The organism is Blautia sp. An249 (genome assembly GCF_002159835.1).
Taxonomy (GTDB): Bacteria; Bacillota; Clostridia; order Lachnospirales; family Lachnospiraceae; genus Blautia_A; species Blautia_A avistercoris.
Genome location: NZ_NFJL01000002.1, coordinates 230,687 through 288,357, shown reverse-complemented (window position 1 = coordinate 288,357; position 57,671 = coordinate 230,687). Strand labels below are relative to the sequence as shown.

The following is a 57,671-nucleotide window of genomic DNA, read 5'->3' as shown; positions in this document are numbered from 1 at the left end:
TATCTTCTGTGTAAATGGCAGGAAGGCCCTGAAGTTCAGGTTTTCCGTCATAAATGGTATGAGATTTATATACAAAATCGGAAATGCGGCTGCCGTTTTCCTGCAGAATCTCAAAGGCAGGTTCCCGGTAATCCGTGGTTCCGTAAGAAGGATATTCCTGTTTCAAATGTTCCAGAGAATATGTGGAATCTCCCTCAAATAAACAGGGAGACATGGGACGGTGGACAGTTTCCACAAAGTAACCGAAATCTTCTTTGTCCGGTATTCTGCTTCCGAAATAAAGCTGTCCCATCTGTCCGTTTTTCAGCACCTTTATAATATAACTGACAGAATCGTTGCAAAGATGAAATTCCTTTGTCTTTTGATGATAATAGATACCCATTACAGTCTCCTCTCTTTCTCTTGCTTTCTATGGTTATCAGTATACCATCGAAACCTTTTCCCTGTTAGGAAAGGATGATTTTTGTTCTTGTCAAAATGTTGAATCTTTTTTTGTTTTATTTTATACTGAAAGAAAAAAGGAGGTTCTAAATGGAACAGGCTCAGGTTCTTACCTTTAAAGATACAAAGGCCGCAGGTCTGACTCTGAAATCCTGCGGCTGTTCAGCAACTTCCCCTTTCCACTGTTTTGGCCCGGCAGTCCGGCCCTATTATCTGATTCATTTTATCCGAAACGGAAAGGGAATTTTCCAGATTGACGGAAAAAACTATTACCTGCAGAAGGGACAGGGGTTTTTCATTCCTCCTGACGTTCTCACCTTCTATCAGGCAGATGAAAAAGATCCCTGGGAGTACTTATGGGTGGGCTTCGACGGTTCTGAGGTGCCGGATATTTTAAAGCAAGTCGGCCTCTCCAGTGAACAGCCTGTTTTTTCCTGCAGTCATTTTGAGGAATTGTACGGGCTTGTCAGTGAAATGCTTGCCGCTTCCCAGTCCGGTTATTCTTCTGATCTGAAACGCACCGGTCTGCTCTATCAGTTTCTGGCGGCATTGGCCCGGGATCCCATGGACACCATGGCCAAAAAAGAGGGGGAATACAGTTATATTAAAAAGGCCACGGAATATATTCAGAATAATTACTGGAATGACCTTCGTATTTACGATATTGCCGCATATGTAAACATTGACCGCAGTTACCTGTATCTTCTGTTTCGCCGGTACTTAAACTGCAGTCCTTCCGAATACTTGACCAGATTCCGGCTGACCAGAGCTTCTGAGCTGCTTCTAACCACCACTCTCTCTGTGGAAAGCATCGCTCTCTCCTGCGGCTATTCCGATCCGGCTACTTTTTCCAAGGCTTTTAAACGGCTGATGGGGATGTCTCCCAGCGCCCGCCGAAAAAAGAATCAGCAAACCTGATTCTTATGTGTCTTCTTTTATATTCGTGGTTATTCGGATTTCGCCGCCCACTTTCTCTGCCTCAAAGAGAAAAGGCGTATCTTCCGGCAGTTTTTCCCAGCGGTAGTAGGCCTGAAGAAAACCGTCGTGTATCAGTTTTTCTGCCTCTAACCTGGCCTGAACCGCTTCCTCAAAGCCGGAAAAGATTCCGATATGAAATCTCTGTTTTTTAAATCCGATGGAGACCCGGTAACGCCCGTTTTTCAAAAGGGAAACACCCCGGAAACCGCTGGTATTATCTTTTCGGCGTTTCCGTTTCTCCAGTATTTCCACACATGTGTGATCTATCATGTGCAGCCTGTCTGAAATCTGCTTCTGCATTTCCTGTTTCAGACAGCCGCAGCTTCGATAATGGCCATGGACCAGACTTCCTTCACTTATATCCAGTTCTTTTCCACATTCACAGCGACAGTGCCAGATTACAGATCCTTTCGAATCTCTTCCTGTTGTAGGATACAAAGCTGTCAGCCGGCCGTAGGTTCTTCCTGTCAGATCTTCCCTGATGGTTCCGTTTCTGGCATCTTTTTTGGGGATACATCCGCAGTCAGTAACCGTACCCCTTTTCAGCCTTTTGCTGCTGACCAGGATCTCTCCCCCACAGTCGCAGCGGCAAAGCCACATGCAGTAGCGATCCTGTCTTTCTTCCCTTTTTTCTATTACAGTCAGCATTCCAAAGCGGCGGCCCGTTAAATCTTCTGGTCTTCTCATTTTACTTTAGCGCTTCTTTTTAGCCAGTAGCGCTGCTGACGTCAGACCAAATCCTGACAGGCAAAGCAGCGTAATCCATAAGGAAAGATTGGTTGTATCGCCGGTTTTCGGACTGCTTCCCTTTTGAGAAGAAGATTTTGCCTGTGTGCCTGTTCCGGAAGAACTGCCGGAAGAAGGCGTGTATGTCTTTCCAGGTGTTCCGGATTCATCTTCTTTTTCATTATGGAAGATTACATTTACTGTCTTTCCTTCTTCTATGCTGCCTTCGTTTTTCGCTGCCGTAACTTTATAGCCTTCATTGTCACTTTCCTTTACAGTATATTTCATACCTGGCTTCAGATTTTCTGCCTGTTTGCTCTCGCCGTGTTTTAAGGTAAAGACGGACACGCCATCCTCAAACTCCATTTCACCGTATTTGCCGTTTACTGTTTTATCATCCAGGGTTACGGTAAAGGTAAATTCCTGTTTTTCAGCTTTGGCATCTCCTGTCACCAGTTTGGAAACGATCAGATTTCCTGTTCCTTTTTCCGGCGCTTCTTCTTTCGTATTGGTAAAGATTACAGAAGCAGTTTCTTTTTCCGGTATGCTTCCCTGAGAATTTTCGGCCTCTGTTTCATAGCCGTCTGCATTCGCTTCTGCCTCCTGTACCTCGTAACCGATTCCTGCCGGCAGATTTTCTGCCGTCTTGCTTTCGCCGTGTTTTAAGGTAAAGACAGACACTCCGTTTTCAAACTCCATCTCTCCATACGTTCCATTTATGGAACTGTCTTCCAGTGTCAACGTAAAGGTAAACTCTGTTTCCATATCTCCTGCATTTCCGGCCACTATTTTGGAAACCGTCAGATTGCCGGTTACCTCTTTGGTATTGGTAAAGGTTACAGCGGCAGTCTCTTTTTCCGGTATGCTTCCCTGGGAATTTTCGGCTTCTGTTTCATAGCCGTCTGCATTCGCTTCTGCCTCCTGTACCTCGTAACCGATTCCTGCCGGCAGATTTTCTGCCGTCTTGCTTTCGCCGTGTTTTAAGGTAAAGACAGACACTCCGTTTTCAAACTCCATCTCTCCATACGTTCCATTTATGGAACTGTCTTCCAGTGTCACCGTAAAGGTAAACTCTGCTTCTATATCTCCTGCATTTCCGGCCACTACCTTAGAAACCGTCAGATTGCCTTTGGGTTCTTCATACTGGTTGGTAATCGTAACAGAAATGGTATTGTCATTCACCACTGCTTCCTGATAAACCGGCTGGAAATGATCCGGAACAGGATTTTCCACAACCGCATATTGCAGACCACCCTCCAGACTATCCGGATTTGGAAGCTGTGTAAATTCTGCCATCCAGTTATTTTCCTGATTCAATTTGACTGCATCCAGTTCATATTCACCGATTTTCAGAAAGACGGTCAGCTCTGTTTTCTGATCCTCCGGAGTATTCTCGCTCCATTCTTTCTTCACACAGAGGGTATGATCCTGGTCTTCTTCTCCCATATCAGCCGCTCCATTCGCGCCTATACCGCCGCCTCTCTGGGCATGATTTCCGGTAATCACAAGTTTGGCCTGGCTTTGTGCCAGTTTCTTTGTATTTTCTGATGCCACAGCTTTCAGGGCGAAATTTCCGCTGCCGGAAATCCCGGTCATTCTCTCCCCTGGATTATCTGCATCATAACGGGGAACATCGGGATTTACCGAACCGAGAATATTTCCGGCTCCTCCTACAACAGCTCCGTCCCGGTACCATTGCACTTCACCGCCCCCCAAGGAAACGATCGGCAATTGTTACTGTTCCTTTATCACCGCTTAAAGAAGCAAAATCATCCCCGGCTCCTTCCGCACGGTTGTCATAAAGAGCCACACCGTTTGTTACTGTAAATGTGGCGTCTCCAGTCGGACAAAACCACATGCCGCCTCCCATAACACTGGCCGTATTCTCTGTAACAACGGCGTTGTAAAGTTTAACCATCTGAGGCGGTTCACTGACATAAATACCTCCGCCATGGCTCTGTGCCGTATTGTTTTCGATTCGTCCGCCTTTTAGAATCACATCGTCTGAATTAATGTAGATTCCTCCTCCGGAATGAGAAGCAAAATTCTCGCAAATGGTTCCTCCTTCCATGGTGAACTTGCTTTCATAAGCCGGGGCTCCCTGCCCCACGCTGCCTCCGCTTCCTGCTGCACAGACGCCTCCGCCATAACCGGAAAAGGCTTCATTTCTCTCGATTTTTCCGCCTTTCATAAGGAAATTACTATTTCCGATCAGATAGACTCCACCGCCGTTTCTGGATTTGTTGCCCTGAATAAGAGCATCTCCGGACATTGTCATGACAGCATCCTTGTCGCCTTTATTCCATGTATAAAGCAATACTCCCCCGCCGGAATAATAAGAACCGTTGTTTTTATTATTCCGGATAATACCGCCTTCCATCTGGAAGTTTCCGCCTTTTTCCACGCAGACACTCCCGGTGAGCATATTCCCATTTAAAGTAAAGTTTTCAATTACTCCGCCGGACATTTCCAGGCTGCCTCCGTTTCCTACCAGAACAGCCCCGCTGTATATCTCTTCAATCACTCCGTCGCAGAGAACTGCGTCTTTCAGAATCAAATTCCCTCCTGATTCAACAGCCGCAATGTTTCCGCTGCCGGTTTTCGGTGAATTTCCTCCTTTATAGACAAGACGGCTTTCCTCGCTTGTGGAATCCATCGTCAGCTGTCCGTTCACCTGGAACATCTGACCGGCTGAACTTGTAATCACATGGGATTCTCCATCGTCAATTAAAGTAACCATTTTCCCTTCCGGTACCGTTATGGTTACTCCTGTCAGAATGTTTCCTGTTATTACAATCTCTGTTTCTGTCTCATCCGGGGCATTGTTGATCTGCGTCTGCAGCCAGTCTGCATCCAGCGCATCCGGATCATCGTAGATGATTTCCGTGTTCTTTAATCCATCTACAGATTTGAGTACTTCATCCAGACGGCCAGTTGTTCCTTTTATGATTAAACGAGTGATTTCTCCCCAGGCGTTTCCGTCAGAAAACGCATCTTTTGCAATCTCTTCTACCTGAATTCCAAGTTCGATTTCCACTTCCGAAGAACCGATCACATCGTTTATGTCGTAAAAAGCCTTAGAAGGGATACTGGTAATTCCATCTCCGATAACCACTTTTTTAAAAGAATTACTCGCAAAAGCCTTTTCTCCGACTTCAATAACCGAGTCTGGTATCACCAGCTCTTCTCCACGTACAGATACTGCATTTTCAAATGCCTGGGCTCCTATCGTAAGCAAACCTTCCGGCAATACAATACCTGTCGCGCCGGAATACTGACTGTAGGCCTTATCGGCAATCGCTGTTACCTGATAAGTTTTTTCTTCGAAAGAGATCGATGCCGGAATTTCAATTACATTTCCTTTTGAATTACCGCGTATTACCATGGCCGTATGTTCTGTCTGGTTTAGTTCGTAGTCTATCCCATCTACTGTAACTTCCTGCTGTCCGGCTTCCGCAAGTTCTGACAGTTCAGACATATTTTGCGCTGCTTCTGCTCCATCTGTAAAACCGCTTAAAGATAAGATCATGAGTCCCGCAAGCAGCAACGCAGCTATTCTTTTGAATTGACGCTTCATTTTCATATGGATCTCCTTTATGCACTTAGCAATACTAAAATACTCCCATAGAGCCCTTTAATGCCGCTCTATGTTTTCCTTTAAATTTCAAAACCTCCTTTCAACAAAAAACAACCGGCGCTCTGGCCGGATGCAAAAAACTCACACCGGCTGTCTGTGCCCGAAAAATCAGACTTTATCGTTCCGGTGTGCTATTATGTCTCTATGGATAATTTTTTGTGTTTTTTGTTGAAAAAGGGGGGTTAAAAAGGCATAAAAAAAGATCCTGAAATTATGTAAAAAAAACGACCGATATTTCCTACCTTTTCCAGTTAGGATTTCTTCTGCTCATTTTCCATGGGCCCACCGCAGGAAGGTATCCTGGGCAATCCCCAGCTGTCTTGCAGCATCCCGGGAACTGATTTTCCTTTCTGTCCATTCTTCTTTCAGCTGGTAAAACAGATCCGGAATCTCCTTTCGCGGACGTCCAAACCGTACGCCCCGCTTTCTGGCCGCTGCTATTCCCTCTGCCTGTCTCTGCCGGATATTTTCCCTTTCCGTCTGGGCTACATAAGAGAGAATCTGTAAAACCAAATCGGCCACAAAGGTACCTGTCAGATCCCTTCCTGTCTGCCTGGTGTCCAAAAGAGGCATATCCAGAACCACAATATCCGCGCGTATTTCTTTCGTGATTTTTCTCCACTGATTTAAAATTTCTTCGTAATTGCGTCCCAGCCGATCGATAGACTTAAGCACCAGAAGATCTCCCGGCTTCAGCCTTTTTAAAAGTCTCTGATAACGGGGACGGTTAAAATCTTTTCCGCTCAGCTTATCCATATAAATATTTTTTTCGGATACCGGAAATTCTCTTAAAGCAATCAACTGTCTCTCCTCACACTGCTCTTTTGTTGAAACACGGACATATCCGTAAACCTTTCCATCCATAAAATCATTCCTCCTGTAGTCTTAGTGTGTACTTACCAGACTATTTTAATCAGAAGACTTTCCTGTAAAATAAAAAAGGAACGTACCCTGTTACAGATACGTCCTTAACTGTCATTCTTATTCTTTTTTTCTGTCTGCTGCGCGAAGCGTCAGAGAATCAAATTGCTCTACTGAATCTTTTACACCATAAGCCGGTAAATATTTTCTACATCCTTCTGATTCAGTTTCACAAATCCGCCTAAACTTCCGTCATTTACATCCCCATAACATGCGGTATGGGCCAGCTTTTCAATGTCTTCCGGATTTGCGCCCAGTTCGGCAAAATTACACGGCATACCCAGAGAGGTCAGGAAACGGCGAAGCGCTTCGATTCCTTCCAGTGCCGTGCGCTCCGGATTACTGAAATCCATCTGGCATCCCCAGACTCTGGTCGCAACCTGTGCAAAACGGTTTACATCATGCTGAAGGTTATAAGTAAATACAGCCGGCATAACCACTGCCAGTCCGGCTCCGTGGGCACAGTCATACAAAGCAGACAATTCATGTTCTATGTCATGGCTGGTCCAGTCCTGTGTGCGTCCCACTCCGCAGGAGTTGTTATGGGCCATCATTCCCGCCCACATAATGTTGGCTCTTGCCTGATAATTATTGGGATCCTCGATTACCCTGGGGCCTTCATGAATCATCGTCATCATTAACGCCTCAATCATACGGTCGGTAACTTCTACCTCGCTGGTATTTGTCAGATAACGCTCATACAGATGTGCAAGGATGTCTGTAATCCCACAGGCTGTCTGATAGGCCGGAAGCGTCTGTGTAAGAGCCGGATTCATTATAGTAAATTTAGGACGCAGAGCCTCTCCGGTAGTTGCACGTTTAAACATTCCCTCTTCTTTGGTAATGACGGAGTCAGCAGAACCCTCGCTTCCTGCTGCTGAAATTGTGACAACGGTACCTATGGGAAGGGCTTTTTCTACAATGCCTCCCTCATAGTAGTCCCAGAAATCTCCGTCATACAGAACCCCTGCGGCAATGGCTTTGGAAGAATCAATGACACTGCCTCCGCCTACGGCCACAATAAAATCCACCTGTTCTTTCCGGCAGAGCTCAATTCCTTCATAGACCAGTCCGCTTCTGGGATTGGGACGGACGCCGCCTAATTCCACAAAGTCAATCCCTTCGTTTTTCAATGAATCTTTTACCCGTTCCAGAAGACCGGAGCGGACTACAGAGCCTCCGCCATAATGAATTAATACCTTACTTCCTCCGAAACGGCTTACATATTTACCGGTTTCATTTTCTGTATCCTTTCCAAACGCAAAATAGGTTGGTGCATAAAACGTAAAATTCTCCATAAAAAATCCTCCTGTCTATTCATAGACAATAGTATATCGTATTAAAAAAAATAAACAAGACGGCACTTTTTTTACCCCAGGGCACCTGTAAGTAACCTACTCGGTACACTGACTGTTTGTAAAGATATAGTTGTCTTTGGCGTTTTCGCTTCCCCAGTCACACATAGCTTCCAATATGGGAGATAAGGTCTTTCCGTGTTCTGTTATAGAATAAACCACCTGTATGGGTCTGGTGGAATAAACTTCCCGTAAAATAATTCCCGCTTCTTCCAGTTCTCTCAACTGATTTGTAAGTGTTTTTTTATTGGCTGTTTTCAAAAATCTCTGGATCTCATTATATCGCTTCGGCCCGTTTTCCATCAGATAATGGAGAATCAACAGTTTCCATTTCCCGCCCACGACACGCAGAGTAACTTCCATCTCACAGGATACCTGTATTTTTTCTTTCATAACTTCCTGCCTCTCTTTTCTTTCCGTCATCCTCTTTTGCCTTTCTTAATTCCGCTACATTCTAACACAGGTATCCTTCCATTACAATTCTTTCTGTGACAGGAAACTTTGGAACTTAACTTTTAGAATATATGTGGTTCTGGCGGATCGTTCCCGCCGCACCTATACAGACGACGGCAACATGGTCATTGCAAATCTTCTGAACGCCGCCCACGCCATAGGTGTAGACTCCTGCTACATTTACCGTGCGAGAGAAGTATTCAGTACCCCGGAAGGCAGAGAGCTTCTGGAGAAATGGGGACTCCATGGGGATTATGAAGGAATCGGAAACGTAATCCTGGGATATGGTCTGCCGGAAGGCATTAAAGAAGCCGCTCCCCGAAAGGAAGGCTATATCCTCCGTGTATAGCGTCAGTGTAAATGACAAACAGACAGTCTCCCTGATATCTGTCAGGGACTGTCTGTTTTCTACTACCCTCTCATACCATTTTTCCTGTACTGGCCGGGAGACATGCCGCAGTTTTCCCGAAAGAGCTTTCCGAAGTAACTCATACTTTTAAATCCGCAGGAAAAACAGATGTCGGAAATGGTTCTGTCCGTATAGGTAAGGAAATAGGCGGCCTGGGAAAGGCGGTACTGACAGAGATATTCTGACGGAGTTTTTCCGATTGACCGGAAACAGCGGAAGCACTCGCTTCTGCTGATATTGGCACTTTCCGTGAGAGACTGGATAGAAATCTTCTCTCCGTAATGATCATGGATATAGGAAAGCATCCGGCGGAGTCTCTGTTCCTGCTGCCGTTCTGTTTTGGATGCGGGCGGAAGCCCCTGAATCTTAGAGATACAGATTAAAAGCTGACGCCATAGCCTGCAAATCAGTTCCATACAATGAAGTTCATACCCCACGTTTTCCCGGGACAGGCTATGTATCTGCCGGATACTGTTTAAAAGAGGCCGGCTTTCCTTTTCCTCCTCTTTCAGGAATAACCCTGCCACGGCAGACTGGATGACAGGGAGTATATTCCTTTTATGAATTTCTCCCATGGGAAGAAAGGCAAAGAAATCCACCGGCAAAACAAGAGTAAACATGACTGTTCCCGGTTTTGTCTGGATCACTTTATGCAGATACTGAGAGTTTACAAATATAGCCTCCCCTTCCTTCAGAACCTCACATTCCTGTTCCGTCCCGCCATGATGGATAAAATATCTGGCCTCTCCCTGAAGAACCATGCTGAACTCCAAATCGTCATGCCAGTGATAGCCCATCTCTCCGTTTAAGTAATCGTCCAGATGATCTTCATAAAAGGAGAGAGGGAATCCTTTGTTCTGATATTCTATTTTTTCCATCAGGTTCTGATTGGTGACCAGTTCTTTATCCCCCATGTCCTTCTCTCCTTTGGCATTATTTTTATATTATCCGCCACTTTAATGTCTATATTTTCCTTTAAAATGATTTTATTATTATATAACCAGACAATCCAGAAGTCAACCCGGATGGGGAGAGAAAAACGGGAGTTTGACAGTTTCCAGATAAAAGCTGTATCCAGGGTATCGCTGCCCATGAAGGACTACGAAGACGCCATCATGGTGCAGACTGCATCGTAACCAGAAATCTAAAAAATTATAAGTTATCCTCCCTTCCTGTCTTTTCTCCAGAGCAGTTCTTATCTGAACTGGCTCAAAGAGAAAACAATGAAGAATAAATAAAGTTCCTGAATAGAACCCCCCCTGACAGTTTCACCTTTTAAGAATGAAACTGCCAGGGGTCTTTTTTCTGAAACCAGTCCCGGGCTATTCCTGTATTATCTCCAGCTCCAGTTTTTCCTTTTGTTTAAAAGTAATTTCTCTTTCATCCATTTCCAGATAGATTCTGGTGGTAAATACCAGTTCTCCCTGATTTATAAAAATCTCCACAATGGAACTGTCAAGGAGGATAAGCATTTCTTCTGTCTTTCCTTCCACCCGGCCTGCTCTTTTTCCTCTTCCGCCGCCGCATAAAGCCGGTACGCCCTCCTGATTCAGGAAAGATATTTCTGTCCGGTTCCCTTCTGTGGAAATTGTCAGGGCATTCTCTCCCTTTCCAATCCGGATCTGCCTCTTTTCTCCCTGGATTCCGGTGATTCTGGCTTTCAGACTCTTCCCGGCCCAACAGAATTTTTCCTGCTTAAGATCCACCCTTTCCCAGGGCAGCTCTTCCAGCTCTCTTACCGGCATTCGGCACAGCTTACCATTTAAGAAAAACAGCTCTCCGGGAATGGTCAGGCAGTGCTGCCAGCCGTTTCTGACAGAAAGGTTTTTATGAACCTCTGTTGTATCCGGCACTCCGGCCCAGCCTATCAGAATCCTTCTTCCTTCCTGGGTTTCAAAGGTCTGGGGAGCATAGAAATCAAAGCCCATATCCCATTCCCGGAAGGTCTGTATAAAATCCTTTTCCCGAAGGAAAGCATAGCCGGACTGATAGATATTCTGAAACTTTTCCTCCTGGGTTTCCAGTCCCTGGGGACAAAAGGACAGGATTCTCCTGCCGCCCAGACAGAAAATATCCGGACACTCCCACATATAGCCAAAGGCTTTCTTTGGCACAATTTCCCGTTCCAGTCTCCAGTTCTTCTTATCTTCTGACACATAAATAAGAATTCCGCCCTTATCTCTGCGGTTCCCCTGATTATCCCAGGCTCTTGCCCTGGCTCCCAGCACCATATAGTAATGGTCATTTTCCTTCCACACTTTGGGATCCCGGATATGCTGGGTCATATCCTCCGGATAATCCTCCATTCTCAGCAGAATGGTCTTTGCAGACATCTGCTGACCGTCTTTTGACTCTGTAAGGATCTGGGTACTGCTCCTTCCGGCGTCTATATAGTCATAGTCTCCCGGTTTTTTCACATTTCCCGTATAAAAGAGATACATCTTATCCTGCTCAATCAGCGCAGAACCGGAATACACACCGCCGGCATCTTCCGGAATATCCGTAGTCAGCACAGGATCCCGGTACTCCCAGTGGAGCATATCTTTACTTACACAGTGTCCCCAGTATCCGCCTCCTCCCTGTACATTCAGAGGGGAATACTGAAAGTAGGCATGGAACTCTCCCTGAAACTGGCACAGACCGTTGGGATCGTTGATCCAGCCTACCGGCGGCATAATATGATATTGTGTCCGGAAAGGACAGTCTGACACTGTCCTTCCCATTCTTTCTTCTGCTTCTCTTGCTTTCTGAAAACCATTTTCCATAGCTGTCCCTCTTACTCCGTGAACACTGCAATCTTATCTCCCACTGCCACGGTCCTTTCTGTTTCTCTGTCCGCATGCACGCCTTCCAAAGGTTCTGTGAAAATCAGGCAGGCTGCTGTATCATAGCCTTCCCCGGCGATTTTATCCTTATCGAAATCCAGAATGCTGTCTCCGGCCTTCAGGGTCTGTCCTTCTTTCACATGAACCTGAAAATACTTTCCGCCAAGCTGTACCGTATCAATTCCCACATGAAGCAGCAGACCGTTTCCGCCCTTTGTACGAAGACCTACCGCATGTTTGGTATCCATCACCATCTCTACTGTACAGTCTGCCGGGGCGTAAATCTTCCCTTCTGTGGGAAGGATTGCCACACCATCTCCCAGAACCTTCTGGGAAAAAGTAGGATCCTTTACCTTTTCGATTCCTACGAATTCTCCGGAAGTAAAAGCCAGAATTTCTTCCGGAAGTTCCTGCTTCGCTGCGCCGGATGTCTGAGAAACAGCCGCTGTTTCCGTAGTTTCAGAAGAAACTGCCACTGCTTTTTTGTTTCTCTTGTCAAAGACAATTCCAAGGAGGAAGGCGAAGATAAATCCTGCCGCCACTGCTGCCACATGAGCGATAATATAGCTGACATAACCGTTATTTGTGGGGTCTGCCAGGGCAATTCCGGGAACGACTGTCGTTCCGAATCCCAAAGCCGCCAAATCTGTAAAGTATACGATAGCGCCGCCGACAGCACCGCCCAGACATCCGCCGATAATGGGATAACGGTATCTTAAGTTTACACCGAAAAGGGCCGGTTCTGTAATTCCGAACAGTACGGAAATAAAACTGGGAATACAAAGTTCTTTCGCTTTGGCGTCTTTCAGATTTCTCACCAGATATCCTAATACTGCGCCGCCCTGGGCAATAATTGCCACAGACATCAGAGGATTCAGGAAGTTTCTTCCCGTATCCACCAGAAGCTGGGATTCAATGGCTCCGAATACGTGATGAAGACCTGTAATGACAATCAACTGCTGAACACCGGAAAATGCCGCATAACCAAAGACTCCCAGATGCTGGGTCATCCATACCAGAACTGCTGTAATTCCATTTGCCAGTCCTCTTCCTACCGGTCCGATAATCATAAATAACAGGAAGGAACTTACTAAAGTAGTCAGAAGAGGAGAAACTAACAGACGTATAACTTCCGGAACTTTTTTCTCAAAGAAAATATCCAGCTTTGCTGTTACAATACCTATCAGCAATGCTACAATGATGCCGCCCTGGAAGCCAATCAAATCCACCGGCAGTCCGAAAATATGCAGGGTAGTTACATCTACGGTTCCCTGAGCTGCAGCGCCGGCATCTGCCAGGCTGTTTGTCAGCATAATACAGCCGATTACGATTCCCATAATGGGCCGCCCGCCGAAACGCTTCACGGTACTGTAAGCCACACAAAGGGGCAGGAATCCGAAAATCGCTCCGGAAGATATGTTAATGAGTCTGGACAGGCCGTACAGCGTGTCATTGTTCTGTACAAATTCAATATTGCCTAAAACACTGGAAAGTCCCGTCAGCAAAGCGGCTGCCAGGATACCCGGCATAATTTCAATAAACACATCGGAAAGAGCCTTTACTGCTCTCTGGAGCGGATTCATACGTTTATTTGCCTTTGTTTTCAAATCTCCCAGGCTCATACTGTCCATATGTATGGAATCGGCCAGTACCTGGCATACATCATTTACCAGACCTGCGCCAAAGATAATCTGAAGCTGATCTCCGGCCACAAATACGCCTTTCACCAAATCCACATCTTCAATGGCCCTGGTATCTGCCTTGTCATTGTCCTCCAGCACCAGCCGGAGTCTGGTAGCACAGTGGGCCACGCCCAGAATGTTGTCTCTTCCCCCTGCAAGCCGAACCAGTTCCTCCGCTATGCGCTCATAGCGTTTTCTTTTTTCAGCATCCATTTTATAATACCTCCACTTTTCTTAAAATCCAAGACATGTCTTATCTTTTCCCGGGGCTGAACAAATGCGTTATGCTTTGTTCTTGTAATTATTATTATACTGGAATATAATGAGTATTACATAGACAAATGTTGTTTAATCATACAGTTATGTTGGAGGAATCATGCAAGACTATATTTTTTCAAATGACTTTTCCCGGAACCTGGACGCCATGATTTATACCTGCGGTTACGAAACCTGTATTCCCGGCCACAGCTATGGCCCTGTAGTCCGCAGCGGCTATCTGATTCATTATATTCTAAAGGGAAAAGGCATTTATAAAACAGACGGACATATTTATCCATTAAGGGAAGGGGATGCTTTTCTCATTCGCCCCAACACCTTAATCTATTATGAAGCTGATAAATATGACCCCTGGACCTATACGTGGATTGGGTTCCAGGGGATCAAGATGGAGTCCTATTTAAAGAGAACCTCTCTTCTGGATACTCCTTACTTTCATTATGGCAAAGACGACCGGGTACGGCTCTGTCATGAAAAAATGTTTGAAGCTTATAACCTCCCGGAAAACCGGGATTTGATGATGAACAGTATCCTTTACGAATATCTCTATCTGTTGGCCAGTAAGTTTCCGAGAAAATATATTCCTGCCAGAGAGAAAAAAATCTCCTATGTGGAAGAGGCTCTCCGGTATATTGAAAATAATTACGCGCACTCAGTAAATATTCAGGTGATCGCTAACTTTCTTAATATTGAGCGGACCTACCTTTACCGTCTGTTCAAAGACATTACGGGAACCTCTCCCCAGGAATATCTCCTGGACTACCGTATCCGCAGAGCCTGTTCTCTGCTAAAGGACACAAAACTTCCAGTCAGCGACATCGCCCGGTCTGTAGGTTACGATGACTCTCTGTACTTTTCCCGGCTCTTTAAGCAGAAAAAAGGAAGAACCCCTACCCAGTACAGGAAAGAAAAATCCCTCTGAGCTTCCTATGCACACCATGTCAGCGTGGCTTTGATATTTCCTTTTCCCAGTACGTTTTTCAGTTCGTCTTCCGACAGGTTCTCCACCTTGCCCAGCCTGGTAAAATTCCAGGTATTGGGGGCATAATAAATGACCAGTAAATTTCCCTCGGACAGGATCAGATCGCCGGGCCTCGTGGTGACCCAGCGATCATTTCTGGGGAGGTTTCTTCCGATACTGGCAAATTTCTCCATATGGGCATAATCCTTCATCTCCAGCGTCAGTGTCCCCTCTTCCAGCAGCTTCTTAAATTCCTGTGTCGAAGAGTTTTCATATAATGTGATGTGAATATTTTGCCCGTTTACTTCCATATTCAGCATTTTCTGTTCCTCCTTCTATCTGTGTATCATTCTTTTCATACTTTCGGTTCTTTCTTCCATCCATCTACAGGCTTGTTAAAATCGGATTCTCCAGATAATTATAAAGCCGGTCTATTTCACTTGGTTTTGCGCAGTCCAACATGGACGGACAGTTTTTATCCAGCCCGGAGATCCGTTCCATATCCTCTTCATCCAGTGTAAAATCCCATATTGCCAGATTTTCTTCCATCCTCTCCCGATGCACCGACTTGGGGATAATGACCACGCCCTGCTGAATATTCCACCGCAGAATGACCTGTGCCGCCGTCTTATTATGTTTTGCGGCGATTTCCCGCAGAACAGGCTCCGTAAACATTCCTTTTAATCCCTCTGCAAAAGGAGCCCACCCTTCTGGCTGTACGCCCAGTTTTCCCATCACAGCCAGGTCTTCTGCCCGCTGAAAGTGGGGGTGTCGTTCAATCTGGTTGACCATCGGCCTGACATTTACGTTGTAGCAGAGATCCATCAGCCGGGCCCCATCAAAGTTACACACCCCGACGGCGCGGATCTTTTTCTCTTCGTAAAGCTCTTCCATAGCCCTCCAGGCTCCGTAATAATCCCCCAGCGGCATATGGATAAGATATAGGTCAAGACAGTCCAGTCCCAGCTTATCCAGGGAACGGAAAAATGCCTCTTTCAGTTTTTCATATCCCATCTCCTGAATATACGCTTTCGTGGCGATAAAAAGTTCTTCTCTTCGCACAAGACCTTCCGAAACCGCCCTTTGGACAGCCCTTCCCACTGCCTCTTCATTTTTATAGGAACTTGCTGTATCAATCAGGCGGTACCCCGTCTGGATTGCCTGGTATACAACCTCTTCACACTCACTTTCCGGCACCTGAAAAACCCCGAACCCTTCCTGCGGCATCTCCACATTATTACTCAGTTTTACATATTTCACCATTTTTCTTCTCTCCTTTCTGCTTCCCTTTTGCTTTCTTTATTCCTCATAAGAAGAAACCGTAATCGTCCCGCTCAGGTTTTCGATAAATTCTTCCCCTGAAACCACTGTTCCCAGTTCATACAGACTGCTGTTGGGTGCACATGGCGCATAAAACATGACCACGTCTCCCCAGGGTTCATAGTAAGAGAGGGAACCTGGTTCCCCTCCGGAAAGGGGCGTATCTTCCGTACTCAGTTTTTCAGGGTAAAAGGTCATCTCATTATTGCTGAATGGCTCCACTTCCGTTGTCAGAGGAAGCTGGTTATACAACTCCTCTGCTGCCGGGCTGTCGTTCAATTCGTAAATAATTTCATATTCATCTGATTTTACAGAAATCTTCATGGTTCCTTCCTCCTCTTGTTCTTTCTGTCTACAGTATATATAACAAAACATTTAATTACAAACAGCTATTAAGTATATCTTATTATAGTTGACATGTATGATATAAAAATTTATAATATCCCCATTAGACACAGGCACATTTTCCCTATTTTTAACCGGGAGGGATATTATGATCGAAACAAGACTGCTGCAATATTTTCTTGCGGCTGCACGGGAATTAAATATTACAAGGGCGGCGGAATCTTTGTATATCGCCCAGCCTACGCTCTCCAGACAGTTAATGGAACTGGAACAACAGCTCGGGAAAAAGCTGTTTATCCGTGGAAAACGAAATTTAACTCTGACGGAGGAAGGCGAATTTCTCCGCGGACGCGCGCAGGAAATCCTCGAACTTATGGACAGCACGGAAGCAGCTCTTCACACAGAAGAAACCATTCTCAGCGGCCACATTACCATTGGATGCGGAGAAACCATTGCAATGGATAAGATCGCCCGTATTCTTGCCGATTTTCATCAAAAGTACCCGGATGTAAAATTCCACACCCACAGCGGCGATGCAGACGTAATTTTAGAACGCCTGGACAAAGGACTTGTGGATATGGGTCTTCTACTGGGGCCAATCCGGCAGGAAAAATATGATTACCTGAACCTTCATCAAAAAGATGTCTACGGGCTGCTGATGCCTGCCGACTGTAAACTTGCCTGTCAGGAATCTATCAATATCGACCAGTTAAAATCCCTGCCTATGATTCTGGCAGAACAGACTTTTTCAGGGCATCAGCAACTGGAATGGTTTGGACTGAACTATTCTGTCCTGAACGTGGTCGCTACCTACAGCCTGATCTATAATGCCACTTTTCTGGTAGAACACGGGATCGGATACGCTCTCTGTCTGGACCGACTTGTAAATACAATGGGACGGAACCTGACGTTCCGTCCCATTCATCCTGAACTTTCTGTGGATCTTCATATTGTAACCAAAAAATACCAGACATTTTCACCGGCAGTGAAAGTCTTCCTGCAGATGATACAGGAGAATATTTAATTCTTGTAAATTTCTCTTTGTATTTCAGCTTATACTGCTTTTAAAAATATCAATCCCGGAGAGTGTTTTTCTCAGACGAATTGCGTCCCAGGGCAAATGCTCTGTAATACTTAATCCTACAATTTCAACTGCCGCAGATACTTCTTTCAAAATCCGCCCTATGTCTTTGAGCGTCATACGACCAACTGCAGCAGGAAATAGATTTGCATCTGTATAAGGCTCTGCAGGGTAAATGGATCGAAAATCGGCAGGCGACAATACATCCAGATCCCAGTGGATAGCTACGTGCCCGAAACGGTTATTTTCAATCCATTGGAGAAGCTGTTGGCTGCTCTCCTGCAATTCGCCGGGGGATAAAATTTTTATATTTAGTTCCATGCAGGCCTTATCCATATCCCGTAAACGTTCTTCAATTAATCCTGCATAAATAACTTTATCAGGGGTAAACGGGTATTCCACTTTTGTTATTCTTGATGCAGGATTCTGTCCAAGTAAGTTTGCCAGAACCATTTCGTGAAGATGGGAAGACTGCGTTGTGTCAGAAATATCCGGATGCGCGTCAAGCCATATTATCCCCAGGCTATTGTTATAACGGCTGTTCAGGTAGTCAAAGGGAACCTGGGTTACGGAACAGTCTCCTCCGAAAACAATCACTTTATCCGGTTGTTCTGCCTCTAATACCTTACGTGTTTCTGTCATTTGCTGCAGCAGAAAATCCCCACCGTCAATACCATCTACTTGATTCAGCTTCTTTTGATAATCGGTGTTCACATCAATATGAATGGTAGTGTCGTCTGCGCTTTGGGGGGCAATCTGCGATAATAACTGAGAGCCGAACACATAATCGGGGTTAATCCCGCCATGCCACTCTGGAATTACTAACCTTAATGTTTTACTCATTCTTCATTTCTCCTATCATCAATATCCTATATTATGACAAATTCAAGTTTCTCCCTTATTCATTCTACCCCTGTGGGCAAATACGCAGATTCATGATATACTGAAAACAATTCCCAGAAAGGCAGGTAAACTTATGCTGATTCCCCGATATTTCTTTTCTGATGATTATACAGAATTTTATGACTATTTTCTTTCCCAACCACATCGACGCCGTGTCTTTGAAAAAGGGGACATGATATGGAATCTGGGAGAAACCATCCGTTATGTGTATTACATTAAATCCGGAATCGTTAAGACTTTTGTGGAACATGAGGATGGCTACCATAAAATTCTGCATTTTCACAGTAATGGAACTGTATTTCCAGGATGTCAGAACTCTGTTTTCAAGATTGAGGCTTCTATAGGAACGGAGGCTTTAACTCAGGTGGAAGCTCTGGAATTTACCAGAGAAGATTTCTACCGGATGTATCAGGAAAATATGTCCTTAAATGCCCGTGTTCTGGAGACATATTCCATGTACATCAACTTATTTATTTATGAATCCGCCCACCAGGATTACAATAATGCATTCATTAAAGTATGTAATCTTCTGTACCTGTTTTCTCTTCATTCTCCGGCCGGAACGCCCAACCGGATTGAACTGACGCAGCAGGAGATCGCTGATATTCTGACTATCAGCCTTGTGAACGTCACCAACAATCTGGCCAAACTCAGAAACAACGGGATCATTGTTTCACACCGTAAATGGATTGAAATCACAGATTATCCCCGGCTGATCGCCTGCTGTTCCAACGAAACCATCAATGCCTGATTCATTGTAAAGTAAGAATAGCAAGTTAAAATATTTCCTTCTACATAAAAATATAGATAACGGATTATTTTTGCGCACAGAACAGTTTTGGAACACTCACGTGCTGCACTCGCATAAATTTTAAGTATATACAACAAAAAAAAGGGCCTTCCGAAAATCACGAGAGTTCGGAAGGCCCTTTTCATCCTACTATTCTTTTTCTGTTTTACGGCATGGTCTCCAGCAGTCTTTTCATATAATCGGATTGAGGATTGGAGAAGATTTCCTCCCTCTCCCCTTTTTCCACGATTTCCCCGTCCTTCATCACCAACACACGGTCGCACATCTGATAAATGACGTTCAGGTCATGGGAAATAAACAGTATGGAGATTCCCGTTTCCTCCTGAAGGCTTACCATCAGTTCCATAATCTGTCTCTGAATGGTCACATCCAGAGCAGAGACTGGTTCATCCGCGATTAGAAAGCGGGAACCCTGCAAAAGCGCTGCGACAATACTTACTCGCTGTCTCTGTCCACCGCTTAATTCACCCGGACGGCGGGTAAGTATCTCCTCTCCCAGCCCTGTCTTTTTCGCCATCTCGCTTACTCGTTTCATTCGCTCATGAACGGGAATCTTCCGGATCCGCAGCGGTTCTTCCAGGATCCATCCGATCTTCTTTTTCGGATTCAGGGATGAATAAGGATCCTGAAAGATCATCTGAGGCATTTTCGTATGATGCACGATTTCCCCCTGGGAAGCCTTCACGAATCCCAGAATTACCTTGGACAAAGTGGACTTTCCGCACCCGCTCTCGCCCACCAGTCCCAGGATTTCATTTTCCCGGACTTCGAAACTGACTCCTTTTAATACTGTCTTTTCCGTTCTGCCTTCCCGATAGATGGCGCTTACATTCTTTACCTCTAATACATATTTCATCTCATCCGTGTCTCCTTCTCCTTAAGGACTCCCGGCGATTGGGGATTGCGGCCAGCAGCTTCCTTGTGTACTCCTTTTCCGGGTGTTCGAAGACCATTTCCACTTCTCCTGCTTCTTCCACCCTGCCCTCATTCATCACCAGCACACGTCTGCAGAGCCTGCGTATCACAGCAAGATCATGGGAAATAAATAGGATACCCGTGCCGTGCTTTCTGTTGATCTCTTTCAGCAGTTCCAGAATCTGAGCCTGTATGGTCACATCCAGAGCAGTAGTAGGTTCATCTGCAATGAGCAGATCCGGCTCCGTCACAAGGGCAGCCGCAATCATCACTCTCTGCCGCATCCCGCCCGAAAGCTGGTGGGGATACTTCTGATACAGTTCTTCCGCCCTCTGAAGTCCTGCTTCTTCCATGGCGAGAATTGCGCGTCTTTTTCTTTCCTCCGCCGATAACTTTGTATGCAGACTGAGGCCTTCCTCGATCTGGCTTCCCACCGTGAGAACAGGATTCAAAGACGTCATAGGTTCCTGAAAGATCATGGCGATCTCCCCGCCCCGTACCTGCTCAAGCTCCTGTTCCGAATAGAGCCCCAGATCCCGGTCTTTGAAAAGGATCTGACCGCCGGAAATCCCGGAATTACTCTTTAAAAGCCGCAGGATGGAAAGCGCAGTCTGTGTCTTTCCGGAACCAGATTCCCCCACGATACCCAGGATCTCCCCTTTTTCCATGGAAAAGGACACCCCTTTTACCACCCTCTCAGGCGGTGTGGTATCATAAAACTCAATATTTAAATCTTTCACTTCTAAAAGTTTCCTGCCATTCTGCATACTATCTGCCGCCTTTCTTTAAGATCCCGTCACTGAGCAGGGAAAATGCCAGAGCCAGCAGGATCACCGCAAGCCCAGGAAAGATTGCACACCACGGGGCGTTCAGAAGATATGTCTGAGACTCGGACAACATTCTTCCAAGAGACGCATCCGGCGGCTGCACGCCGATGCCCAGATAACTCATGCCTGCCTCCGCCAGAACCGCATTATTAAAGCCGATGGCAGCCATGGAAAGCACGGACGGCAACGCGTTTGGGAAAATGTGTATGAACATGATCCGCAGGTGGGATGCCCCCATGAGTCGGGCGCTTTTCACATAGTCCATCTCCCTCTGACTTAGGAACTCGCTCCTCGTGATCCTGGCAAAGTTGGGGATAAACACGATCGCCAGCGCAAAGATAACATTATATTTACCCGGTCCCAGAATAGCGATAAATACCAGAGCCAGCAAGATATGGGGAAAAGATGCAGCCGCATCGTTAAAGCGCATAAGCACTTCATCCACCCATCCTCCGAAATATCCGGTAAAAGCTCCAATCAGAATCCCCGCACCCCCGCCTAAGACTACGGTTGACGCTGCCACAAAAAATGTGGTTCCCATGCCTTTCATCACCCGGCTGAATACATCCCGTCCAAAGTGGTCGCACCCGAACAGATGAAAAAGGGACGGCGCCGCCATCTTCGCCCCTCCGTCCATGCCATCCGGATCATAGGGTGTAAAAAAATACCCGGCCAGCAGAAATATGAACATGAAAAAAGCAATGCCTGCTCCAATCATGAAATTGTAATTCTTCTGATGTTTTTTCATCGGTTTTGTCCTCTCACTGCTCTACCCGAATCCTCGGGTCGATCCTGCCGTATAAAATATCTACAAGGAAATTCACCGCGATCACAAAGAACGCGATCAGTACAATGATCCCCAGTGCCACCGGATAATCCCGGTTAGAAATTGATGTGATCAACAGGCTTCCCATCCCGGGGATAGTAAAGACCTGTTCAATGATAATGCTGTTCGCCACAATATCCGCTATAGTCATGCCCCAGAAAGTAAGCACCGGGAGCAGCGCGTTTTTCAGCACATGGCGGTACATGACCCGCCTGCGTCCGTTTCCTCTCGCGTAAGCGGTTCGCACATAATCTTTTTCCATCTGCGCCAGCACAGAACTTCTCAGAATTTTCACGCCCATGGCGCACCTTGGCAGGGCAATCGCCGCGCCAGGAGCGATCAGGTAAGATAAAAAACCTCCAAAGCTCTCTGTGATCGGCACATACGCCCCGGGGGTGAACCATTTCAGGATCAGCCCGAACAAAAGTGTAATGAGGATTCCCCAGAAAAATCCCGGAACTGACATGGCGATCTGATCTAACACCATAAGCGCCCTGTCCGGCCACTTTCCTTCCCTCTGCGCCGTAAAAATCCCAAGAGGAACAGACAGCAGAAGAATCAGAAAAAAGGATATTGCCGTCAACGCTGCTGTGATGGGAATCTTGTCCCGCAAAAGCTCCCACACCGGCATGGAATAGCTGAAGGACTCGCCCAGATCCCCGGTGACAAAGTCCCTAAGCCACCTTCCGTACTGCACCAGGATCGGTTCATTAAGCCCCATCTCTGTTTGCAGCGCTTCCACTTGCTCCTGGGTTGCTTCTGTCCCCAGCTTTGATCTGGCGGCGTCTCCCGGAATCACGTTAAAAGCGAGAAAGGACAAAAATGAGACAATTAGCAAGGTTATAATGAGAGTTCCTGTTTTTTTCATCATATACTTCATTTTCTTCCCTCCTCCTTACAGACCTTTTCTATTCCACTGTCTGATAAATCTTTGCCATATCAAGGACATACAAAGGATAGAATTCATATCCGCCGTAGTTCTTTCTCAGCACGACCTCAGAAGCCATGTCCTGAATATACACATTTGCCGCGTCATCAGCAAGCAGTGTCTCCATCTCTTTATAAAGACTGACCTGCTCCCCATCATTTGTGCTCTTTGTCACTTTTTCATATAATGCGTCATATTCCGGATTACTGTAGTTAATAAAGTTCTTCTCTGAATCCGAAGCGAACCGCTCCAGCAATGCTCTTGCGCTTAAGTAGGAGGCGTCAAGCCCTACTACAGTTGACTGGAACTGTCTGTCCGCATAGGTATCGCTCAGCCAACTGTCCCATTCCACAAGCTGAATTTCAACCCTGATGTCCACCTGCTTTAATTGTTCCGCCAGCACCTGTGCCGCGTCAACATGCTGCTGATAATTATTGGGCACCGTAATGGTCATCTCAAACCCGTCCGGGTAACCTGCTTCTTTCAGCAGTTCTTTTGCCTTCTCTATATCCTGGGGATATTTATCCGCCAGCTCGGGCATATAATATTTCTCAAATGCAGGGAACATACTGCTTCCGATGATCGTTCCTTTGCCGTCCGCGGTCATGTCCAAGATCTCCTGACGGTTCACCGCATAACAGAGCGCCTGCCTTACTCTCACATCATCAAAAGGCTCCTGTGCGTTATTTAAATACAACGCCTGGATCAGGTTCATCCCACCCTCGTAGATCCGCAGATCCTCATTATCCGCAATCTGCGCAGACTGGGTAGAATTGATCCTCGGATACATATCAATAGAGCCTGCCTTCAATCCTGTGACGATCGCATTACTGTCGCCTACCACCTTAAAGGTCACTTCGTCCAGATATGCCTGTCCTTCTGTATTCCAGTAGTCCTCAAATTTCCGGATTACGATATTTTCCTGAGGCGACCGGGACTCATAGCAAAACGGGCCTGTTCCCACTGGATTCTTGTCCAAATCCCTGCAGTGCTCAGGTACAACAGCAACGGTCAGATAGGCAAGAAATTCCGTGTCCGCTTCTTTTAAACTGATCTCCACTGTGGATGTATCCGGTGTTTCCACCTTTTCCACATTGGAAAACGCCGCTACTAATGGAGTACCATTCCCATTAATACCGGCGCATCGTTCAATCGAATATTTTACATCGTCTACGGTAACTTCCGTTCCATCGTGGAATTTCACATGCTCTCTGAGCTTAAATGTATAGACTTTCCCATCATCTGAAATGCTGTGGCTTTCCGCTACCGCGTCCGTATAATTTCCTTCTGAATCTGGCTTTACCAGACCTTCGTAAATATTAAATAGGACTTCTTTCGTTCCTGCCGCAACTGCTTTATGTGGGTCAAGACTATCCTCTAAATCCTGAGGAATTCCTACTATAATGGAACCTCCCATGGTTGGTTCCGCTTCTGTTTCCTGAGAACTGTCGTTTGTCTGAGATCCTTCTCCCTTTGCCTTGTCGCCCTGGCATCCGCCAAGTACAACAGTAAGGGATACTGCTAAAAGCAACATGCATAGTTTCTTTTTGATAAACATAAAACCTCTCCTTACATATCAGCTCTCTCATTATATAATTATAATTGTCAACGACATAATAACAAATGCGTAAAAAAAAAGCAAGTAAATCCCAGAAACTGCCGCACATTCCATGCGCTTAAACCGTTATACATAGTGAGAGGAGGTTTTGAGAGTGTCCATGGACTTAGAAGAACAATATGACAAAATATATCGCTACTGCTATTTCAAGGTTCATCAGCGGGAAACAGCAGAAGATCTTACTCAGGAAACCTTTCTTCGATTTCTTGATAGCAGCGATTATGTGAACACAGGGAAAGCGCTTCAATACTTATACACCATTGCCCGTAATCTCTGCGTTGACGAATACCGAAAGAATAAAACGGAGGTCTTAGACAAGGACGTCGAGGAAGTTGCTGACAATCATTCAGAAACTGACATGATAACACGAATTTCCGTTAAAATGGCTCTGGAGAAACTTGAAGAAGCAGACAGAGAGCTGTTGCTGCTCCGCTATGTGAATGAAGTCCCTGTTTCTGTTATTTGTAAGCTGTACGGTATTTCAAGATTTGCTGTCTATCGCAGACTTTCACAGGCGGCAAAAGGTCTGAAAAGTAAACTTGGAGAGGAGGATTTTACATGAACAAAGAGTTAAAAAATGCGCTGAAAGAGAGTTTCGATATCCCCTTACCGACCCGGAAGAAAGAGTTTTTCCGCAATGTTCCAAAACCGTCAATCAGCAATTTGGAATTTATAGTCACACAGGCGGCGTATATCCGCAAATGGGCCTGGGGGCTTTCTGTCCTGATTTTTACAATTGCTTTCATTGGCGCCGGATGTTTGAAACACGATATGCTCTGGTGTATTTCTGCTTTTATGCCGCTTCTGGCCTTATCTGTCATTACAGAAAGCGGACGTTCCGAGAATTATGGAATGGCTGAATTTGAATTATCCACCCGTTTCTCTCTAAAAAGTGTGGTACTTGCCAGATTGTGTATTCTTGGTGCAGCGAACTTTGCATTGTTTTGTCTGCTTATTCCTTTCGCCTGCATGAACAATAGAACTGGCATCCTGCAAACGGGTGTCTGTATGGCATGTCCATACCTGCTCACTACCTTTGGCGGATTATGGGCAATTCGCAGGTTTCATGGCAAAGAATCAGCCTGCCTTTGTACCGGAATTGCAGTAACTGTCAGTGCGGTTAATCTTTTCGTTTACCAGTCGTTCCCGGCAATTTATGCAGGACAGGGCTTTATTTGGTGGATTACAGCCGTGATACTTTTCGGAATCGGGACGACAAAACAATGCTATCAAGTGGTAAAACAAACGGAGGAATTTGCATGGAACTTATAATTGACAGATTATCAAAGCAGTATAAAAACAAAATTGCAGTTGACCGCATTTCTATAAAACTTGAAAAAGGCGTCCATGGTCTGCTCGGTGCAAATGGGGCAGGAAAAACCACCCTTATGCGAATGATTTGCGGTATTTTAAAACCCACCGGCGGTACCGTCTCTTTTGACGGCATAGATGTCAGCGAAGAAAACTATCGCTCTGTCCTCGGTTATTTGCCGCAGGATTTTGGCTACTATCCGGAATTTACGGGACAGGATTTCCTTTTGTACATGGCAGCATTAAAAGGGATTGCAAAACCGCAGGCAAGACGGCGGACAACCGAATTATTGCAGTTAGTATCCCTGCAGGACGCAGCCAAAAAGAAAATCAAGACCTATTCCGGCGGTATGAAGCAAAGATTAGGGATTGCTCAGGCCCTTCTCAACGAGCCGAAACTGCTTGTACTGGACGAACCGACAGCAGGACTTGACCCTAAAGAGCGTGTTCGTTTCCGTAATCTGATTGATGATTTTGGAAAAGACAGTATTGTGCTTCTGTCCACACATATTGTAGCTGATATTGAACATATTGCCGATGATGTTCTTATGATGAAAGACGGACAACTGATTTATCAGGGGAAATGGACAGATAAATCCGGCGACCTTGAACAATTTTATCTGGAACAGTTTCAGGAGGATAAAAATGAATAAGACCACATTATATGTTTATGAACTTAAAAAGATTGTAAACCGAAAAATTGTATGGATTACCGGGATAATCATGCTGGCGCTGTGTATCTTTTCAGGATTTAGTGCTTTAGTATCCACATCCGTTTATTATGGTGAAACTGAGGTGAGCGGATACGAGGCTTTGAAAATCATTAAACATAGTGCAAAAAGTTTTTCGGGAAGAGTCATTGACGATACTTTGCTTCAGGAAATGCAGGAAGAATATCGAACAGAAGAAACCGGAGAGGTAAGCAATTACTCATCGACAGCACCGATTCGCTTCTATGTACAGCAGATCGTAAATGACAGAGACTTGTTGTCAGACATTAATTCTGATGAATTGTATGCAATTCGGGAAAAGGAAATTTATCAAAACAACACCGACCAAATGCTGACAGAGGAAGAAAACGCCTTTTGGTCAAATAAAGATTCTCAGATTCAAAAGCCATTTGTATATGAATATACAGATGGGTGGAGCAATCTGTGGTTCTGTGCGTATACAATAAATTGCATACTGTTTCTGTTTCTTTCCATCTGTCTTTCCAGTGTTTTTTCAATTGAGCATTTAAGAAAAACGGATGCTGTTATCCTGTGCAGCCGGTACGGAAAAACACGATTATATTTGGCAAAACTTCTTGCAGGAATAACATTTGGCGTCATATCAGCAATCCTGTTTTTTGGAGCAGCGGCGATTTCCAGCATATTCGTGTACGGATCTGACGGTTTTCATGCTGCCTTACAGATTGCGTTTCCCATGTCCTCATGGACAGTGACTGTAGGAGAGTCTGTTTTCATCTTATTGCTTACTTTGACAGTAATATCCGTACTGTATTCCAGTACAATTATGATTTTATCGGAACTGCTGAAAAACAGTGTCGCTGCTATGGCTGTTCCGGTTGGAACTATGATTTTAACAATGATGATAAATATCCCCTATCAATTCCGAATTGCTTCACAAATATACGACCTATTCCCCACAAATCTGCTGGCATCATGGGAGTTATGTGATAACCGGCTCATTCATGTTTTGGGAAAATATTTTACAAACTATCAGATTGCTCCGATTGCGTACCTGATACTCATAGTTTTCTTAACTGTCGCGGGGAAATTTATTTATCAGAAATATCAGGTACATGAAAGATGAGATGTGACCTATTCTTTCCTATTTTTAATCTCATCTGTAACAATAATGAACTTCACTTCCCCGTCCATATTCTCTTCTTTTCCTGAAAATGTCTGGTAAGCATATTCTGGTGAAGTGAGTATATCCAGACGGTCCATAACATCGCCCAGTTTCTCATCTGCCATCGTGGTCAGTTCATGGATGCCCTCATCCTGGAATTTTTTCATTCCATCCCGAAGCGTAGCTGCTCCGTCATCCAACTGTGAGATTCCGGCGCAAACCTGGCTGCTCCCCTCCTGTAAGGACTGCGCTCCAGAGGAAAGAGCCTGGATCCCACTTCCAAGGTCACTGGCTCCGTTTCGCAGGGCACTGCTGTTTGCCGCAAGCTGTCCTGCGCCGGAAGAAAGCTGTCCGCTTAGTTCCTCCAGACCGCTGCTTAATTCCGCTGTGCCTCCCTGGAGTGTCGCTGCTCCCTGAACCACTCCCGGTGCATTCTGTTTTAACTGTTTAGCTCCTGCAAGAAGCTGCTGGTTATTCAGACCCAGTGTACGGAACCCGGCCAACAGATCCTCAATCCCCTGTGCTGCCTGTGGAAAAGACTCCGTCCCCTGATCCAACGCCGCAGCATTCTCTGACAGTTGTCCCACTGCTGTATTCAATCCCTGCATACCAGTATTCAGTTGTCCGATATTTTCTTTTAAGGATGCCTGCATACCTGCCAGTTGTTCCAGACTTTCCGCCTGTCCTTTCATTCCATCCATTTGCTCTTGAAGTGCCCCGGCCTTCATCTGTGCGGTCTCCATGCCGCCAAGCAGGGCCGCACAGGCACTGTCCAACTGACTAAGAGATGCCTGCAGATCTTCGATGCTGACAGATACAGAATCTACCGTCACGCCGGAAACTGAAATCTCTGAAATTCCTCCCGCGTCTGCCGGTACAACAGAGACATCCGAAAGAGAAGCAGCCGCATTCCTGAGGGCATTCGCCTCATCTGCATTCCCTTCTGCTTCCGCTGCATCCGCCTGGCTGTACAAGGAATTCCTTGCCGCATAGATCTGCTCATTTGCCTGGGACTGGGCATCCGCCGCCGCATTGGACGCCTGTTCCTGCAAAAATGCGTTTGCGGACTGTATCTGGCTGTTCACCTCTGTGGTTGCCTGTTCCAATGCGCTGTTCACGATTTCCTGCTCTTTTTCCTGAAGCGAGGTCAGTTGCTGGTTCAGCGCCTCAGCCTGCGTCTGCAGCGCTGTTCCGGCAGACGCGATTTCCTGAATCTGAGCCGCAATCTGGCTGTCTACTGTTTCTTCCAGTGAGGCAGCCCCATCTTTTAAAACCGTTCCCGACTGGGTCAGAGATTCCATATAGGTCAAAAGTTCCTGCATGTCCTCTGAGTCCATAGCCTGATTGAGCTGTTCCATTCCCTGGGACAATTCCCTTACCGCTGTAGCAATGTCTTCCTGGCTGCTTCCTTCTCCGTCCAGCACCTGATAAAGCCGGGTAACTGCCTTCTTAGTCTGATTCAGGCCATTAGACAGGGGTTTCAGGGAGGCTGCACCTTCTGCTAACTGCTGTTCTCCGGCAATATACTGCTCCATGCCCTCAGACAGAGAAACCGTTCCGTCTGCATATTCCCGGATTCCAAGAACCAGCGTATTGACCCCGTCCCTGTACTCCTTTACGCTCCCAGTCAGGACACCTTCATTTCCTAAATACTTCTGAATGCCGTCATTAAGCTGGTCAGCACCGGCGGTATAGCTCCAAATTCCTTCCGACAGAGCTCCGCTTCCGCTCTGCAGGGTTTCAACCCCGCTCTTTAAGGTTTGGATTCCTTCATCAAAGGTCTGATAATTCTCTTTTAGTTTCCCGGCTCCATCCGCTAACTGTCCGGTTCCGTCTACCAGTTCCAGGGATGCATCCTCCAGTTCGTCCAGTGCATCCTCCAGTTTGTTAATACTGTCAATGTTTTCCGTGTCCATATTCTGAAAAATATCCGCGGAAGCAAAGGTATAAGTGGCACCCATAGAGAAGTCCGTCACATCCGCCGTAACTTCCAGACTCTCCGGCAGATCAGGAACTGTTTCTTTTGTTTTATCTAGCCCCAGGCTTTCTTTCATTCCCGGTATCGCATAACCAACTACAATACTTTTATTTCCATCTGAAATCACTTTTCCATTGTCGATTACTACGTTATCAAAATTTTCGTTGGGCAAAATCATCCCTGTCATCATCAGAAACGGACTATAAATCGTTTCCTTCTTTCCATTGATTTTCACTGTCTTTTTTGAATTGTTTTGATAGTCAATCCGAATCTTTAATTTTCCGCTTTTTCCCTTTAACTGCTCCGGAGAGATTTCCTTCCCGTTTAAATAATAAGTAAAGGCTACAGAAACCGGCGCCTCTTTTTGCGACTTGCCTGTATAGTAAATATCTTCGCCGTCTGTTTTCCAGATAATCCGGGAGCCCTTCTTAGTAAAGGTTTCATCTCCTTTTACATTTTCAATATCGGACAGATCGGTTTGATCCTTCAGATTCGGTTGTGAACCTGCATTTTTCAGCCAGTTGGAGACCGTAGTTTCCTTTTTATTTCCGGAAGAATCTGCAGTAATAAAAACAGTCTCATCTTTATTTACTTCTTTTATTTCTGCTGCCTGGGCACAGATGGGGGTGGCGCTGAGCACCATTGCCATACCTGCTGCAGTACATTTAACAAATTTTCGTCTGATTTTCTTATTTCTGTTCATTGCTTAAAACCCCTTTCTTTGCAGCCTTTGATTGCTTTCCTAAAAAGTGAATGGTTGTTTTACAAATAACTTTATCAAATACCAGAAACATAGATGGCAGTACCAGAATTACAGTTACCATACTAATGATTGCGCCCCTCGCCAGAAGTGTGCAGATGGAACTGATGATGTCGATGTCCGAGTATACTGCCACACCATAAGTAGCGGCAAAGAAAGCCAGTCCGCTTGTAAGAATAGACGGCATACTGGTCCGGTGTGCAATAGACACAGCCTCTCTTTTTTCATGCCCGTTCTGCCGTTCCTTCTGATATCTGCTGGTCATAAGGATTGCATAATCCACCGTAGAGCCCAACTGGATTGTTCCAATTACAATGCTCGCCACAAAGGGGAGACTGACACCCTGATAGTATGGAATCCCCATATTTACCATAATGGCAAATTCAATCACCGCCACCAAAATCACCGGGATCGAAACAGATTTGAAAACCAGCATTATAATTACAAAAATTATCAGTACGGAAGCACTGTTTACATTCCGAATATCTGTATCTGTCACCTCCTGAAGATCATAGGTCAGGGGCGCCTCTCCAATCAGCATTGCATCGTCACTATAGCTCTTGATAATTCCATTGAGTTCATCAATCTGAGCATTCACCTCGTAAGTTGCTGATTTGTATTTGGAGCAGATAAATGTCAGGCTGTATTGATCACTTTCAAGCATTCCTTTTATGTCCTCCGGGATGACCGAATCCGGCACTGCGGGACCTATTACAGAGCTCATATTAATAGCCCATTCCACCCCCTCCACCTGTTCCAGTTCATCCAGCATAGCCTGTTTATCTTTTGGATTCATGTCTTTATCAGACATGACCATATGAATTGTGCTGACACCAAATTTATCTTCCAGTTCCCCGGAAGCCACGCTGTTGGGCAGATCATCCGGCAGGCCTTTACTTACATCGTAATAGACCTCTGTATGGTTGTTGCCGTAAATTGCCGGAACAGAAAGAACCAGGAACAGGAGCAGCCATATTTTGTAGTGGCGTATAATGAAAGAAGAAGGCTTCCTCATATCTCCCAGAATCTTCTTATGCTTCGTCTTCTGGATAGGTTTGTCGAAAATCAGAATCATGGAAGGCAAAATTGTGATACAGGAAATCACACCCAGGATCACACCTTTTGCCATAACGATCCCAAGATCCAGACCCAGGGTAAATGACATGAAACACAAAGCGATAAATCCGGCTACCGTGGTCACGGAACTTCCGGTGACAGACTGAAAGGTATTGACAATGGCATACCCCATCGCCCTGACACGGTCGTCCGGATAGTTCCGGCGTTCCTCTTCATAACTGTGGAAAAGAAAAATCGAATAATCCATCGTAACGCCCAGCTGCAAAACTGCCGCCAGCGCTTTTGTAAGATACGAAATCTCCCCTAAAAACACATTGGTCCCAAGGTTATACAGGATTGCCATACCGATACTGAGGAGGAAGAAAACAGGTACCAGAAAAGATTCTGTAGTCAGCAGAAGAATAATAAACGAGAGCAGTACGGCAATGGCAATATAAATGTTTGCCTCTTTCTCTGACATATCCTGGGTATCCTGAATCATTGCCGTCATACCACTGATAAAACACTGATGATCTGCTGCTTTTCGCATTTCTTTAATTGCATGTGTGGCGTTATCTGATGAAGAAGTGTCGTCGAGAAGTACCAGCATCATAGTAGCGTCATCTTTAAAAAACGAATCCCGAATTTCCTTCGGAAGCATTTCCACCGGTACCTGAATGTCCAAAATATCGTCGTACCACAGCACCTCTTTCACATGATCAATATCTTCAAATTTTTCCTCCAGCTTCTGGACATCTTTCATATCCATGTTTTCTATCACGACCATGGAAAACGCACCCATATCAAAATCATCCACCAAGATGTCCTGTCCTTTTACAGTATCCAGATCATCCGGGAGATAAGTAAGCAGGTCGTAATTAATTTTTGTCCTGCTCATACCAATCACAGAAGGAATCAGCAGCAAAACTGCCAGCACAAGGATCAGCACTCTGTGCTTCGCAATCCACTGTCCTGCTTTTATCAAATGAACCACTTCCCTTTTGTTTTTCCAAATCATATCCCTTATCTGTAATCTGAACAATCAATAATTTATTACAATTGTTTAATTTTTCAACATTTGTTTAAAAGTGTTTAATTTTTATATTGCAAAGCAGCATTCTATGTCGTACTATAAACAAAATAGCTCTTGTTTATGATGCAACCGGAAAGTACAAAGGAGTATGTATTTATGAACAGTCGGGAAACCCCTGCCTCCGATCGAATGAAAGAACGGATAGCTGCTTGTCTAAAGTGTTTAATGGAAACCAAACCTCTCACAAAAATCTCCATACGGGAAATTACAGATAACTGTCATATTAACCGCGGCACTTTTTATTATCATTTTCAGGACATTTATTCTGTGGTTAAATGGATTCTGGAAAAAGAAGCCTACAGTTATTTAGACGCATATACCACACTGCTTACCTATGAGGATGCGGTCCGTTTCATTTTGGACTACGCCAGGTCCAATCAATATATTGTAAAATGCGCCCTGGATACTTTTGCCATGGAAGAATTAAAACTTTTTTTCCATAAGGACATCCACCGCACAATTAAAAGCCTTATCTCAGAGATTGCCAGTGACAGACAGGTAAGCGAACATTATCTGGAATTTCTAACTAATTTTTACAGCTATGCACTGGTTAACTTATTGATTGGATGGATTAAGAATGGGATGAAAGAAGACGATGATACCATCGTCAGACAAATCAGAACTGTCGTCTCCGGAACAATAAATCAGGCACTGAAAAATGCCGAAAAAGAACACTGCTAGTAACTAAGCTATAACGCTGCGTCAGAGTCAATAGGGTTTTTGGATTTTATCCAATCCAGCAACGCATTCAGATATGTCTTATCTGTCCAATCGCAGCTTTGTCCGACTGCGCACATCAACGCTTTTTCCCACGGCTCATATGTCGCGGGGTCTTTTTTCGCAACCATTTTCTGGAGCATTTTGCACATTGTTCTGTCGGCAAATGACATCTTTTCCTCGTTCCACGCACCACGACCATAAAAACAAGGAATGTTACTTAAATTTCCACTGAAATTATGTTCATAGATTTGCTTAAAAGCCTGTTCATCAAACGGCGAAGCACCAACACAGAAAACTGCTATGCGTTTGTTTTCCAACTGTTTAATGTGCTTTTTCAAAAATGTCAGACCCGCTATCCCCGAAGCGTAAATACCGCCCGCTAAAATAACAATGTCATATTTAGCAAGGTCTTTTATGTCCGTTTTCTTGATTTCCAAACAAGAAAATTTGATGGTTTCGGTAAGCCAATCCACATATTTTTTTGTTGCGCCATATTTTGATTGATATAAAACTATGCCGTTCACTTAACTTCCTCCTTCTGCTTCTGAAACGCTTCTTCCAAATGCTTAATTCCGTTCATCATCTTAATTGACAAAGAATAATAAATGTCGATTTCATCTTCGCTGAATTCGCTGAAAACAGCTTCGTGAACAAATTTCCCCTTTGCTGTATTCTCTTTGCTGAATTGCCTGCCCTTTTCAGTATAAGAAATGCACAGACTCCTTGCGTCTTCCTTTGATTTTTCAAGTCTGATATAACCCTCCTGTTCAAGTGGGCGCGCCAACTGTTTTACATTTTGACGAGAGCAGCCCATAGCTTTCGCTACCGTTGACAAATCAGGCGGCGTATCAAATGCTTTAAGAACAGACATTAAGAGCCATTGTTTGCATGACATCTCGTTATATCGGTCAAAAACTGAATGAAGCAGATTTTCTTGAATAAACACTCCTGCAAACAGAAGATTTTTCTTCCATTGCAGATTTTTACCCATTTTTTCATATTCCATTTTGTATTCTCCTATAATGCGTAATAAGTTACTATTTCACATTATAGTAACTTATTACGCATTTGTCAAGAATTTCAGACCATTTGCGAGCCGTTCAGAGCGTTCCACTCGTTCATAGAAATGAGACGATTTCTCTGCATTATTATTTTAAGTGTGCATATACTTAAAATAGAGCTAAATTGCGGGATTGACTTTTTGCGTCAGTTTTACTATATTTAGTTCAGTGATCGTGTTACGGAAACTTGCGAAGCCCGTGACCGGGGGAGAACCTGCGGGTCTCCTTAAACTCGGCACGGTTCCTCCGGGGAAAATATATTTTTTTTATCCAGGGATCGCCGGGATGTTCTTTCAGACCGCTGATAAAGTGCAGCAAAAACAATCCGCCAGGATTAAGCACCTTCTTTACGGAGTCGATAAAGAGCTGGTAATTATTTCGCCCAACATGCTCCACCATTCCGACACTTACGACTCTGTCAAATGACTGTCCAAGTTCTGGAAGATCGCGGTAATCCATTAGTTTCACACTCACAAGCTGTTCCAAATGTTCTTCTTTGATTTTTCTCTCAAATTCTGCATATTGTTCTTTGCTAAGTGTAATTCCTACACATCGCACACCGTATTTTTTTGCCGCTTCTATCAGTAAAAATCCCCATCCGCATCCAATGTCAAGAAGGGACATGCCCTCCTGCAGATACAATTTTTTCAGGATATAATCCACTTTATTGACCTGCGCCTGGTAGAGTGTATCATCTTCATGGATAAAATACCCACAGGAGTAGCTCATGGTTTCATCCAGCCATAATTTGTAAAAATCGTTACCGATATCATAGTGACTCTGTACTTCCTTCTGCTGATTTTTCTTTGCGGTGGAAGTGTGCATAATCTTTTTGAGAGCCGATTCATCTGTCGCAAATTTCCCCATCTGCCCCAGAAAATGATCCAGTGCGAAATATAAATCGCCTTCTATTTCCAAATTACCATCCATGTATGCCTCTCCTAAAGCCAACGAGGTGCTGGTCATCAGATTTGACAAAGGAATTGATTTATGCAGGATTACCGTAAACTGCGGCTCCCCGCTGCCAATCACATATTCCTTCTGGTTAATTTTTATTTTAAATGGGTATTGGTCAAATTTTTTCAGATACGATATCAAAACATTTTCTTCTATCATAATTCACCGTGTACACTTTCTATCATTATTTCATATTCATTGATGACTATATTCAGTAACTTACTTGCCCCCTGAGCTTCTCATCTGCATTTTGTTGATATTTTCAGAAATCTTGTTCAGTGAGCGTTCCATTTCTTCCAACTCCCTCCCACCCATCCCTTCACAAAGCAAATCGCTGACACTGCAAAGATATAGTTTTACTTCTAATTCTGCCTCTTTTGCTTTTTTAGTGGGAAGAAGATTCTTTTTTCTGTTGTCCTCTCTATCTACCATCACATCCACATATCCCGCCTTCTTCAGAATCTTTAACGCAGAACAGAGGGATGCCTTTGAGAACCCGGTTTTCTTGCCAAGCACAGTAAGGGTTATCGCACCTTTTGTATTCTTCTTCAATTCAAACATTTCATTCAACAAAAATATCTGAGAATATTTCAAATCACACAGGGCCTCTCCCTGGTTATAATCATAATACGACAGGAAAACATCAATCTGACGGAAGATTCTAAGCACATTCCCTTTGTGCAATTATTTTCACCTCCTTTCTGTCACAGCCCATCATCAGGTACTGCTTTATCATTTATCTTCAAATACGCCTTTAATGGCGGCAACGCATCCGTCCAGACCCAATTTCCCACTGTCCAGAACCAGATCATAATTCTCGTTGTCCGTCCATTTTCTGGCTGTATTGGCATAATAATAATTTGAACGTTTTTTATCAAACCGCCGCATGGCCGTTTCTACCTTTTCTTCGGGAATATGATATTCCACCATAATCCTTGCCTTTTTATCCGCTGTGTTGGACTTGATAAATACATGAAGAACCTGATGTTTTTCTTTTAATGCTTCAGAAGCACAGTGTCCCACAAAAATAGCAGGTCCATATGATGCCAGTTTTGTGATCGCGGCCTGTTCCGCAACAAATATATGACCTTCTTTTGCCAGCATATCGCTTTCTCCGCTTTGTACTCTTCCCAAGACAAAGAATGTATACAAAAGGCTGTTTGTAACCGTTTCTTCATAGCGGTCGATTTCCTCGACCGCTATGTTATATTCCTTCGCAACAAACTCAAGGATTTCCTTTCCATAACAGGGAATCCCACATTCTTCTGCTACTCTTCTGGCAATTTCCGTTCCGCCGCTGCCGTATTCTCTTTCTATCGTTATATACTTGTATCGCATAGAATTCCCTCCTTAAGACGCCTGTTCAAACTGACTGTTATACAGATCTGCATAAAAGCCTTTCTTTTTCATCAACTGGTCATGGTTTCCACTTTCTATCACATCACCATCCTTTAAAACAAGGATCAGATCTGCATTTTTAATCGTGGATAACCGATGAGCAATAATGAAAGATGTACGGCCTTTCATCAATTCATCCATTGCATTCTGAATCTGCAGCTCCGTCCTGGTATCTACGGAACTTGTCGCTTCATCCAGGATCAGCATCGGTTTATCTGCAATCATGGCACGGGCAATGGTAAGCTGCTGTTTCTGCCCTTGTGAAAGATTTACCTGGTCATTCAAAACTGTGTCATAGCCTTTTGGCAAGGTTCGGATAAAATGATCCAGTCCCACGGACTTGCAGGCATTTCTCATCTTTTCCTCCGATACATCCGGGGTGCAGTAAACCAGATTTTCACGGACGGTTCCTTCAAATAGCCAGGTATCCTGCAGAACCATGCAGAACATGGAATGGACATCTTCCCGTTTCATCTTATCGGTAGGTACACCATCGATTTTAATTTTTCCACCCTGAATGTCGTAAAAACGCATCAGCAAATTCACGATTGTTGTCTTTCCTGCTCCAGTAGGACCTACGATAGCAATTTTCTGTCCCGGCTTCACTTTAGCTGAAAAATCTTTAATGATTACTTTGTCAGAATCATATCCAAATCGAACATGTTCAAAATCCACTCGTCCCTGGGCTTTCTTGATCAGCGCCGGTTTATCACTCTCATCCTCCATTTCTTCCGCATCCAGAAAATCAAAGACACGTTCACCGGCTGCTGTTGCCGACTGCAGGGACTGTGCTCCCTGGGCAATCTGTGACAAAGGTTGGGTAAACTGACGTACATACATCATAAACGCTACAATCACACCAAAGGTAATCGTTCCGTTTTTCGCAAGAACCGCACCGGCTACACAAACAGCCACATAAGCGAAGTTTCCGATAAAGGACATAATCGGCATCATCAAGCCGGAAAGACACTGAGATTTAAAACCAGATACTCTCAGATTTTCATTCATCTTATCAAATGTTCTTTTTGCCTCTGCTTCTCCGTTATAAGCCTTAACTACCGTATGTCCAGCATAAATTTCTTCTATGTGCCCATTGATCTCTCCGAGGGCTTTCTGCTGACTGGTAAAATATTTCTGGCTTCGGCTCATGATTATCATCATCAGAGCAAATCCAATCAAGGAAGAAATCACTGCAGTTACAGCCATGATCCAGTTAGTAGCAAACATCATCACCAGAGAACCCACCAACAATGCCACAGATGAAACCAGTGTACCAACGCTTTGATTTAATGACTGTCCAAGAGTATCCACATCATTTGTTACGCGAGATAAAATATCTCCTGTGGATGTCCTGCCATAGTAGGACATGGGAAGCCTGTTGATTTTTGTGGATATATCGCTGCGCAGACGTTTAGAAATTTTCTGCGAAACGGTTGCCATGATGATGCCCTGTCCGCTGGAAAGAACAGCACTAAGTACATAAAAAACAATCAGTAATATAGCAATCCCGATAACTCCATCCATATCAATCTTTGGTTCGACCATATCATAAATGGAAGCTGGCAGTTCATCCAACATATTCAGCATTGCATCCGAGTCGTCGGAGTCCATTTCAGAAAATAATTCCATCATTTCTATCTGGTCTTCTCCGGGGATCACGTTTCCATCCACTGTAATATCTGTATAAAGGGCACTCTTTACACTTTCCGGCAGGTTGTTTACTGCCTGCATAGCCGCCTCATTGTCGTTCATATCCAGTCCACTGAACAGGGATACGGTTTCCATCTGATCCTCTGCCGATATTGTCGAGCCATTTACTTCTATTTCCTCCGGCACAGCATTCGGATCTGATAAATTAGCAGATATGGCTCCCATAACCGTTTCCATATTGACCGACATATTTTCTGAAATTTCTCCTGATATTTCTTCCAGCTTTTCTGTATTAGGTGTAATGCCTTCTGTAATGATGTCAGTCATATCGGAGAGCTTATCCGGACCAATGATTGTAAATACAGTACCGGCAACGGCAAAAATCAGCGCAAGGATAACCGGAATCCAATACTTCTTGCCGTATCGCAGTAATTTTCCCCATGTACCTTTTGAGTTTTGCGCTTTTTCCGTACTGCCACTCATTCCCGGCGCAGAAGGTCCTTCCTGTTTTCCATACTGGTTTTGACCCATTTTATATTCTTCTTTTGCCATTATGCCAATTCCTCCTTTGAAAGTTGTGAATAGGCGATCTGCCTGTATACTTCGCAGTTCTTCATCAGTTCCTCGTGAGTCCCAATTCCGGCAACCCGGCCTTCATCCAAAACCACAATTCGGTCAGCATCACGGATGGTTCCAATACGTTGAGCTACAATCAACTTCGTAGCGTCCGCACAATCCTTTTTCAGTGCCTGCCGCAGTATACGGTCTGTTTTGTAATCCAGTGCGGAAAAAGAATCGTCAAAAATAAAGATTTCCGGATGGCGGCAAATAGCACGTGCAATCGAAAGCCTCTGTTTCTGTCCACCGGAAAGGTTGGAGCCTCCCTGGGCGATATATCCATCGTATCCATCCTCCATCTTTTCCACAAATTCAGCAGCCTGTGCCGTATATACGGACTCTACAACATCATCACCCGATACAGTACCTCGTCCATTGTCTCCGTATGCCACATTGGATTTTACTGTTCCAGAGAACAGGATTGCTTTCTGCGAGACGTAACCGATCTTGTTACGGAGCTCCTGTTGTGTATAATCCCTGACATCTACACCATCCACCAGGACTTCCCCTTCTGTGGCATCGTAAAATCTGGGAACAAGGTTGATTACCGTACTCTTACCACTTCCGGTTGAACCGATAAATGCCACGGTTTCCCCTTTTTTCGCTTTAAAAGAAATATTGTGCAGTACATACTCTTCTGCGTCCGGATAGCGGAAACTTACATTCTTAAATTCAATTTCGCCTTCGTGGGAAGCATCCGGCTTTTTCCCATTTCCATCCAAAATACACTGCTTTGTGTCAAGAACCTCTATAATACGCTTTGCTGATACAGATGCACGCGGCAGCATAATAAATATCATTACCAGCATCATAAAGGCCATAACCACTTGAATTGCATAATTGGAAAATACAACCATGTCCGAAAAATAAGTCATCTTTGCCGCCATTCCCGCATTGGTTATCAAAATGGCTCCAATCCAGTAAATGGCCAGAGACAGTCCATTCATTACCAACTGCATCCCCGGCATCAGGAAGGACATCACACGGTTGGCAAACAGATTTGTCCCCGTCAGTTCCTCGTTTGCATGCTCAAATTTATTCATCTGATAGTTTTCTGCATTATAAGCTCTGACAACATTTAACCCTGTCAGATTTTCACGGGTAACACGGTTTAGATTATCTGTAAGTTTCTGGATAATCTTAAATTTCGGCATCGCAAGGCTAATACAGATGCCCACGATAAACAGCATGATTACAACTGAAATTGCTGTAGCTGTCGTCCACTGCCAACTCTTTCCTGCAATTTTTACAATCGCCCAGATTGCAGTGACAGGTGCTTTAATAATAGACTGTAAGCCCATAACCACGAACATCTGAATCTGAGTCACATCATTGGTAGAACGAGTAATCAAACTGGCGGTGGAGAATCCCCCGATCTCCTGCATGGAAAATGACTGTACCTTGTCAAACAATTTTTCCCGGAGGATTGCAGCCAGATTAGCGGCAATTTTGGATGCAAAGTACGCAACTACCACCGAGGATACCAAACTTCCTAATGCACATAGGAGCATTTTGCCTCCTGCGGTGAGAATATCTCCCATTGCACTGCCATCTGTCCGTACCAGAACTGTAATTTCTGACATATAGTCTGGCATTTTCAGATCCAGCCACACCTGTATGACGATAAACACAGCACTGTACAGGACGAAGAGCCATTCTTTTTTTGTCATGTTTTTCAAAATTCGTAACATACACAGTTTCCTTTCTTAGTAGATTTTTGTTCCTGTTCAGACCAGCCTCAAACACTTGCTGTTTGAGGCGTGAGAACATGATACTAGGATTTTTTAGAGCTCTGACGAGATTATAAAAAAGAAACATTAAGTGAATCTAAACAACAAAAAAAGAATCTTCGCCTGCCTGTGACAAAGATTCCTCTTTTTCTTCTATTCTTATTTTTGCTATTACTCGCAAGGTAATTTTACTGTAAATGTCGTCTGTTCTTCTGTACTATCCACCCATACCTCCCCATCATGCAATTCCACGATACGCCTAACGATTGCAAGGCCAATTCCATTTCCCTGTGAAGTATGGGAAGTATCCCCTTGATAGAATTTCTGGAAAATGCGCTCTTTTTCTTCTTCTTTGATCGGCGCACCTCCATTGGAAACCATTACCATAATGCTGTCTGCGTTCCGGGTTACTGACACTCCTATAGCACCCCCACTGGGTGAAAACTTAATTGCATTGTCTATCAAATTAATCCAAACCTGTTTTAGCATCTCCTGGTTTCCATGAATCTGATATTCTTCAAAATCAGCAGAAATCTCCAGTTCTTTCTCTAACCATTTTCGTTCCAACAGTAAAATACTTTCCCGGAGCTGCTCCGACACATTGTATTCTGAAACATCTGTCAGGATATTCTGGTTCTCCAGTTTGGTTAAATCCAGCACTTTCGTTGCCATATCCGCAAGGCGGGAAGATTCTGCCGAGATAATGTCAATATACTCTTTCTTCTTTTCTTCCGGCAGTGAGCCTTTTTGCAGAAGCCTGGCAAATCCTTTTATGGAAACAAGCGGAGTTTTAAATTCGTGGGAAAAATTATTGACGAAATCGGAGCGCAGCATCTCTGTATTTTGCAGTTCCTCTGCCAGAATATTAAAACTTTCCTCTAAATCTTTACCCACTTTAGGTACGTTCATAGATAATCTTGTATCATAGTTTCCGGCAGCAAGAGAATTCAACGCATATATCAGTTTATAGACTGGTCTCATTGGTATTTTGCCCAAAAAAACAGAGATAATCGTACCCACTATAATACTGGCAACCGCAATCGTCAACAATAATGCTCCAAGGTTAGGAACAACTATAATACCTGCATTTGCCAGGAAATAAACAGCGATTCCCACCACCATCATTGTAATCATCAATATGCAGAATACAATGATGGTAAAAATCACAGTAATTGCAAAACGTGGTGGCTCCTTTGGTTTTCTCATACGTTCTTCACCGCCTTATACCCTAGTCCTCGTACCGATTGTATGGTAAATTCCGGCCATCCTTCAAACCGTTTCCTAAGCCTTGCAATGTGAACGGTCACCGTTTCCCATCCTGTATCACTCTCTGCTCCCCATATCTCATCCATTAGCTGAATTCGGGTAAAGATACGCCCCGGCTCTGACAGCAGTTTAAACAGCAGCATAAATTCTTTTTGAGGCAGTTCTTCGACTGCCCCATCTTTTGTAACGGTCAGCGCATCATAGTCCAGAATTACCGTTCCAATCTGAAGCCGACGCTCACTGACAATCTTTGCCCTGCGCAGAAGATTTTTAATCCGCAGTAACATTTCTTCCTCATCCACCGGCTTTGACATATAATCATCAATTCCCAGACGATACCCCTTTTTCCGATCTGCCGGGAGCTGCTTTGCGGAAACCATCAAAATGGGAAGATCATTCTGGCATTCCCGCAGCACTTTTGTAAATTCATATCCGTCCATATTTGGCATCATAATATCCAAAATCACAAGATCAATATGCTCTTTATCCATGACCTCCAATGCCGCATTACCATCTGCGGCTGTTGAAACCGTGTAGTTCTCTTCTTCCAAGATTTCTTTCATTAAAATCCGTATATTTTTATCATCATCCACAACAAGGATATGAAACATAATCCTGGCCTCCTTCTTTTCTCATTTTAGCTAAAATTTCAAACGGATTCAACCACGGATGGTTCTTCTTTTAATAGCTCCATGAACTCTGAGCCATTGATGTTCTCTTTCTCCAACAGGCGGGCAGAGATTCTTTCCAACGCATGGCTGTTTTCTTTCAGCAGTCTTACCGCCTCATCCTGGCACTGTTCTATAATCTGACGGACCGCTTCATCTGCTTCTGTATTTGTTTGTTCAGAGCAGGTGGAAACATTTCGTCCATCCAAATACTGACTCTGTGTACTTTGCAGGCCCATAGAACCAAAACGCTCGCTCATTCCGTACTGCGTGACCATTTTCCTTGCCTGCTCCGTAGCCCGCTCAATATCATTGGTAGCGCCTGTTGTTGTCGTTCCAAACCTCACAATTTCCGCTGCCCTTCCACCCAGCAGTGTGGTAATCTGGGCCATCAGTTCTTCTTGTGTCAATAAATACCTTTCCTCTTCTGGTGTATTCATCGTAAATCCTAAAGCCCCCATTGTCCGCGGAACAATCGTAATTTTCTGCACAGGCTGCGAATTTTTCTGGAGCGCAGATACTAACGCATGTCCGACTTCATGGTAGGCCACCATTTCCCGTTCTTTTGTATTTAGTACCCGATCTTTCTTTTCTTTACCTGCGAAAACTGTTTCAACAGATTCCAATAAATCCTGCTGTGTAACAGCCCGCCTTCCAAGTCTCACAGCCAGCAGTGCCGCTTCATTAACAATATTAGCAAGGTCAGCGCCACTTGCCCCGCTGGTAACCAGAGCAACCTTATGAAAATCCACATCAGAGGACAAAGATACTTTTTTCCCATGAACCTTCAAGATATTTTCTCGTCCGGGAAGATCCGGTTTCTCCACAATAATGCGACGGTCAAATCGTCCAGGGCGCAGCAGAGCCTGATCCAATACTTCCGGACGGTTGGTTGCCGCCAATACGATAATCCCGCCATTCACTTCAAACCCGTCCATTTCTGCTAAAAGCTGATTCAAAGTCTGCTCCCGCTCATCGTTGCTTCCAAACTGATTATCTCTCTTCTTTCCAATAGCATCTATTTCATCAATAAAAATAATACAAGGTGTGTTTTTCTTGGCAGTCTGGAACAAGTCACGTACACGGCTTGCACCTACCCCCACATACATTTCCACAAATTCTGAACCAGTAAGATGATAAAAAGGCACTCCAGCCTCCCCAGCGACCGCTTTTGCCAGTAATGTTTTTCCTGTACCAGGAGGGCCGACCAACAACGCACCCTTGGGCTGCTGGGCACCAATCATACGATATTTTTCCGGATTTTTCAAATAGTCTACCATTTCTTCCAGGCTCTCTTTTGCCTCATCCTGTCCGGCTACATCTTTAAATGTAACCCCCGTAGACTTTTCTACGGTATACATCTTTGCTTTTGATTTTCCAATATTGCCAAGACCTCCAGTCAGACCACCCATAAGTCCGCCGCCATCGTTGTTGCTCATTCGTTTCATCAGTGTTCTCATAATCAGGAAATAAACCAAATACATCAGTACCATAGGCATCAGCCAGCTTGCCACTGCTGAAAATGTGGATGTCTGTTCCGGTATTTCCTCATAGATTTTCACACCACCTTCTCGCAATGTAGCTACAAGAGATGGGTCGTCCACTCTTCCGGTGTAAAAAACTATGCTGTCAGAATAATTGAATACACCTCTACTTGTGTTTCTGTAACCATTTGGTATTCCATCTTCACCTAACACTTCTGAAACATCTTCTGCTTCTACTTCGTCTCGTAACGTAATCTGAATCTGGTCATCATCCATTTGTACTTTATCCACCATAGATTCATCTACCAAATCCAGGAACTGGTCATATGAGATTTGCAACTGCTTTGTCTGGTTCATCCTGCCCATAAAAAGATTTAGGAAAAATGTCAGCAGGAAAAAAATCACTATAACAATCCCCCAGGATGGCCCCTGCCTCTGATCTTTTGATGACGATTTGTTTTCGTTCATATATGGTATCCTCCATTTCCTTATCCAGAGCTATTTGTTCATCCAAATAATCTCCCTGATTCGTACAGTTCTCTACTGTTGCTGTAATCATATATGAACATTCTAAACTGAATCTAAACGGTCTTTTATTTCCCTTACTAAATATCTGAATAGAATTGAAGAAAAATCTTAAAGTCATCATTTTTAAGTCTTTCCACCACATACCGTAGCCACTCGTCCGGTGTAGGAATATCTCCGGCACAGGGAATCTTCCTCCACTGAGCCCTCTTCTCCAAATCTGAATCATTCCACCCTTTTTTTATGCGGGCTGATATAATCGCCCTCATTTCTTCAACCGTAATATTTCTTTCACGAGCCAACCTTTCAGCAGGGGTTAATCCCCCGTTTGATTTCCGTTTTTTGTGCGCAGCACCCCACGCCCGTTCCCCAGCCAGTTGGCTGTAGAGATTTTGACCGCCCTGCCCATAAATTTTTTATGAACTAGGTTGAATTTCTCCTAGTTTTAGATATAATAAAAGTAAAGAATGAAAAGTCCAGCGGTGATATGCTTATGGATATGGAAAGCACCTGATTAACAGAATCGTTAACCGTCTTAGGGAGGCGGTAGGAACTCCGGGCGGCTTTCTGGATGGCTTTCGCCACGGAATCCGGGTCAGGGAAACGGTTTTTCCCTTTTTCCATAATGAATTCCGTGAGCTGATGTAAGTCCATGTTTGCTAACGTCTCAGCCGATTCAAAGGATTCATAGACGGCTAAGGCAGTCGTACTGAAGGTATCGGAAAATACCTTCTCCTGCGTCATCGTAGAATACTTCTTAAACAGCTGGTTCAAAAAACGCTGTTTTTCCCTGGTAAGATTTCGGACAGCGAAGAACCGGGCCCTTGTGAGGTTTTTAAGGGCGGCATAGCGGTAGTCGTCCAGATAGACCTCTTTGTTGATTCTACCGAAGCGCAGGCAGTCAGCAATGACAAAGGAGTCCACATAGTCATTCTTGGGCAGGTCGTTGTAAGAAAGCTTGAACTTATTGACCTGTTTTGGGTTGAGGACATGGATCTTCTTGTTATACGGCGCAAGAGAGGCGTCATCCCTTAAGAAGCAGACGAGATTGTCGCCATAGACGGAGGTTGCCTCCAGACCGATGACAACGTCGGTAAGGGATTCCGAAGTGATAGCTGAAAGGATGCGTTTTACAAGCTGCCGGGAACCATCCCGGGAGTTGGGAACTGAGAAGCTGCTGTGTTTGGAACCATCGGGCTTCATCAGATAGGCCACGTTGGATTTGCTGCTCACATCAATACCGACATAAAGGGGGCTCATAGAATCACCTTCTTTCGTAAATGGATTAGCGGTCAATCGGCTTGGCAATACCCATGATCATGGAGCATCAACACCCTCGCAATATTAGAATTCGGTCGGAGACGGGCAGATGCGACCCCCACTGCAAAAGGGGCACCCATGAACTCCAACAAACAGCCAGCTGGTTTGAAGTTAACATCCATGTCAGGGGAACAGACTTTGTATGAAGTAACCACAGAGGTTCAACAGGAGGCGGAAGAACTATTGCCTGATTGACACAGGGTCAATTATACCATGGGTATAACCAAACCGATTGAGCCTATTTATTCAGTTATCAAAGAACTAAGTAACTATTAACTATAAACTTATTATACGAGGAGGCTTCGTTATGAACATCAATACCAAAAACCTTGTTTCCATCACCGATGCGAACCAGAACTTCTCGAAGGTGGCTCGCCTTGTAGATGAAAATGGTTCCGTCATCATCTTGAAGAACAATGTTCCCCGGTACCTTGTCATGGAATTTGGCGCTGCCGAACAGGAACAACTTGCCGACGACGAAGATGTCATGGCTATTTCCAAACGTCTCATTGAAAAGAACCGGCAGGCTTACGAGGTGCTTGCCAAATGATCCGGCTTTCCAAACCTCAGATCCTCCTGCTGCATGAACAGCTTCTGGAAGCGACCGGAGGCTCTTCCGGTCTGCGTGACGAGGGGATGCTGGACTCCGCACTGAATGCGCCGTTCCAGACCTTCGGCGGAGAAGATGTCTATCCCTCCATCCAGCAGAAAGCCACCCGTCTCTGCTTTGGTCTGGTTAAGAATCATCCCTTCGTGGACGGAAATAAACGGATCGGCGCTCATGCCATGCTGGTGTTTCTCGCCTTAAACGGAATTGAACTGGAGTACACACAAACTGAGCTATCCGATGTGATCCTCCGACTGGCCGCAGGGGAGATTCCTTCTTCCGGGCTATTGGAGTGGATACTCACCCACCAAACCTAAAGCAAAGCCATCTCATCCTAAGTGGGGTGGCTTTTGTTGTGCCAGCAGTCGCCACGCTCCGCATGGATTCTCACATGACACTCTTTGCAAAGGGAAACCAGGTTGCTCTCATTGATATTGTCAATATTAGTTGACACATTTTTCTCAAGGATATCACTGACTATGCTGCCAGTTCCAAATCCTCATAATACTTCCTGCGTTTTATCATAGGAGGAAGCCCGCCATTGGCAGAGCAAATCCTCCGATTTCATAGCCTCCCGGTCTGCCTTTGTAATTCCGTTCGGTTTTCGTTTTGGTCGATGGCTCAGGCCAATCTGCTCCATAACCCGGTATACGGTTCTCTTGCTGGGAATTGATACCCCCTCCGGCTGCTTCAGGCACAGCGCCTGATACATTCGGAGCCGTCCGTAAGTATCGTTACATTCATCCTCGCTGGCAATCTCTTTCATGGCATCCACCAGATTCTGGTATTTCCAGGGACGGTCTTTGTTTGCAAGATATTGATAGAAGCCTTGCCGACTGACACCAAGCATCCGGCAGTAAAATGAAATTTTTCCGGTCATTTTGCCGTCCTCTGTTTTCAAAGCCAGAAAGATCATTCTCTGGTTTTTGCTGACTTCCGACGGCTGGCGGCGAAAAAAGCACTGGCTTCCTCCAAAAATTCGTTTTCTTCCTTCAGGCGGCGGATTTCTTTCTCCTGCTCTTTAACCCGCTTACGCAGCATGGTAATCTCTTCTGACAGGCTCATTGCGCTAGCAGGGGTATGAGAACCTTCCCCAATATCCAACTTACCAGCTCTTACGGCTTTGAGCCATGTATGCATGGTTCCTTCATGGATTCCCAGTTCTTTATACTTAGTCTGTTGCGAGATACAGTTTTTTGATAAATTAAGCACACCATGTAAGCAAAAAACGGGCACGACAGCACTTCCTCAATACCGCCGTAGTTTTTCAGAATATAATGAGTAAACGCAAAGAAGCGGCGGCTCTGAAAATCAAAGCCACCGCTTCATAAACGCATGAAAATATCTGCTGTACGACGGCTTTTTTTCTTTTGCCGTCGTCCGGCAATTCATATCAGATGTTCAATATTTCCCGACTGTATCTCGGATATATGTTGCGTAATACGCTCTTTAGACCAATCCCACCATTTTATTTTTAGCAAAGTGTCAATCGTATCTTGTGAAAAGCGCTTTCTTATCGTCTGCGCTGGTATACCGCCAACGATTGTATAAGGTGGAACATCTTTCGTAACAACTGCGCGCGTTCCGATAATTGCACCGTCACCAATCGTAACGCCTGATAAAATGACCGCTTCATAACCAATCCAAACATCATTCCCGACAACAATATTCCCCTTGTTATCCCATGCTTTCGTAATATTCTTTACATCTAATCCCCATTCTTCAAAAAAGATAGGAAATGGGTAGGTTGACAAAGAAGATAACGTATGATTTGCGCTATTGAAAATAAATTTTGCTCCGCATGCTATGGAACAAAATTTTCCAATTATCAGTTTATCTTTATTAACTGGATATTGGTACAAAACATTGTTCTTTTCAAAATCTTTTGGTTCTCTGACAAAATCGTTATATATCGTATAATCTCCAACTGTGATATTAGGATTGGTAATAACATTTTGCAGATAAACCGTTTCTTTATCCTTTGAACGAGGATAGATTTTCTGCTGCATGACTACTCCTTTCCTGCTCCGCTGACGGAAACACAAACTTTGTAATATGTTCAAAGTGGTTATTTTCTGCATAATATACTGCCTGTTCTTTCGCAGAGTAAACAAATGAAACTCTGGTAGCCCATTCACCCTCTTGCTGAACAGCATGAAGCAATGAAAATGCGTCAGAGATTGAAAAATCATTTTTATAGCTGTCTAATAATTGCAGGGCTCTTTCATATCGGTCATCACCCTGCACAATAAAATTTTTTGTACTTTCCGGCTTCATCAAAGAGTAATTCGTTATCAAAGAATATCTTTTATATTCTTCCCAGTACCCAATCCCAGGCTCGATTATCAACACGTGCCCATGAACATCTGATAACATCGCCTGCATTGTAGCGTCCGGCGCATAGGTAATCTTTTTTGACTTTACAATTTGAAGCACTTCGTCAAAAGAAAGCTGTGCTTTGATAAACTGCTCCGTCAAATCTGCAATCGTCATACAGTTTTGGCTGTCTTGATATGTTCCGGCAGGGTTTCCATGTACATATAGCAACGTCCCAACATTTCCATTTTTATTCACTCCATGATAAGAATGGTACGTTCCATCTGGTCGCAAAATTCCGATATAGAAACGCTCCTTTTCTTCAATCACTTTATGTTTCCATACAGAGAGGTCAATATCAAAATTGAACCCTGTAATCATATCATCTCCACGATAAACAAATCTGGTACACATAACATTCACCTTTCATAAAACTTTCTTATGTTTTTCTTTTATTTTACCGCCATTATGGTAGTGTTTCTATACACCATACAGTACAAATCAATCTGTATAAAATAAGAGGCTGTAAAACACAGCCCCTTACGATTATTTCTGATATATAATTTTCCGAACAGCATAGAAAGATAAACCATATTTTTCAGACAGGCATTCCATAGAAACGCCATTCTGATACTCTCTTTTTATTTGTTCATTCCGTTGTTCCAATTCTTGCCGATAGCCGGAAACTTCTCCCCAACGCTTTTGCTGCTCCTGTTGGATAGGAACATAGATATATCCACCTTGAACATAATTCTGTAATTCTTTTACCAATGCGTCCGGAAGAATCAGTTTTGCATTAAAATACTTCATGCGGACTTTCCTCCTTGATATGATAGTCAAGTAGCAAAGCCAGCATTTCTATTCTGCGACTATGATTACTCCATGCAAATGTCGCAATCTACTGGCTTTGCATGGAGGAAAACATCATTTTTCCTTTTTTCATTTATGCACATCTTACTCACTTCTTTCCTTTTTCAAAAAAATATCTACTTAAATTTAGTGTATCACAATCATAATTTTCTATCAACCAATCAAAAAATTCTTTTTTATACTTTTGGCATTTCTAAAACTTTCCCGTGTCAATGAGTAAAGAAAGAAAATCAAAATTTTTTCGTAAATCTTCGGCAAAATCGCTCTGTACGGTGTAGTAGGGAATGAATGCGAGGGTACAAGCAAAATGCAGAGCATTTTACGGAAAGGGTACCCCTTTCCTATGCTTGCTAAGAAGTTTTTCACTTCATCAAACTCGAAAGGAATGGAACGGAAACAAGAGCATAAAGACAGCGAATTTTTACCAAAACGCGGCAATCCCCAACACGAAACAGTTACTTATGAAATCGGCGGTACATTTTATGAAGTATCTACGTCCTGCGGTGGTTCGGAACTGCTCTATGACAAAATGAAACGCCTTATCAAAGAGGAATCCGACAAAACGCCTGCTGACAAGAAAAACGAAGTCCGCTATAATAAAGACAGCAACCTGTTTGTCGGGCGTTCATTACAGGAGGAATGAACACATGACAGCATATATCAATAAGCCCGAACAGATAACAGCATTATACGCCCGTCTTTCACAAGAGGACGCGCTTGATGGCCACAGCAACAGCATTGTCCATCAGAAAGCAGTTTTATCAAAGTATGCCGCTGACAATGGTTTTACGAATCCGGTATTTTTCATTGATGACGGCGTTTCAGGGGTAACCTTTGACCGCCCGAATTTTAACCGTATGATAGCGGAGATTGAAGCCGGAAACGTGGGAACGGTTATCGTCAAGGATATGTCCCGTCTTGGGCGCGATTATTTAAAAGTCGGCTACTATACGGAAATCTTTTTTGTAGAAAGAGATGTACGCTATATCGCTATCAATGACGGCGTGGACAGCGCAAAGGGAGATAATGACTTTACTCCCTTTCGCAACTTATTTAATGATTTTTATGCAAAGGATACAAGCAAGAAAGTCCGCGCCATCAAGAAAGCACAGGGAATGGCAGGAGAACATCTGACAAAGCCGCCCTACGGCTACAAAGTTGACCCTGCCGACAAAAAGAAATGGATTGTAGACGAAGATGCTGCCGCTGTGGTAAAACGGATTTTTGATTTGTGTATCGCCGGAAAAGGACCCATGCAGATAGCGAAAATCCTCAAAGCGGATAAGATACTGACATCAAAAGCCTATTATGCAAAGCAAAAGGGAAAGCCGCTTCCTGAAAATCCCTATCGTTGGAAAGACAGTACGATTGTTGGTATCTTAGAGCGCATGGACTACTGCGGGCATACTGTAAATTTCAAAAGCTACTCCAAATCTCATAAACTGAAAAAGCGGATTCCAACCACACCAGGTATTGCCAAGATAATACCCGTCCATGATGGTAAGGGTCATAGCAAGGTCAGGCTTCTCCATATCCGTCAGACAGATCGGCAGGAGATACTGCACCCGGCCCTGATAGCCCTGGGGCACCACGATGCCCGGTTCTACCACCGCTTTCCGCCGCGCCAGTTCTACTGCGGTTTCCAAGAGTAATGGCAGGTTGCGCGCATCACGGATTGCGGCTGGCAGACGGGAAAGGTTCTCCTCGTCGCCTAAGATGTGGTCTACATTTACCCGTATCGGCCACTCCGGGTTATAGTTGACGCCATACTGCGTCATATGGTAGCTGGGTTTCTTCGGAAGCGGGCTGATGTATTTCAGCCACGGCGATATCTCATCCGAGAACCCCCGGAAATACCAGTCCAGCATACTGGCCTGCCGCTTGTTGCGGTCAAAGCAGGCATAGATGGCTTTGTACCGTCTCGTGTAAAGGCCAGTATGAAAGCAGGCGTATTCGTTTTCCACATGGAAATATTCTGCCGCCTTCTCAGGACTGTGTTCCTCGTTGTAATCAATGGCTTGCTTTCTGAAAATGCTGTGGATATACCGCTCCAATATGGCACGAGGAAATAGGAAGTACGTCATTTCCTTTTATCTGTTCTCGGTAACATATCAACTACCTGTTTTGTGTTTTATCTGTTTATGCAAACATATCGTACCATTTTCTAAGCTCTTATCAATCTTATTCGATTGTAGCTTTAATTCTATTTTTAAGTCTATCTACAATTTCATCTTCTGTCTCCCAAATGATTGTATTTTTTTGTGCGATATCAAAGTGCAACTGGACATTTTTCTTACATAGCTGAATAACCGGTTTTCCTAATCCCATAGCATATCCTTCTTCAAAATATGCACCATTATTTTGATGCGATAAATCTACTACCACAAATTTACTATCTCGTATGTGTTTAAGCAACTCTGGCGTAATAAAGCCATTATGTTCAACTTCATCTATTAATATCGCAATATATCCTGCCTCAGTAATTCCTTTCTTAATAGCCTCTCTCAATTTTTTTGTATCCTCGCCAAATTTCATGGCTACCAAAACATTTTTTCCATTGGCAGTATTTTTCTGTAATACATCAATTCTAGCATAACCTTTTGGTGTTACAGAAATGGGCTTCTCACATTCTTCACCATTTACACTATCCAGCGTCTCGATCAATTCTTGCTTTTTAAGGTACCTCATCATATATTTAGCCTGACTCTTCAATGCACTTTCAGATCGTCTTTCATAATTACCGTTTACATAGTCATACCTATCAACAAAAAAGCAACTAAATAATTCCTCTTTTTCTAATTTAATGTACTCTCCCCAATGAAGAATTTTAGAATCCAAATATAAAAGAATATGATCTACCTTCTCTGAAAATTTCTTTGGATACCAATTTTCAACATTCTCTACCTCTAAACGCACAGGATTTCCATGTATTACATTTCCTTTAGCAAATTCTCTTTTATATTCATCACAACGTTCTTTACTCATTGTAGAAAAATACCGATACTCGCTAATGCTTTCTTTAAAACCGTTATATACTAAATATGCTCCCAGATGATTTAAGTCAAAATCTGTCAGTTCTGCAAAAGAAACATAATATTCATATCTGCCGCAGACCGGACAAGAATAAAAATACTTAACCGGGTCCATATTCAATTGTACTAACGCCTCGCTACCACATACAATGCAATTCTTTTCTTCCATATCTTAACTCCTAATAAAAATTATATTTAGATAAAATTCAATAATATTATCGTCTTCATCCTTAATTATAAAGCCCGTGGTTGATGAACACAAGACTACTTAAAATGTTTTCTCCACACAAAAGCGCCCCGCAGTCCGTTTCCAGTCCGCAGGGCGCTATCCATTTCCTTCTTTATATCTCCACACGAATCTCCAATCCCGATTTGAATTCCACAACCAGTTCTTCCTCATAAACCGTGACCTTTTCCACCAGCCTCCACACTAACTGCTCGTCATACTCCAACGGAATATCCGCCTGTTCTTCCAGAAGGGCTTTCATCTCCTCCATCCGCTGCCGCCTGCCATCCTGCTCGGCTTCCGCCGCGAGGACATTCTGCCGCTGCTCTTGCAGGGCATAGATTTCATCCGCCAGTTCTGTGTAATCCTTTTTCGCATTTGCCTGTTTCAAAAGCTCCTGCTGCAGTTCCTTCAGCCGCCCGTCAATCTCCGCAAGCTGACTCTCCACATCACTCCCGATGACGGCCTGCATATTCTCTTCCAGGATAGGGAGGAAGGCGCTGCTGTTTCCAAACACCTCATTTATTACCTTTGCCACACCATTCTGCAGCACTGACTCCTGAATGGTCGGGGCATCGCACCCTTTAGGGCCATGCTCCACACGGGTGCAGCACCGCCATACAGTAGAATGCTTCCCTCTGTTGTTCCATGCAATCCTGCGGTAGATTTCCCCGCACTTCGGGCAATATACGATGCTCGACAGGGCGTACTTGCTGCTGTAAACCCGTTTCTTTCTTTTCTCCCCGCTGTGGAGGTTCGCCCTCCGCGCCATTTCCTCCTGCACCCTCATGTAAATCTCGCGGGGAATGATCGGCTCATGGCTGTTCTCCACATAATACTGGGGAACGATGCCATTGTTCTTCACGCGTTTCTTGGAGAGGAAATCCACGGTATAGGTCTTCTGCAGGAGGGCGTCCCCGATGTATTTCTCATTGCTCAGAATCTTCTTGATCGTGGTCGCCAGCCACTGTTTTTTCCCTGCGCCCGTGAGGATACCGTCTGCCTCCAGTCCATCGCCAATCCGCGCCAGACTTGCGCCCTCCAGGTATTCCCGGTAGATTCGTTTTACGATCTCCGCCTCCTCCGGCACAATGACCAGCCTGCCATCCTCGTCTTTGGTATATCCCAGGAACCGATTGTGGTTGACCTGTACCACCCCCTGCTGGTAGCGGTATTGCAGTCCGAGTTTCACATTCTGGGAAAGGGACTGGCTCTCCTGCTGCGCAAGGCTCGCCATGATGGTAAGCAGCACCTCGCCTTTGGAATCCATTGTATTGATATTTTCCTTTTCAAAGAAAACAGGGATGTTTTTACTCTTTAACTCCCGGATATATTTGAGGCAGTCCAGCGTATTCCTGGCAAAACGGCTGATGGATTTTGTAATGATCATATCGATCTTTCCTGCCATGCACTCGTCAATCATACGGTTGAGTTCCTCGCGCTTCTTTGTGTTCGTGCCGGAAATCCCATCATCCGCAAAAATGCCTGCCAGCTCCCATTCCGGGTTCTTCTGGATAAAGCTGGTATAATGCTCGATCTGTATTTCGTAGCTGGTGGCCTGTTCGTCGCTGTCCGTGGAAACACGGCAGTAGGCAGCTACCCGCAGCTTTGGTTTCTCCTCTTTCTTTATCCCGCCGCCCATGCGCTGGCGCGCCGGGATAACGGTAACACTTCTGTTTTCTGTCATGGACTATCCCTCGCTTTCTATCAGGCTGTACAGATACTCCGCCTGCCGGTAAGGATCATCCAGCTCTTTTTCCGACGGTTTCATATGGAAAGCAACGGGAACCCCGGCTTCCTCCCGCTTTTGCGCTTTCCCGCCTCTGCCAAGAGCCGCTGCCCTCCGCCGCCGTTCCTGTTTTGCCCGTTCAAAGGTCTCCCGGTCAATAAGAGCCGGATAATATTCATCGCCAAGATAATGGGAATTGCAGAGCATTCTTGCGGCACCTCCATGCTGTACCGAAATACCAGCTTTACCCGCAGAATCGCATAAACTTGCCCCATCCAGATAAAACCGGTACATCAGCCTGACCTGCTCTGCCGTCTTTTCATCAATCACGGCTTTTCCATTCTCAATCCGGTATCCGTAAGGTGTATGTTCCATCTATTCCACCAGCCTTTCCTTTAATGTAAGTCCGCATTTCAACACGAAACCGACCTCGCTCCTGGAATAGACCTCGATCTTTTCCACGAATCTGCCGAATACTTCTTCGTCAAATGCGGTGACCATTTCCGCCCTTGCTGTAAATTTCAAAAGTTCATTGACAGCATCGGCATTTGCCATGCTGCTGTTCAGGCTCCGGATGATAGCATCTTTTCTGACCTTCAGTTCTTCCAGCTCCCTCGCCAGCTCGTTTTTCTCGCTGCTATAAAGCGCCGGTTCCAGATACCCTTTTGCCATCAGGTTGGACAGCACCTGCTCCCGTTCCAAAACCGCATCGATCCGGTTTTCCAGTTCCTCAATTCTTCGGAAACCCTCTGTGTCATCCACCCGGCGCAGCGCATCCCGCAAAGGCTGGAGGATGCGCCGATGCGCATAGGCCAGTTTATTCATCATGGTCATAAATGCGGCTTCCACAGCATCCTGACGGATAAACTGCATGGAGCAGTCCTCGATATGTTCGATATGTTTGGAGCAGCACCATGCGATGTACTTCTGATGGGTGGAATAATGAATCCTCCGCTTAAAGCTGCTCCCGCATTCCCCGCAGATGATCTTCCCGGAAAATGGGTAGCGGTTCTGGTATTTATTCCCCTGCGTCACACTCTTTTCTTTCCCGCGCTGCCCGATGACCGCAGCAACCGCCTCAAAGGTCTCCCGGCTTACAATCGCCGGGTGGTGGCTTTCCATGTAGTACATATCCTTTTCGCCCCGGTTTGTATGCCGGTTAAACTGGCTGTCCGTATAGGTCTTTTGGAACAGGATGTCCCCGGTATATTTCTCATTTTTCAAAATTCCGCGGACTGTGGAGGCAGTCCACCGTCCATTCTTTTTTGTGGGAACACCTTTTTCATTCAGCGCCGCAGCAATCCTGTAGCATCCTTTGCCCGCCAGTGTCTCCGAGAACATCCAGCGCACAACCTCCGCCTGTTCCTCGTTGATGACCATGTTCCCGTCGATGTTTTCATATCCGTATGGGGGATAGGAAACCTTAAAAGTGCCATTCTGGAACCGCCTCTGTGCCGACCACTTGTTATTTTCCGAAATGGATACGGACTCGCTCTCCGCAAGGCTGCTCAAAATGGAAAGCATCAGCTCGCTTTCCATATCGCCGGTATTCAGGTTCTCTTTCTCAAAATAAATGTAAATCCCCAGGTCTACCAGCTTTCTGACCAGTTCCAGGCAATCCATTGTGTTTCTGGCAAACCGGCTGATGGACTTCGTGACAATGAAATCAATCTTCCCATTCTCACAGTCAGAGATCAGACGGAGCAGCTCTGTGCGCTTCTCTTTTTTCGTCCCTGTGATGCCTTCGTCATAGTACAGCCCGCAAAACTCCCAATCGGGATTCCCTTTGATATAGGACTCATAGTGCATCTTCTGCGCTTTCAGGCTGACAAGCTGTTCCTCCGTTCCGGTGGATACCCGGCAGTATGCCGCCGATCATGTTGGGGCAGATCGGGAGCAGGCTGTCATTCCATACAATCGCATTGTCATATTCCCCCGTAGCCGCATAGAAAATCCCCATAGGATTGAAGCCGAGGATGTTGTTGACCGCCTCTGTGATCATATTTTCCTCCGTCACCGTTTCCACTGCCCCGGTATCCTCATCCAGCAGCTCGATTGTCATAACACCTTTCAAAGTCATGGTTTATTCCCTCCTATTATTCTGTACTGCCGGATACCGGCCATGTCACCGGGCGGCAGAACGCCCCGATCTGCGGTTTTGCCGTAAGCGTATCCGAATAGCTCCTCTGCACCAGCTCCATCGTCTCCGTTGCAACCGTGTCCGCAAAATCTTCCGTTTCCAATCCACCGCCAATGGAAAATAATCCTGTCGTTTCCTCAATTTCGATCCTGCCGTCCCATGCCGCAGCTGCCGCCATGGCCTGCCCGCTGATGGAAGCAATACAGTCCCCAATCCCTACGCTGCCCGAACCGTCCGCTATCCACAGGTACACGTTAAAGGTATTCGTGATATTCGGTACCACATTTTCAATAGGATAGTAAAGGGAAAGGATATGCTTGCCGCTGTGCCACGTCTCCACCGGGCGATGCAGCAAAATCTCTGTATCGTTCAGCTCAAAGGTCACATAACAGACCGCTTTCCCATCCTCCGTCCATGTAACCGGCAGGCTCACATCTACGGAAATATCTGTGGTTTCTGTATCCTTTCCGGTTTCTGCGGAAGATGTATCCCCGCCGTTTTCCTCCGTAGGGAAGGGAACCACAATAGTTCCGGCGGCATTCGCCGACCGGGTATTCTGAGCCGCCGCCACATCCACTACCACCTGCCCGAAAAACTGCGCATGGTTTTCCTCTTTGGAAGCAAACTCGATACTGATAATACGCACATTCGTCTCCCCGATGGTATAGGCGGAGGCATTGGTAAAGGTGTGTATCCCGATCTTTCCCGCCTCGATCTGGTTCAGCAGGCCGGAAATATTTTTATCATTTTTCGACTTCGCCTGAGAAAGCCGGGGATTCTTCCCCACACATTTCAGGCTCTGCCGCCCTCCGATCTTGCAGGTAAAAGAGGTAATGCAGGTCATCTGCTGGCTGTCCGCCTGCCCTCCGGAAAAGGTCAGCACATCCCCCAGATCTAGGGCCGGGTTTCCGATGGTATCCGAATCAAAGGGCACATAGTTTACCTTTGTCAAAGCGGTAAGGATATTCCGGCAAAGCTCCTCCCTCGTTTCCTCCAGGCCAAACTGTAAAAGGGGATTTACTCCTAAATTCATGGTCAGCCCGTCATCCGTTTCCAGGGCATAG

Annotated in this window: 55 protein-coding genes and 4 pseudogenes (2 of these 59 running past the window's edge); 14 read left to right on the top strand and 45 right to left on the bottom strand. The window is 44.8% G+C overall.

Annotated features, from left to right (window positions below; all coding sequences use genetic code 11):
• Window positions 1-382, bottom strand: partial view of an alpha-galactosidase gene (locus B5F53_RS03270; protein WP_087219709.1) — the start only. 1,844 nt of this gene lie to the left of the window's left edge; only the first 382 of its 2,226 coding nucleotides appear in the window; its start codon is at window positions 380-382; the stop codon falls past the left edge of the window.
• Window positions 383-531: 149 nt separating this feature from the next.
• Between B5F53_RS03270 and B5F53_RS03265 the strand changes: the two genes are divergently transcribed.
• Window positions 532-1,359 carry an AraC family transcriptional regulator gene (locus tag B5F53_RS03265; protein WP_087219699.1) on the top strand — a complete coding sequence of 276 codons (828 nt, stop codon included), beginning with the start codon at window positions 532-534 and terminating at the stop codon, window positions 1,357-1,359.
• A 3-nt stretch (window positions 1,360-1,362) separates the two neighbouring features.
• Here B5F53_RS03265 and B5F53_RS03260 read toward each other — a convergent pair whose 3' ends face one another.
• The 6 genes from B5F53_RS03260 to B5F53_RS03235 all read right to left on the bottom strand — a co-directional run bounded on the left by B5F53_RS03260 (window position 1,363) and on the right by B5F53_RS03235 (window position 8,451).
• Entirely contained in the window at window positions 1,363-2,106 is a 744-nt protein-coding gene (locus tag B5F53_RS03260; protein ID WP_242970225.1) for a hypothetical protein, read from the bottom strand.
• A gap of 6 nt (window positions 2,107-2,112) precedes the next feature.
• Window positions 2,113-3,846, bottom strand: coding sequence for a DUF7601 domain-containing protein (locus tag B5F53_RS03255; protein WP_087219696.1), 1,734 nt, complete (start codon window positions 3,844-3,846; stop codon window positions 2,113-2,115).
• Between the two features lies 1 nt (window position 3,847).
• A complete protein-coding gene (locus B5F53_RS03250) occupies window positions 3,848-5,728 on the bottom strand; it encodes a leucine-rich repeat domain-containing protein (protein WP_087219660.1) in 1,881 nt (626 codons plus the stop codon).
• A 321-nt stretch (window positions 5,729-6,049) separates the two neighbouring features.
• Window positions 6,050-6,646: a recombinase family protein gene (locus B5F53_RS03245; RefSeq protein WP_087219657.1), complete on the bottom strand. Its 597-nt coding sequence runs from the start codon at window positions 6,644-6,646 to the stop codon at window positions 6,050-6,052.
• Between the two features lie 179 nt (window positions 6,647-6,825).
• A complete protein-coding gene (locus B5F53_RS03240; RefSeq protein ID WP_087219654.1) occupies window positions 6,826-8,001 on the bottom strand; it encodes an iron-containing alcohol dehydrogenase in 1,176 nt (391 codons plus the stop codon).
• Between the two features lie 96 nt (window positions 8,002-8,097).
• Entirely contained in the window at window positions 8,098-8,451 is a 354-nt protein-coding gene (locus tag B5F53_RS03235) for a winged helix-turn-helix transcriptional regulator (RefSeq protein WP_087220056.1), read from the bottom strand.
• A gap of 133 nt (window positions 8,452-8,584) precedes the next feature.
• Between B5F53_RS03235 and B5F53_RS03230 the strand changes: the two genes are divergently transcribed.
• Window positions 8,585-8,860 carry a hypothetical protein gene (locus B5F53_RS03230; protein WP_087219651.1) on the top strand — a complete coding sequence of 92 codons (276 nt, stop codon included), beginning with the start codon at window positions 8,585-8,587 and terminating at the stop codon, window positions 8,858-8,860.
• 62 nt (window positions 8,861-8,922) lie between these two features.
• Here B5F53_RS03230 and B5F53_RS03225 read toward each other — a convergent pair whose 3' ends face one another.
• The 3 genes from B5F53_RS03225 to B5F53_RS03215 all read right to left on the bottom strand — a co-directional run bounded on the left by B5F53_RS03225 (window position 8,923) and on the right by B5F53_RS03215 (window position 13,640).
• Window positions 8,923-9,834 carry an AraC family transcriptional regulator gene (locus B5F53_RS03225; protein ID WP_087219648.1) on the bottom strand — a complete coding sequence of 304 codons (912 nt, stop codon included), beginning with the start codon at window positions 9,832-9,834 and terminating at the stop codon, window positions 8,923-8,925.
• Window positions 9,835-10,242: 408 nt separating this feature from the next.
• The gene (locus B5F53_RS03220; RefSeq protein WP_087219645.1) at window positions 10,243-11,685 is read right to left on the bottom strand and encodes a glycoside hydrolase family 32 protein; all 1,443 of its coding nucleotides are present in this window, start codon (window positions 11,683-11,685) and stop codon (window positions 10,243-10,245) included.
• An 11-nt stretch (window positions 11,686-11,696) separates the two neighbouring features.
• On the bottom strand, window positions 11,697-13,640 hold the full coding sequence (locus tag B5F53_RS03215) for a PTS beta-glucoside transporter subunit IIBCA (RefSeq protein ID WP_087219642.1): 1,944 nt from the start codon (window positions 13,638-13,640) through the stop codon (window positions 11,697-11,699).
• Between the two features lie 163 nt (window positions 13,641-13,803).
• Between B5F53_RS03215 and B5F53_RS03210 the strand changes: the two genes are divergently transcribed.
• Window positions 13,804-14,625: an AraC family transcriptional regulator gene (locus tag B5F53_RS03210; RefSeq protein ID WP_087219639.1), complete on the top strand. Its 822-nt coding sequence runs from the start codon at window positions 13,804-13,806 to the stop codon at window positions 14,623-14,625.
• 5 nt (window positions 14,626-14,630) lie between these two features.
• Here B5F53_RS03210 and B5F53_RS03205 read toward each other — a convergent pair whose 3' ends face one another.
• The 3 genes from B5F53_RS03205 to B5F53_RS03195 all read right to left on the bottom strand — a co-directional run bounded on the left by B5F53_RS03205 (window position 14,631) and on the right by B5F53_RS03195 (window position 16,308).
• Window positions 14,631-14,984: a cyclophilin-like fold protein gene (locus tag B5F53_RS03205; RefSeq protein ID WP_087219636.1), complete on the bottom strand. Its 354-nt coding sequence runs from the start codon at window positions 14,982-14,984 to the stop codon at window positions 14,631-14,633.
• Between the two features lie 64 nt (window positions 14,985-15,048).
• Complete coding sequence (locus tag B5F53_RS03200) at window positions 15,049-15,927, bottom strand: aldo/keto reductase (RefSeq protein WP_204246897.1); 879 nt, start codon at window positions 15,925-15,927, stop codon at window positions 15,049-15,051.
• A 36-nt stretch (window positions 15,928-15,963) separates the two neighbouring features.
• Entirely contained in the window at window positions 15,964-16,308 is a 345-nt protein-coding gene (locus B5F53_RS03195) for a cyclophilin-like fold protein (RefSeq protein WP_087219633.1), read from the bottom strand.
• A gap of 169 nt (window positions 16,309-16,477) precedes the next feature.
• Between B5F53_RS03195 and B5F53_RS03190 the strand changes: the two genes are divergently transcribed.
• Window positions 16,478-17,353: a LysR family transcriptional regulator gene (locus tag B5F53_RS03190; RefSeq protein WP_087219630.1), complete on the top strand. Its 876-nt coding sequence runs from the start codon at window positions 16,478-16,480 to the stop codon at window positions 17,351-17,353.
• A gap of 24 nt (window positions 17,354-17,377) precedes the next feature.
• Here the strand turns inward: B5F53_RS03190 and B5F53_RS03185 are convergent, their stop codons facing one another.
• Entirely contained in the window at window positions 17,378-18,253 is an 876-nt protein-coding gene (locus tag B5F53_RS03185) for an arginase family protein (RefSeq protein WP_087219627.1), read from the bottom strand.
• A 133-nt stretch (window positions 18,254-18,386) separates the two neighbouring features.
• Here B5F53_RS03185 and B5F53_RS03180 point away from each other — a divergent pair, with 133 nt between their 5' ends.
• A complete protein-coding gene (locus tag B5F53_RS03180; RefSeq protein ID WP_087219622.1) occupies window positions 18,387-19,064 on the top strand; it encodes a Crp/Fnr family transcriptional regulator in 678 nt (225 codons plus the stop codon).
• Between the two features lie 205 nt (window positions 19,065-19,269).
• Here the strand turns inward: B5F53_RS03180 and B5F53_RS03175 are convergent, their stop codons facing one another.
• The 5 genes from B5F53_RS03175 to B5F53_RS03155 are packed head-to-tail and all read right to left on the bottom strand — an operon-like array spanning window position 19,270 to window position 24,178.
• Entirely contained in the window at window positions 19,270-19,980 is a 711-nt protein-coding gene (locus B5F53_RS03175; protein ID WP_087219619.1) for an ABC transporter ATP-binding protein, read from the bottom strand.
• A gap of 1 nt (window position 19,981) precedes the next feature.
• Window positions 19,982-20,806, bottom strand: coding sequence for an ABC transporter ATP-binding protein (locus tag B5F53_RS03170; protein WP_087219616.1), 825 nt, complete (start codon window positions 20,804-20,806; stop codon window positions 19,982-19,984).
• A 1-nt stretch (window position 20,807) separates the two neighbouring features.
• Window positions 20,808-21,614, bottom strand: coding sequence for an ABC transporter permease (locus tag B5F53_RS03165; protein WP_087219612.1), 807 nt, complete (start codon window positions 21,612-21,614; stop codon window positions 20,808-20,810).
• A 13-nt stretch (window positions 21,615-21,627) separates the two neighbouring features.
• Window positions 21,628-22,572, bottom strand: coding sequence for an ABC transporter permease (locus B5F53_RS03160; protein WP_087219609.1), 945 nt, complete (start codon window positions 22,570-22,572; stop codon window positions 21,628-21,630).
• A 28-nt stretch (window positions 22,573-22,600) separates the two neighbouring features.
• Window positions 22,601-24,178 carry an ABC transporter substrate-binding protein gene (locus tag B5F53_RS03155; protein WP_087219606.1) on the bottom strand — a complete coding sequence of 526 codons (1,578 nt, stop codon included), beginning with the start codon at window positions 24,176-24,178 and terminating at the stop codon, window positions 22,601-22,603.
• Window positions 24,179-24,338: 160 nt separating this feature from the next.
• Here B5F53_RS03155 and B5F53_RS03150 point away from each other — a divergent pair, with 160 nt between their 5' ends.
• The 4 genes from B5F53_RS03150 to B5F53_RS03135 are packed head-to-tail and all read left to right on the top strand — an operon-like array spanning window position 24,339 to window position 27,364.
• Window positions 24,339-24,800 carry an RNA polymerase sigma factor gene (locus B5F53_RS03150; RefSeq protein ID WP_204246896.1) on the top strand — a complete coding sequence of 154 codons (462 nt, stop codon included), beginning with the start codon at window positions 24,339-24,341 and terminating at the stop codon, window positions 24,798-24,800.
• A complete protein-coding gene (locus B5F53_RS03145) occupies window positions 24,797-25,510 on the top strand; it encodes a hypothetical protein (RefSeq protein WP_087219599.1) in 714 nt (237 codons plus the stop codon). The genes B5F53_RS03150 and B5F53_RS03145 overlap by 4 nt, the downstream gene beginning before the upstream one ends.
• Window positions 25,498-26,202 carry an ABC transporter ATP-binding protein gene (locus B5F53_RS03140; protein ID WP_087219596.1) on the top strand — a complete coding sequence of 235 codons (705 nt, stop codon included), beginning with the start codon at window positions 25,498-25,500 and terminating at the stop codon, window positions 26,200-26,202. The genes B5F53_RS03145 and B5F53_RS03140 overlap by 13 nt, the downstream gene beginning before the upstream one ends.
• Window positions 26,195-27,364 (top strand): ABC transporter permease subunit, encoded by a 1,170-nt coding sequence (locus B5F53_RS03135; RefSeq protein WP_087219593.1) that lies wholly within the window; start codon window positions 26,195-26,197, stop codon window positions 27,362-27,364. The genes B5F53_RS03140 and B5F53_RS03135 overlap by 8 nt, the downstream gene beginning before the upstream one ends.
• An 8-nt stretch (window positions 27,365-27,372) precedes the next feature.
• On the opposite strand, the gene B5F53_RS03130 is transcribed toward B5F53_RS03135, so the two are convergent.
• On the bottom strand, window positions 27,373-30,084 hold the full coding sequence (locus B5F53_RS03130) for a hypothetical protein (RefSeq protein ID WP_087219590.1): 2,712 nt from the start codon (window positions 30,082-30,084) through the stop codon (window positions 27,373-27,375).
• Window positions 30,071-32,182, bottom strand: coding sequence for an efflux RND transporter permease subunit (locus B5F53_RS03125; protein ID WP_087219587.1), 2,112 nt, complete (start codon window positions 32,180-32,182; stop codon window positions 30,071-30,073). Before B5F53_RS03125 ends, B5F53_RS03130 begins: the two co-directional genes overlap by 14 nt.
• A gap of 204 nt (window positions 32,183-32,386) precedes the next feature.
• On the opposite strand from B5F53_RS03125, the gene B5F53_RS03120 reads away from it, so the two are divergent.
• Window positions 32,387-32,971: a TetR-like C-terminal domain-containing protein gene (locus B5F53_RS03120; protein ID WP_087219584.1), complete on the top strand. Its 585-nt coding sequence runs from the start codon at window positions 32,387-32,389 to the stop codon at window positions 32,969-32,971.
• An 8-nt stretch (window positions 32,972-32,979) separates the two neighbouring features.
• Here B5F53_RS03120 and B5F53_RS03115 read toward each other — a convergent pair whose 3' ends face one another.
• The 12 genes and pseudogenes from B5F53_RS03115 to B5F53_RS03060 all read right to left on the bottom strand — a co-directional run bounded on the left by B5F53_RS03115 (window position 32,980) and on the right by B5F53_RS03060 (window position 45,627).
• On the bottom strand, window positions 32,980-33,534 hold the full coding sequence (locus B5F53_RS03115) for a flavodoxin domain-containing protein (protein WP_087219581.1): 555 nt from the start codon (window positions 33,532-33,534) through the stop codon (window positions 32,980-32,982).
• A complete protein-coding gene (locus tag B5F53_RS03110; RefSeq protein WP_087219578.1) occupies window positions 33,531-34,016 on the bottom strand; it encodes a MarR family winged helix-turn-helix transcriptional regulator in 486 nt (161 codons plus the stop codon). Before B5F53_RS03110 ends, B5F53_RS03115 begins: the two co-directional genes overlap by 4 nt.
• Before the next feature lie 279 nt (window positions 34,017-34,295).
• Window positions 34,296-35,187, bottom strand: a pseudogene (locus B5F53_RS03105) (class I SAM-dependent methyltransferase); the annotation flags it as partial.
• 60 nt (window positions 35,188-35,247) lie between these two features.
• Window positions 35,248-35,712, bottom strand: a complete 465-nt coding sequence (locus B5F53_RS03100) for a MarR family winged helix-turn-helix transcriptional regulator (RefSeq protein WP_087219575.1) — start codon at window positions 35,710-35,712, stop codon at window positions 35,248-35,250.
• Between the two features lie 48 nt (window positions 35,713-35,760).
• On the bottom strand, window positions 35,761-36,366 hold the full coding sequence (locus B5F53_RS03095; protein ID WP_087219571.1) for a cytidylate kinase-like family protein: 606 nt from the start codon (window positions 36,364-36,366) through the stop codon (window positions 35,761-35,763).
• A gap of 12 nt (window positions 36,367-36,378) precedes the next feature.
• Window positions 36,379-38,628 carry an ABC transporter ATP-binding protein gene (locus B5F53_RS03090; protein WP_242970224.1) on the bottom strand — a complete coding sequence of 750 codons (2,250 nt, stop codon included), beginning with the start codon at window positions 38,626-38,628 and terminating at the stop codon, window positions 36,379-36,381.
• Entirely contained in the window at window positions 38,628-40,385 is a 1,758-nt protein-coding gene (locus tag B5F53_RS03085; RefSeq protein ID WP_087219568.1) for an ABC transporter ATP-binding protein, read from the bottom strand. The genes B5F53_RS03090 and B5F53_RS03085 overlap by 1 nt, the downstream gene beginning before the upstream one ends.
• A gap of 210 nt (window positions 40,386-40,595) precedes the next feature.
• A complete protein-coding gene (locus B5F53_RS03080) occupies window positions 40,596-41,630 on the bottom strand; it encodes a HAMP domain-containing sensor histidine kinase (protein WP_087219565.1) in 1,035 nt (344 codons plus the stop codon).
• Window positions 41,627-42,301, bottom strand: a complete 675-nt coding sequence (locus tag B5F53_RS03075) for a response regulator transcription factor (protein WP_087219562.1) — start codon at window positions 42,299-42,301, stop codon at window positions 41,627-41,629. The genes B5F53_RS03080 and B5F53_RS03075 overlap by 4 nt, the downstream gene beginning before the upstream one ends.
• 38 nt (window positions 42,302-42,339) lie before the next feature.
• Complete coding sequence (gene ftsH, locus B5F53_RS03070; RefSeq protein WP_442856284.1) at window positions 42,340-44,247, bottom strand: ATP-dependent zinc metalloprotease FtsH; 1,908 nt, start codon at window positions 44,245-44,247, stop codon at window positions 42,340-42,342.
• Complete coding sequence (locus tag B5F53_RS20245) at window positions 44,165-44,596, bottom strand: hypothetical protein (protein WP_242970222.1); 432 nt, start codon at window positions 44,594-44,596, stop codon at window positions 44,165-44,167. Before B5F53_RS20245 ends, ftsH begins: the two co-directional genes overlap by 83 nt.
• Before the next feature lie 194 nt (window positions 44,597-44,790).
• Window positions 44,791-45,627 (bottom strand): IS110 family transposase, encoded by an 837-nt coding sequence (locus tag B5F53_RS03060; RefSeq protein WP_242970221.1) that lies wholly within the window; start codon window positions 45,625-45,627, stop codon window positions 44,791-44,793.
• 367 nt (window positions 45,628-45,994) lie between these two features.
• On the opposite strand from B5F53_RS03060, the gene B5F53_RS03055 reads away from it, so the two are divergent.
• The gene (locus tag B5F53_RS03055; protein ID WP_087219552.1) at window positions 45,995-46,237 is read left to right on the top strand and encodes a type II toxin-antitoxin system Phd/YefM family antitoxin; all 243 of its coding nucleotides are present in this window, start codon (window positions 45,995-45,997) and stop codon (window positions 46,235-46,237) included.
• A complete protein-coding gene (locus B5F53_RS03050; RefSeq protein WP_087219550.1) occupies window positions 46,234-46,611 on the top strand; it encodes a type II toxin-antitoxin system death-on-curing family toxin in 378 nt (125 codons plus the stop codon). Before B5F53_RS03055 ends, B5F53_RS03050 begins: the two co-directional genes overlap by 4 nt.
• Window positions 46,612-46,841: 230 nt before the next feature.
• Here the strand turns inward: B5F53_RS03050 and B5F53_RS03045 are convergent.
• From B5F53_RS03045 to B5F53_RS03025, 5 genes and pseudogenes are all read right to left on the bottom strand, one after another.
• Window positions 46,842-47,210 (bottom strand): annotated as a pseudogene (locus B5F53_RS03045) (IS3 family transposase); the annotation flags it as partial.
• The gene (locus B5F53_RS03040; RefSeq protein ID WP_087219547.1) at window positions 47,207-47,530 is read right to left on the bottom strand and encodes a transposase; all 324 of its coding nucleotides are present in this window, start codon (window positions 47,528-47,530) and stop codon (window positions 47,207-47,209) included. The gene B5F53_RS03040 and the pseudogene B5F53_RS03045, both read right to left, overlap by 4 nt.
• A 152-nt stretch (window positions 47,531-47,682) precedes the next feature.
• Window positions 47,683-48,303: a CatB-related O-acetyltransferase gene (locus tag B5F53_RS03035; protein WP_087219544.1), complete on the bottom strand. Its 621-nt coding sequence runs from the start codon at window positions 48,301-48,303 to the stop codon at window positions 47,683-47,685.
• Window positions 48,269-49,024, bottom strand: coding sequence for a conjugal transfer protein (locus tag B5F53_RS03030; RefSeq protein ID WP_087219541.1), 756 nt, complete (start codon window positions 49,022-49,024; stop codon window positions 48,269-48,271). The genes B5F53_RS03035 and B5F53_RS03030 overlap by 35 nt, the downstream gene beginning before the upstream one ends.
• A 132-nt stretch (window positions 49,025-49,156) precedes the next feature.
• Window positions 49,157-49,420, bottom strand: coding sequence for a CD3324 family protein (locus tag B5F53_RS03025; protein WP_087219538.1), 264 nt, complete (start codon window positions 49,418-49,420; stop codon window positions 49,157-49,159).
• A gap of 403 nt (window positions 49,421-49,823) precedes the next feature.
• Here B5F53_RS03025 and B5F53_RS03020 point away from each other — a divergent pair, with 403 nt between their 5' ends.
• On the top strand, window positions 49,824-50,123 hold the full coding sequence (locus B5F53_RS03020) for a hypothetical protein (protein ID WP_242970219.1): 300 nt from the start codon (window positions 49,824-49,826) through the stop codon (window positions 50,121-50,123).
• Window positions 50,124-50,127: 4 nt separating this feature from the next.
• Window positions 50,128-50,928 (top strand): annotated as a pseudogene (locus B5F53_RS03015) (recombinase family protein); the annotation flags it as partial.
• On the opposite strand, the gene B5F53_RS20795 reads toward B5F53_RS03015, so the two are convergent.
• The 7 genes and pseudogenes from B5F53_RS20795 to B5F53_RS02980 all read right to left on the bottom strand — a co-directional run.
• Entirely contained in the window at window positions 50,860-51,564 is a 705-nt protein-coding gene (locus B5F53_RS20795) for a DUF3825 domain-containing protein (RefSeq protein WP_242970218.1), read from the bottom strand. The pseudogene B5F53_RS03015 and the gene B5F53_RS20795 overlap by 69 nt on opposite strands.
• Before the next feature lie 97 nt (window positions 51,565-51,661).
• Window positions 51,662-52,681, bottom strand: a complete 1,020-nt coding sequence (locus B5F53_RS03005) for a hypothetical protein (protein WP_242970217.1) — start codon at window positions 52,679-52,681, stop codon at window positions 51,662-51,664.
• A gap of 172 nt (window positions 52,682-52,853) precedes the next feature.
• Complete coding sequence (locus tag B5F53_RS03000) at window positions 52,854-54,425, bottom strand: recombinase family protein (RefSeq protein ID WP_087219535.1); 1,572 nt, start codon at window positions 54,423-54,425, stop codon at window positions 52,854-52,856.
• Between the two features lie 3 nt (window positions 54,426-54,428).
• Window positions 54,429-54,842, bottom strand: coding sequence for a recombinase (locus B5F53_RS02995; RefSeq protein ID WP_087219533.1), 414 nt, complete (start codon window positions 54,840-54,842; stop codon window positions 54,429-54,431).
• Window positions 54,843-56,291, bottom strand: a complete 1,449-nt coding sequence (locus tag B5F53_RS02990; RefSeq protein WP_330396144.1) for a recombinase family protein — start codon at window positions 56,289-56,291, stop codon at window positions 54,843-54,845.
• Between the two features lie 37 nt (window positions 56,292-56,328).
• Window positions 56,329-56,547: pseudogene (locus tag B5F53_RS02985) on the bottom strand (hypothetical protein); the annotation flags it as partial.
• A 16-nt stretch (window positions 56,548-56,563) separates the two neighbouring features.
• Window positions 56,564-57,671 carry the 3' portion of a hypothetical protein gene (locus B5F53_RS02980; RefSeq protein WP_087219530.1) on the bottom strand. It continues 758 nt past the right edge of the window, so the window shows 1,108 of its 1,866 coding nt (coding positions 759-1,866); its start codon lies beyond the right edge, outside the window; it ends in the stop codon at window positions 56,564-56,566.

Bases quoted from the DNA above. Each gene is read 5' to 3' on its own strand.
- B5F53_RS03265 (WP_087219699.1), top strand. From the start codon at position 532: ATGGAACAGGCTCAGGTTCTTACCTTTAAAGATACAAAGGCCGCAGGT.
- B5F53_RS03260 (WP_242970225.1), bottom strand. From the start codon at position 2,106: ATGAGAAGACCAGAAGATTTAACGGGCCGCCGCTTTGGAATGCTGACT.
- B5F53_RS03250 (WP_087219660.1), bottom strand. From the start codon at position 5,728: ATGAAAATGAAGCGTCAATTCAAAAGAATAGCTGCGTTGCTGCTTGCG.
- B5F53_RS03245 (WP_087219657.1), bottom strand. From the start codon at position 6,646: ATGGATGGAAAGGTTTACGGATATGTCCGTGTTTCAACAAAAGAGCAG.
- B5F53_RS03240 (WP_087219654.1), bottom strand. From the start codon at position 8,001: ATGGAGAATTTTACGTTTTATGCACCAACCTATTTTGCGTTTGGAAAG.
- B5F53_RS03235 (WP_087220056.1), bottom strand. From the start codon at position 8,451: ATGAAAGAAAAAATACAGGTATCCTGTGAGATGGAAGTTACTCTGCGT.
- B5F53_RS03225 (WP_087219648.1), bottom strand. From the start codon at position 9,834: ATGGGGGATAAAGAACTGGTCACCAATCAGAACCTGATGGAAAAAATA.
- B5F53_RS03220 (WP_087219645.1), bottom strand. From the start codon at position 11,685: ATGGAAAATGGTTTTCAGAAAGCAAGAGAAGCAGAAGAAAGAATGGGA.
- B5F53_RS03215 (WP_087219642.1), bottom strand. From the start codon at position 13,640: ATGGATGCTGAAAAAAGAAAACGCTATGAGCGCATAGCGGAGGAACTG.
- B5F53_RS03210 (WP_087219639.1), top strand. From the start codon at position 13,804: ATGCAAGACTATATTTTTTCAAATGACTTTTCCCGGAACCTGGACGCC.
- B5F53_RS03205 (WP_087219636.1), bottom strand. From the start codon at position 14,984: ATGCTGAATATGGAAGTAAACGGGCAAAATATTCACATCACATTATAT.
- B5F53_RS03200 (WP_204246897.1), bottom strand. From the start codon at position 15,927: ATGGTGAAATATGTAAAACTGAGTAATAATGTGGAGATGCCGCAGGAA.
- B5F53_RS03195 (WP_087219633.1), bottom strand. From the start codon at position 16,308: ATGAAGATTTCTGTAAAATCAGATGAATATGAAATTATTTACGAATTG.
- B5F53_RS03190 (WP_087219630.1), top strand. From the start codon at position 16,478: ATGATCGAAACAAGACTGCTGCAATATTTTCTTGCGGCTGCACGGGAA.
- B5F53_RS03185 (WP_087219627.1), bottom strand. From the start codon at position 18,253: ATGAGTAAAACATTAAGGTTAGTAATTCCAGAGTGGCATGGCGGGATT.
- B5F53_RS03180 (WP_087219622.1), top strand. From the start codon at position 18,387: ATGCTGATTCCCCGATATTTCTTTTCTGATGATTATACAGAATTTTAT.
- B5F53_RS03175 (WP_087219619.1), bottom strand. From the start codon at position 19,980: ATGAAATATGTATTAGAGGTAAAGAATGTAAGCGCCATCTATCGGGAA.
- B5F53_RS03170 (WP_087219616.1), bottom strand. From the start codon at position 20,806: ATGCAGAATGGCAGGAAACTTTTAGAAGTGAAAGATTTAAATATTGAG.
- B5F53_RS03165 (WP_087219612.1), bottom strand. From the start codon at position 21,614: ATGAAAAAACATCAGAAGAATTACAATTTCATGATTGGAGCAGGCATT.
- B5F53_RS03160 (WP_087219609.1), bottom strand. From the start codon at position 22,572: ATGAAGTATATGATGAAAAAAACAGGAACTCTCATTATAACCTTGCTA.
- B5F53_RS03155 (WP_087219606.1), bottom strand. From the start codon at position 24,178: ATGTTTATCAAAAAGAAACTATGCATGTTGCTTTTAGCAGTATCCCTT.
- B5F53_RS03150 (WP_204246896.1), top strand. From the start codon at position 24,339: ATGGACTTAGAAGAACAATATGACAAAATATATCGCTACTGCTATTTC.
- B5F53_RS03145 (WP_087219599.1), top strand. From the start codon at position 24,797: ATGAACAAAGAGTTAAAAAATGCGCTGAAAGAGAGTTTCGATATCCCC.
- B5F53_RS03140 (WP_087219596.1), top strand. From the start codon at position 25,498: ATGGAACTTATAATTGACAGATTATCAAAGCAGTATAAAAACAAAATT.
- B5F53_RS03135 (WP_087219593.1), top strand. From the start codon at position 26,195: ATGAATAAGACCACATTATATGTTTATGAACTTAAAAAGATTGTAAAC.
- B5F53_RS03130 (WP_087219590.1), bottom strand. From the start codon at position 30,084: ATGAACAGAAATAAGAAAATCAGACGAAAATTTGTTAAATGTACTGCA.
- B5F53_RS03120 (WP_087219584.1), top strand. From the start codon at position 32,387: ATGAACAGTCGGGAAACCCCTGCCTCCGATCGAATGAAAGAACGGATA.
- B5F53_RS03110 (WP_087219578.1), bottom strand. From the start codon at position 34,016: ATGGAATATGAAAAAATGGGTAAAAATCTGCAATGGAAGAAAAATCTT.
- B5F53_RS03095 (WP_087219571.1), bottom strand. From the start codon at position 36,366: ATGCGATACAAGTATATAACGATAGAAAGAGAATACGGCAGCGGCGGA.
- B5F53_RS03090 (WP_242970224.1), bottom strand. From the start codon at position 38,628: ATGGCAAAAGAAGAATATAAAATGGGTCAAAACCAGTATGGAAAACAG.
- B5F53_RS03085 (WP_087219568.1), bottom strand. From the start codon at position 40,385: ATGTTACGAATTTTGAAAAACATGACAAAAAAAGAATGGCTCTTCGTC.
- B5F53_RS03080 (WP_087219565.1), bottom strand. From the start codon at position 41,630: ATGAGAAAACCAAAGGAGCCACCACGTTTTGCAATTACTGTGATTTTT.
- B5F53_RS03075 (WP_087219562.1), bottom strand. From the start codon at position 42,301: ATGTTTCATATCCTTGTTGTGGATGATGATAAAAATATACGGATTTTA.
- B5F53_RS20245 (WP_242970222.1), bottom strand. From the start codon at position 44,596: ATGATTCAGATTTGGAGAAGAGGGCTCAGTGGAGGAAGATTCCCTGTG.
- B5F53_RS03060 (WP_242970221.1), bottom strand. From the start codon at position 45,627: ATGAGCCCCCTTTATGTCGGTATTGATGTGAGCAGCAAATCCAACGTG.
- B5F53_RS03055 (WP_087219552.1), top strand. From the start codon at position 45,995: ATGAACATCAATACCAAAAACCTTGTTTCCATCACCGATGCGAACCAG.
- B5F53_RS03050 (WP_087219550.1), top strand. From the start codon at position 46,234: ATGATCCGGCTTTCCAAACCTCAGATCCTCCTGCTGCATGAACAGCTT.
- B5F53_RS03035 (WP_087219544.1), bottom strand. From the start codon at position 48,303: ATGCAGCAGAAAATCTATCCTCGTTCAAAGGATAAAGAAACGGTTTAT.
- B5F53_RS03030 (WP_087219541.1), bottom strand. From the start codon at position 49,024: ATGTGTACCAGATTTGTTTATCGTGGAGATGATATGATTACAGGGTTC.
- B5F53_RS03025 (WP_087219538.1), bottom strand. From the start codon at position 49,420: ATGAAGTATTTTAATGCAAAACTGATTCTTCCGGACGCATTGGTAAAA.
- B5F53_RS03020 (WP_242970219.1), top strand. From the start codon at position 49,824: ATGCTTGCTAAGAAGTTTTTCACTTCATCAAACTCGAAAGGAATGGAA.
- B5F53_RS20795 (WP_242970218.1), bottom strand. From the start codon at position 51,564: ATGACGTACTTCCTATTTCCTCGTGCCATATTGGAGCGGTATATCCAC.
- B5F53_RS03005 (WP_242970217.1), bottom strand. From the start codon at position 52,681: ATGGAAGAAAAGAATTGCATTGTATGTGGTAGCGAGGCGTTAGTACAA.
- B5F53_RS03000 (WP_087219535.1), bottom strand. From the start codon at position 54,425: ATGACAGAAAACAGAAGTGTTACCGTTATCCCGGCGCGCCAGCGCATG.
- B5F53_RS02995 (WP_087219533.1), bottom strand. From the start codon at position 54,842: ATGGAACATACACCTTACGGATACCGGATTGAGAATGGAAAAGCCGTG.